The organism is Flavobacterium sp. (assembly GCF_040402895.1).
Lineage (GTDB): Bacteria > Bacteroidota > Bacteroidia > Flavobacteriales > Flavobacteriaceae > Flavobacterium.
Map to the genome: position 1 here is coordinate 115,344 of NZ_JBBALR010000003.1, position 57,671 is coordinate 173,014.

The 57,671-nt window shown below is 31.7% G+C and carries 48 protein-coding genes (1 of these 48 only partly in view); 24 read left to right on the forward strand and 24 right to left on the reverse strand.

The features are described 5' to 3' along the window. Both frr and pyrH read right to left on the reverse strand, forming a co-directional pair. Positions 1-36: the 5' portion of a ribosome recycling factor gene (frr, locus tag ABWP60_RS04540; protein ID WP_353149146.1), read on the reverse strand. 528 nt of this gene lie to the left of the window's left edge; 36 of the gene's 564 nt are visible here — the first part of the coding sequence; it begins with the start codon at positions 34-36; its stop codon lies beyond the left edge, outside the window. Positions 37-102: 66 nt separating this feature from the next. Next, complete coding sequence (pyrH, locus tag ABWP60_RS04545) at positions 103-810, reverse strand: UMP kinase (RefSeq protein WP_353149149.1); 708 nt, start codon at positions 808-810, stop codon at positions 103-105. Positions 811-951: 141 nt separating this feature from the next. Between pyrH and ABWP60_RS04550 the strand changes: the two genes are divergently transcribed. Continuing rightward, on the forward strand, positions 952-1,542 hold the full coding sequence (locus ABWP60_RS04550) for a thioredoxin family protein (RefSeq protein WP_353149152.1): 591 nt from the start codon (positions 952-954) through the stop codon (positions 1,540-1,542). Here the strand turns inward: ABWP60_RS04550 and truB are convergent. The 4 genes from truB to ABWP60_RS04570 form a co-directional block, all read right to left on the reverse strand. After that, on the reverse strand, positions 1,508-2,212 hold the full coding sequence (truB, locus tag ABWP60_RS04555) for a tRNA pseudouridine(55) synthase TruB (protein ID WP_353149154.1): 705 nt from the start codon (positions 2,210-2,212) through the stop codon (positions 1,508-1,510). The genes ABWP60_RS04550 and truB overlap by 35 nt on opposite strands. Then, on the reverse strand, positions 2,212-3,021 hold the full coding sequence (locus tag ABWP60_RS04560; RefSeq protein ID WP_353149157.1) for an undecaprenyl-diphosphate phosphatase: 810 nt from the start codon (positions 3,019-3,021) through the stop codon (positions 2,212-2,214). Before ABWP60_RS04560 ends, truB begins: the two co-directional genes overlap by 1 nt. Positions 3,022-3,091: 70 nt before the next feature. After that, a complete protein-coding gene (locus ABWP60_RS04565; protein ID WP_353149159.1) occupies positions 3,092-3,328 on the reverse strand; it encodes a DUF3098 domain-containing protein in 237 nt (78 codons plus the stop codon). Between the two features lie 50 nt (positions 3,329-3,378). Beyond that, positions 3,379-4,254 carry a cell division protein FtsX gene (locus ABWP60_RS04570; RefSeq protein ID WP_353149162.1) on the reverse strand — a complete coding sequence of 292 codons (876 nt, stop codon included), beginning with the start codon at positions 4,252-4,254 and terminating at the stop codon, positions 3,379-3,381. Between the two features lie 158 nt (positions 4,255-4,412). Between ABWP60_RS04570 and leuS the strand changes: the two genes are divergently transcribed. From leuS to ABWP60_RS04585, 3 genes are all read left to right on the forward strand, one after another. Further along, on the forward strand, positions 4,413-7,247 hold the full coding sequence (gene leuS / locus ABWP60_RS04575) for a leucine--tRNA ligase (protein ID WP_353149165.1): 2,835 nt from the start codon (positions 4,413-4,415) through the stop codon (positions 7,245-7,247). 81 nt (positions 7,248-7,328) lie between these two features. After that, positions 7,329-7,997, forward strand: coding sequence for a hypothetical protein (locus ABWP60_RS04580; protein WP_353149168.1), 669 nt, complete (start codon positions 7,329-7,331; stop codon positions 7,995-7,997). 172 nt (positions 7,998-8,169) lie between these two features. Beyond that, positions 8,170-8,871 (forward strand): zinc metallopeptidase, encoded by a 702-nt coding sequence (locus tag ABWP60_RS04585; protein WP_353149170.1) that lies wholly within the window; start codon positions 8,170-8,172, stop codon positions 8,869-8,871. Positions 8,872-8,933: 62 nt separating this feature from the next. Here the strand turns inward: ABWP60_RS04585 and ABWP60_RS04590 are convergent, their stop codons facing one another. After that, positions 8,934-10,295 carry a saccharopine dehydrogenase family protein gene (locus ABWP60_RS04590; protein ID WP_353149173.1) on the reverse strand — a complete coding sequence of 454 codons (1,362 nt, stop codon included), beginning with the start codon at positions 10,293-10,295 and terminating at the stop codon, positions 8,934-8,936. Between the two features lie 119 nt (positions 10,296-10,414). Between ABWP60_RS04590 and ABWP60_RS04595 the strand changes: the two genes are divergently transcribed. Together ABWP60_RS04595 and pckA are read left to right on the forward strand one after the other, a co-directional pair. Then, complete coding sequence (locus tag ABWP60_RS04595) at positions 10,415-10,798, forward strand: DUF423 domain-containing protein (protein WP_353149175.1); 384 nt, start codon at positions 10,415-10,417, stop codon at positions 10,796-10,798. A 72-nt stretch (positions 10,799-10,870) separates the two neighbouring features. Continuing rightward, entirely contained in the window at positions 10,871-12,496 is a 1,626-nt protein-coding gene (pckA, locus tag ABWP60_RS04600; protein WP_353149178.1) for a phosphoenolpyruvate carboxykinase (ATP), read from the forward strand. 107 nt (positions 12,497-12,603) lie between these two features. Here pckA and ABWP60_RS04605 read toward each other — a convergent pair whose 3' ends face one another. Continuing rightward, positions 12,604-13,353 (reverse strand): uroporphyrinogen-III synthase, encoded by a 750-nt coding sequence (locus ABWP60_RS04605; RefSeq protein ID WP_353149322.1) that lies wholly within the window; start codon positions 13,351-13,353, stop codon positions 12,604-12,606. Positions 13,354-13,374: 21 nt separating this feature from the next. Then, a complete protein-coding gene (locus ABWP60_RS04610) occupies positions 13,375-14,040 on the reverse strand; it encodes a DUF4271 domain-containing protein (RefSeq protein WP_353149181.1) in 666 nt (221 codons plus the stop codon). 97 nt (positions 14,041-14,137) lie between these two features. Between ABWP60_RS04610 and ABWP60_RS04615 the strand changes: the two genes are divergently transcribed. From ABWP60_RS04615 to ABWP60_RS04625, 3 genes are read left to right on the forward strand one after another with little or no spacing between them, the layout of a single operon-like run. Continuing rightward, complete coding sequence (locus tag ABWP60_RS04615) at positions 14,138-14,860, forward strand: polyprenol monophosphomannose synthase (protein WP_353149184.1); 723 nt, start codon at positions 14,138-14,140, stop codon at positions 14,858-14,860. Further along, a complete protein-coding gene (locus ABWP60_RS04620) occupies positions 14,861-16,204 on the forward strand; it encodes a dihydroorotase (RefSeq protein WP_353149187.1) in 1,344 nt (447 codons plus the stop codon). It begins immediately after the preceding gene. A gap of 2 nt (positions 16,205-16,206) precedes the next feature. Then, positions 16,207-16,536, forward strand: a complete 330-nt coding sequence (locus tag ABWP60_RS04625) for a DUF4296 domain-containing protein (protein WP_353149190.1) — start codon at positions 16,207-16,209, stop codon at positions 16,534-16,536. A gap of 50 nt (positions 16,537-16,586) precedes the next feature. Here ABWP60_RS04625 and ABWP60_RS04630 read toward each other — a convergent pair whose 3' ends face one another. Together ABWP60_RS04630 and ABWP60_RS04635 are read right to left on the reverse strand one after the other, a co-directional pair. Continuing rightward, positions 16,587-18,128: a glycine--tRNA ligase gene (locus tag ABWP60_RS04630; RefSeq protein ID WP_353149193.1), complete on the reverse strand. Its 1,542-nt coding sequence runs from the start codon at positions 18,126-18,128 to the stop codon at positions 16,587-16,589. Positions 18,129-18,170: 42 nt separating this feature from the next. After that, positions 18,171-18,986: a DUF8428 domain-containing protein gene (locus tag ABWP60_RS04635; protein ID WP_353149196.1), complete on the reverse strand. Its 816-nt coding sequence runs from the start codon at positions 18,984-18,986 to the stop codon at positions 18,171-18,173. Between the two features lie 38 nt (positions 18,987-19,024). Between ABWP60_RS04635 and ABWP60_RS04640 the strand changes: the two genes are divergently transcribed. Together ABWP60_RS04640 and ABWP60_RS04645 are read left to right on the forward strand one after the other, a co-directional pair. After that, positions 19,025-19,729, forward strand: coding sequence for a ComF family protein (locus ABWP60_RS04640; RefSeq protein ID WP_353149199.1), 705 nt, complete (start codon positions 19,025-19,027; stop codon positions 19,727-19,729). Positions 19,730-19,800: 71 nt separating this feature from the next. Next, positions 19,801-21,402 (forward strand): Ig-like domain-containing domain, encoded by a 1,602-nt coding sequence (locus ABWP60_RS04645; protein ID WP_353149202.1) that lies wholly within the window; start codon positions 19,801-19,803, stop codon positions 21,400-21,402. 61 nt (positions 21,403-21,463) lie between these two features. Here the strand turns inward: ABWP60_RS04645 and ABWP60_RS04650 are convergent, their stop codons facing one another. From ABWP60_RS04650 to ABWP60_RS04665, 4 genes are all read right to left on the reverse strand, one after another. After that, a complete protein-coding gene (locus tag ABWP60_RS04650; protein WP_353149205.1) occupies positions 21,464-22,225 on the reverse strand; it encodes a succinate dehydrogenase/fumarate reductase iron-sulfur subunit in 762 nt (253 codons plus the stop codon). A gap of 6 nt (positions 22,226-22,231) precedes the next feature. Further along, complete coding sequence (locus ABWP60_RS04655) at positions 22,232-24,241, reverse strand: fumarate reductase/succinate dehydrogenase flavoprotein subunit (RefSeq protein WP_353149208.1); 2,010 nt, start codon at positions 24,239-24,241, stop codon at positions 22,232-22,234. 6 nt (positions 24,242-24,247) lie between these two features. After that, entirely contained in the window at positions 24,248-25,165 is a 918-nt protein-coding gene (locus tag ABWP60_RS04660; RefSeq protein WP_353149211.1) for a succinate dehydrogenase cytochrome b subunit, read from the reverse strand. Between the two features lie 156 nt (positions 25,166-25,321). Then, positions 25,322-27,940 carry a WD40/YVTN/BNR-like repeat-containing protein gene (locus ABWP60_RS04665; protein ID WP_353149214.1) on the reverse strand — a complete coding sequence of 873 codons (2,619 nt, stop codon included), beginning with the start codon at positions 27,938-27,940 and terminating at the stop codon, positions 25,322-25,324. Positions 27,941-28,040: 100 nt separating this feature from the next. Here ABWP60_RS04665 and ABWP60_RS04670 point away from each other — a divergent pair, with 100 nt between their 5' ends. Both ABWP60_RS04670 and ABWP60_RS04675 read left to right on the forward strand, forming a co-directional pair. Beyond that, entirely contained in the window at positions 28,041-29,333 is a 1,293-nt protein-coding gene (locus tag ABWP60_RS04670) for an aminopeptidase P family protein (RefSeq protein ID WP_353149217.1), read from the forward strand. A gap of 112 nt (positions 29,334-29,445) precedes the next feature. Next, positions 29,446-30,225 carry an alpha/beta fold hydrolase gene (locus tag ABWP60_RS04675; RefSeq protein WP_353149220.1) on the forward strand — a complete coding sequence of 260 codons (780 nt, stop codon included), beginning with the start codon at positions 29,446-29,448 and terminating at the stop codon, positions 30,223-30,225. Between the two features lie 67 nt (positions 30,226-30,292). On the opposite strand, the gene ABWP60_RS04680 is transcribed toward ABWP60_RS04675, so the two are convergent. The 4 genes from ABWP60_RS04680 to ABWP60_RS04695 form a co-directional block, all read right to left on the reverse strand. Next, entirely contained in the window at positions 30,293-33,082 is a 2,790-nt protein-coding gene (locus ABWP60_RS04680) for a PD-(D/E)XK nuclease family protein (RefSeq protein WP_353149222.1), read from the reverse strand. 65 nt (positions 33,083-33,147) lie between these two features. After that, a complete protein-coding gene (locus tag ABWP60_RS04685; RefSeq protein ID WP_353149225.1) occupies positions 33,148-34,551 on the reverse strand; it encodes an OmpA family protein in 1,404 nt (467 codons plus the stop codon). 115 nt (positions 34,552-34,666) lie between these two features. Further along, positions 34,667-35,860 carry a glycine C-acetyltransferase gene (gene kbl, locus ABWP60_RS04690; protein WP_353149228.1) on the reverse strand — a complete coding sequence of 398 codons (1,194 nt, stop codon included), beginning with the start codon at positions 35,858-35,860 and terminating at the stop codon, positions 34,667-34,669. A 34-nt stretch (positions 35,861-35,894) separates the two neighbouring features. Further along, entirely contained in the window at positions 35,895-39,038 is a 3,144-nt protein-coding gene (locus ABWP60_RS04695; protein WP_353149231.1) for a UvrD-helicase domain-containing protein, read from the reverse strand. A 105-nt stretch (positions 39,039-39,143) separates the two neighbouring features. Between ABWP60_RS04695 and ABWP60_RS04700 the strand changes: the two genes are divergently transcribed. From ABWP60_RS04700 to tyrS, 4 genes are all read left to right on the forward strand, one after another. After that, positions 39,144-39,752, forward strand: a complete 609-nt coding sequence (locus tag ABWP60_RS04700) for a superoxide dismutase (protein ID WP_353149234.1) — start codon at positions 39,144-39,146, stop codon at positions 39,750-39,752. A gap of 78 nt (positions 39,753-39,830) precedes the next feature. Next, positions 39,831-42,059: a DUF5686 family protein gene (locus ABWP60_RS04705; RefSeq protein WP_353149236.1), complete on the forward strand. Its 2,229-nt coding sequence runs from the start codon at positions 39,831-39,833 to the stop codon at positions 42,057-42,059. A 39-nt stretch (positions 42,060-42,098) separates the two neighbouring features. After that, a complete protein-coding gene (locus ABWP60_RS04710; protein ID WP_353149239.1) occupies positions 42,099-44,513 on the forward strand; it encodes an efflux RND transporter permease subunit in 2,415 nt (804 codons plus the stop codon). A gap of 6 nt (positions 44,514-44,519) precedes the next feature. Beyond that, positions 44,520-45,818, forward strand: coding sequence for a tyrosine--tRNA ligase (gene tyrS, locus ABWP60_RS04715; RefSeq protein WP_353149242.1), 1,299 nt, complete (start codon positions 44,520-44,522; stop codon positions 45,816-45,818). Between the two features lie 101 nt (positions 45,819-45,919). Here the strand turns inward: tyrS and ABWP60_RS04720 are convergent, their stop codons facing one another. The 3 genes from ABWP60_RS04720 to ABWP60_RS04730 all read right to left on the reverse strand — a co-directional run bounded on the left by ABWP60_RS04720 (position 45,920) and on the right by ABWP60_RS04730 (position 49,863). Beyond that, positions 45,920-46,705 carry a hypothetical protein gene (locus ABWP60_RS04720; protein WP_353149245.1) on the reverse strand — a complete coding sequence of 262 codons (786 nt, stop codon included), beginning with the start codon at positions 46,703-46,705 and terminating at the stop codon, positions 45,920-45,922. Positions 46,706-46,949: 244 nt separating this feature from the next. Continuing rightward, positions 46,950-48,848, reverse strand: coding sequence for an amidophosphoribosyltransferase (locus tag ABWP60_RS04725; RefSeq protein ID WP_353149248.1), 1,899 nt, complete (start codon positions 48,846-48,848; stop codon positions 46,950-46,952). A gap of 91 nt (positions 48,849-48,939) precedes the next feature. Beyond that, complete coding sequence (locus ABWP60_RS04730; protein ID WP_353149251.1) at positions 48,940-49,863, reverse strand: PfkB family carbohydrate kinase; 924 nt, start codon at positions 49,861-49,863, stop codon at positions 48,940-48,942. A 167-nt stretch (positions 49,864-50,030) separates the two neighbouring features. On the opposite strand from ABWP60_RS04730, the gene ABWP60_RS04735 reads away from it, so the two are divergent. Then, positions 50,031-50,507 carry a regulatory protein RecX gene (locus tag ABWP60_RS04735; protein ID WP_353149254.1) on the forward strand — a complete coding sequence of 159 codons (477 nt, stop codon included), beginning with the start codon at positions 50,031-50,033 and terminating at the stop codon, positions 50,505-50,507. A gap of 121 nt (positions 50,508-50,628) precedes the next feature. Further along, entirely contained in the window at positions 50,629-51,678 is a 1,050-nt protein-coding gene (gene thiL, locus ABWP60_RS04740; protein ID WP_353149256.1) for a thiamine-phosphate kinase, read from the forward strand. An 8-nt stretch (positions 51,679-51,686) separates the two neighbouring features. Here the strand turns inward: thiL and rnhA are convergent, their stop codons facing one another. Together rnhA and purN are read right to left on the reverse strand one after the other, a co-directional pair. Then, the gene (gene rnhA, locus ABWP60_RS04745) at positions 51,687-52,166 is read right to left on the reverse strand and encodes a ribonuclease HI (RefSeq protein ID WP_353149258.1); all 480 of its coding nucleotides are present in this window, start codon (positions 52,164-52,166) and stop codon (positions 51,687-51,689) included. An 83-nt stretch (positions 52,167-52,249) separates the two neighbouring features. Beyond that, positions 52,250-52,813: a phosphoribosylglycinamide formyltransferase gene (gene purN, locus ABWP60_RS04750; RefSeq protein WP_353149261.1), complete on the reverse strand. Its 564-nt coding sequence runs from the start codon at positions 52,811-52,813 to the stop codon at positions 52,250-52,252. 244 nt (positions 52,814-53,057) lie between these two features. On the opposite strand from purN, the gene ABWP60_RS04755 reads away from it, so the two are divergent. From ABWP60_RS04755 to pyk, 5 genes are all read left to right on the forward strand, one after another. Then, positions 53,058-53,294 carry an acyl carrier protein gene (locus ABWP60_RS04755; protein WP_007137004.1) on the forward strand — a complete coding sequence of 79 codons (237 nt, stop codon included), beginning with the start codon at positions 53,058-53,060 and terminating at the stop codon, positions 53,292-53,294. 191 nt (positions 53,295-53,485) lie between these two features. Then, the gene (gene fabF / locus ABWP60_RS04760; RefSeq protein WP_353149264.1) at positions 53,486-54,739 is read left to right on the forward strand and encodes a beta-ketoacyl-ACP synthase II; all 1,254 of its coding nucleotides are present in this window, start codon (positions 53,486-53,488) and stop codon (positions 54,737-54,739) included. Positions 54,740-54,743: 4 nt separating this feature from the next. Further along, positions 54,744-55,493: a ribonuclease III family protein gene (locus ABWP60_RS04765; protein ID WP_353149267.1), complete on the forward strand. Its 750-nt coding sequence runs from the start codon at positions 54,744-54,746 to the stop codon at positions 55,491-55,493. Between the two features lie 109 nt (positions 55,494-55,602). Continuing rightward, positions 55,603-56,073 (forward strand): IPExxxVDY family protein, encoded by a 471-nt coding sequence (locus tag ABWP60_RS04770; protein WP_353149269.1) that lies wholly within the window; start codon positions 55,603-55,605, stop codon positions 56,071-56,073. Positions 56,074-56,075: 2 nt separating this feature from the next. Further along, positions 56,076-57,506, forward strand: coding sequence for a pyruvate kinase (gene pyk / locus ABWP60_RS04775; RefSeq protein ID WP_353149272.1), 1,431 nt, complete (start codon positions 56,076-56,078; stop codon positions 57,504-57,506). Positions 57,507-57,671: the final 165 nt, after the last annotated feature.

Sequence of the window (57,671 nt, forward strand, 5' to 3'; positions counted from 1 at the left end):
TGCGCTATCAATAATAAAGTTAATTTCTTCTGTCATTTTATTTATTTTAAAATTCCAATATAATAAAATCCAATTTCGTAAATCGTAAATCTAAATTCGTAATTAAATTGTCACTGTTGTTCCTATCGTTTCTCCGTTACAAATTTTTGATAAATTCCCTTTTTTGTTCATATCAAAAACAATAATTGGCAATTTATTTTCTTGGCTCAATGTAAAAGCAGTTGTATCCATTACATTTAATCCTTTGGCTAACACATCATCAAAAGTTATGGTGTCATATTTTACAGCGCTTGGGTCTTTTTCAGGATCTGCTGAATAAACTCCATCTACACGAGTTCCTTTTAAAATTACATCGCAATTTACTTCAATTCCTCTTAAAACGGCAGCTGTATCAGTAGTAAAATATGGATTTCCAGTTCCGGCACCAAAAATTACAATTCTGCCTTTTTCTAAGTGTCTTGTAGCTCTTCTTTTAATATAAGGTTCGGCAATAGCTTCAATTTTTAATGCGGTTTGCAAACGAGTTTGCATTCCTGCATCTTCTAATGCGCCTTGTAATGCCATTCCGTTTATCACAGTGGCTAACATTCCCATATAATCGCCTTGCACTCTATCCATTCCGTTACTTGCGCCTGCTACACCTCTAAAAATATTTCCACCGCCAATAACAATGGCAATTTCTACACCTTGGTCGTGAATTTGCTTAATTTCTGAAGCGTAATCTGCTAAAGTTTTCGGATCAATTCCGTACTGTCTTTCGCCCATTAAGGCTTCTCCGCTTAATTTAAGAAGGATTCTTTTGTAACTCATGGTGTTGTTTTTAGTGTTGCAAATATAATTATAATCTGCAATCAAAAAAACAATTTAATTTAGAAACATCATTTCTATTTAACTTTTAGTTTACAATTGCTCATTATTTATTTTTAAATTTGTAAAAACAATTTATCAGCTATGTTATCTATCATCCAATCTGCTTTACAAAATAGCCATTCATATACTGAATATCGAATTATTGTTTCGAAATTAATTGGCGAAGGGAAATCGACAGGTAAGGAACAAAGTGCCGATTTATTACATTATTCGGAATTGAATGAAATTCGTATGAACCGGTTAGAAAAAACACTTAAATTAGATATCGAAGTAGAAAAAACGCTACAAAATATAAAATCTAAACAAACTTGGTTAGTGATTTCAGAAGGCTGGTGTGGCGATGCGGCTCAGATTTTACCCGTTATCAAATTAATGTCTGAAGCTTCTAAAAATATAGATTTGAAATTAGTGTTTCGTGATGAAAATGAAGAATTAATCAATCTGTTTTTAACCAATGGGGCTAAATCCATTCCAAAATTACTGATTTTAGATGAAAACGCAAACCTTATCAATCATTGGGGACCACGACCAGAAGGTGCAAAAAACATAATTATAGAGTATAAAGCTAAAAATGGAATTGTAGATGAACCTGCAAAAATAGCTTTACAAAAATGGTATTTAGACGATAAAGGGATTTCTACAATGAAGGAGATTGTTGTAATCCTTCAATAAAAGCTTCAGGTTCCGTAGCATTTTTCACCGAATAATCACCGATTTTTGTTCTACGAAGTGCCGTTAAATGACCTCCAGAATTAAGAGCCAAACCAAAATCGTAAGCGATGGAGCGAATGTACGTTCCTTTACTACATACAATTCTGAAATCTATTTCGGGTAAGGCTATTCTGGTTATTTCAAATTCGGAAACCATAACTTTTCTGGTTTTTATTTCCACTTCAATGCCAGCACGAGCCGATTCGTACAATCGTTTTCCATCTTTTTTAATGGCTGAAAAAACAGGTGGTTTTTGATCTATTTCACCTATAAATTGCGGTAACGTTTCGTAAATTAAAGCTTCTGTTATATGTTCCGTTGGAAAAGTAGCGTTAATTTCTGTTTCTAAATCGTATGAAGGTGTTGTGGCGCCAACCGTAATAGTTCCAGTATATTCTTTAGCTTGACCTTGTAATTCTTCTATTCTTTTTGTAAATTTTCCTGTACAAATTAGTAACAAACCAGAAGCCAATGGGTCTAAAGTTCCGGCGTGACCAATTTTGAATTTTTTGGGTAATTTTAATTCCTTTATTAAGCCAAATTTTAATTTATTAACGGCTTGAAAAGAAGACCATTTTAGTGGTTTATCAATCAATAAAATTTGTCCTTCTTGGTAGTCTTCTGCTTTCATTATTTGTATAAATTAAAGTAAGCTAATAAGAGCATTCCTGCGATAATTCTGTACCAACCCCAAGGTTTAAATCCGTATTTTTTAATGATTTCAATGAAAAATTTAATAGCTAAAACAGCTACCACAAAGGCAACTAAATTTCCAAAAATAAACATTTTAGTATTGTCTTCTGTTTTCAAAATTAACTCAAACCCTTTTAAACCACTTTTATCATAGGTTTTCAAAAACACCGAATAACAAGTAACTGCTAACATTGTTGGCACGGCTAAAAAGAAAGAAAATTCTGCAGCTGCTTGTCGAGATAGCCCTTGTTGCATTCCTCCAATGATACTGGCAGCACTTCTGCTTGTGCCTGGCATCATAGCCAAACATTGCCAAAAACCAATGGTAATTGCTTTTTTTATGGTAATATCTTCTTCTGAATGAATAGTTGGATTTTTAAAAAATCTATCTACGAATAATAAAATAATTCCTCCTATAATTAATACCATCGCAATTGGAGTAGGATGTTCTAAAACGGCTTCTATTTTATCATCAAATAATTTTCCTAAAATTAAAGCGGGAATAACCGCACATGCCAATTTTATAAAAAATTGTAGTTTCGAAAAATCAAAAAACTTTTTCCAATACAAAACTACTACTGCTAAAATGGCACCAAATTGTATAGAAACCTGAAATAATTTTACAAATTCTTCTTTTTCAATTCCGAAGTAAGAACTTGTAAAAATCATATGACCAGTAGAAGAAACGGGTAAATATTCTGTTATGCCTTCAATAATGGCAATAATTATAGCTTGTAGAAAATCCATTTGATAGTGATTAGTGAAAAGTTAATAGTGATTAGTAAAATAGGTTAAGCTAATTACTTATCACTAATTACTATTTACTTTTTTTAAGAATAGAATAAATTGTAATTCCAAAACCGATTAAAACAACCGTTGGCGCTAATCTTATTCTTCTGAAACTAAATACGTCTTCATTAAATACATTTGGATCTTCGTTGGCACCACCGCTCATTAAAATAAATCCTAAAGCAATAACTACTAATCCGATAATTAATATTTTATAATTGGACGCACTGAATAAAAATTCTGGCTGTTTTGTGTTTTCTTTCATAATATTTTTATAAAAATGCTATTCACTAATTACTATTCCCTTTCACTAAACTAGTACAAATCGTCGGTTCTTAAATTTAAGAAACGAGTAGTTGCAAAATAGGTACTCAACCAAGTAATAATAATACCTATTAACAATACACCAAAAGCCACAATAGCTATAGATGCATAATCTTTTGCAATGCCTAAAGTTGGAAATAAACCATCAATATAAAATGCTAAAAATACCAAACCAATAATCGCTAAAACGGCACCAATTATTCCTAATAAAATACTGGTTTTAATAAAAGGTTTTCTGATAAAAGTTTTTGTAGCTCCAACCATTTGCATTGTTTTTATGGTAAATCGATGTGAATAAACCGACAAACGAATAGAGCCATTAATTAACAACATCGCTACAAAAGTTAAAACCGCGCTAATAATTAAAATCCAAAAACTAATTTCAGATACATTTTCGTTGACTAATTCTACTAATTCTTTATCGTAAATGATGTCAGAAATATTACCATTTCTTTTAAAATTATTTTCTATTTTTTTTATTTCTTCTTTGGTTACATATTCACTTTTTAAATGAATATCAAAAGAATTTTGTAACGGATTAAACCCTAAAAACTCCATAAAATCTTTACCTACTATATCCGGATTGTTTTTAGCTGCTTCCGCTTTGGTTACAAAATCATACGATTTAATAAATTTTGAATTTTTCAATTCTGTATCAAAAGCATTTAGAATCGTATCATTCGCTTCATCTTTAAAATAGACACTCATAGGAATGTTTTCTTTAAAATCGTTCGAAATTTTTTCAGAATTAATTACAAATAATCCTAAAGCTCCTAATAAAAACAACACTAAAAAAATACTAAAAACTACTGAAAAATAAGAAGAAATTAATCTTCTACGTTGATATTGTTCAAATGATTGTGCCATAAGTTTACTAATTATGGTGTAAAAATAGTAAAGAAATTTTGTTTACATAGAATATAACAACAAAGTTTTAACATTAGTATATAAAAATGTAAATTTGCACCTTATTTTTCGGTTAAAACCGATAATGTAAATCAGAAAACAGACTATAGAAAATAGAAATGAAATATTTCCACGAAAAAATCGAAGCCAAATGGCAACAATATTGGGCAAAAAATAACACTTTTGCAGCAAGTAACACTTCGGAAAAACCTAAATACTATGTATTAGATATGTTCCCTTATCCATCGGGAGCAGGGTTACACGTGGGGCATCCGTTAGGGTATATCGCTTCTGATATTGTTGCAAGATACAAACGTCATAAAGGGTTTAATGTATTGCATCCACAAGGGTACGATTCCTTTGGGTTACCTGCAGAACAATATGCCATTCAAACGGGGCAACATCCCGAAAAAACAACGCGTGAAAATATCGCTCGTTACCGTGAACAATTGGATAAAATTGGTTTTTCATTTGATTGGAGTAGAGAAGTACGCACGTCAAATCCAGATTATTACAAACACACCCAATGGATTTTCATCCAACTATTTGAATCTTGGTATAATAAAAAAACCGATAAAGCGGAAAGTATTTGCACCTTAATGCAAGAATTTGAAAAAAACGGGAATGCGCAAGTTAATGCCGTTTGCGATGAAAATATCACAGCGTTTTCAGCAGCCGAATGGAACGCTTTTTCATCAGAACAACAACAAAAAATCTTATTACAATATAGATTAACCTATTTAGCCGAAACCGAAGTAAACTGGTGTGCGGCCTTAGGAACCGTTTTAGCGAATGACGAAATTGTAAACGGCGTTTCAGAACGTGGTGGACATCCAGTTGTTCGTAAGAAAATGACCCAATGGTCTATGCGAATTTCTGCTTACGCAGAACGATTATTACAAGGTTTAAACGATATCGATTGGAGTGAATCCATTAAAGAATCACAACGCAATTGGATTGGAAAATCAGTCGGAGCTCACGTAGAATTCAGAATTCAGAATTCAGAATTCAGAATTTCAGTGTTCACTACTCGCCCTGATACGATTTTCGGAGTGACCTTTATGACATTGGCACCCGAACACGAATTGGTGGCTCAAATTACCACTCCAGAACAAAAAGCAACGGTGGAAGCTTATGTGGAAGCCACAGCAAAACGTTCAGAACGTGAAAGAATGGCTGATGTAAAAACGATTTCAGGCGTATTTTCTGGAGCGTATGCCGAACATCCTTTCACAAAAGAATCCATTCCGGTTTGGATTGGCGATTATGTGTTGGCGGGTTACGGAACAGGTGCTGTTATGGCCGTTCCATGTGGCGATGAGCGTGATTATGCTTTCGCGAATTTCTTCAAAGGAGCGAACGGAATGCCCGAAATAAAAAATATTTTCAACCAAGATATTTCAGCAGCCGCATATGGGGAAAAAGGCGGATTTGAATTGGTAAATTCTAATTTCTTAAACGGATTAGATTACAAAAACGGAACAAAAAAAGCCATCGAAGCTTTAGAAGAAATAGGTGCAGGAAATGCCAAAGTAAATTACCGATTACGCGATGCTGTTTTCTCTCGTCAACGTTATTGGGGCGAACCTTTTCCAGTTTATTATGTGAATGGCTTACCACAAATGATTGACAAAAAACACTTGCCCATTGTATTACCAGAAGTAGAAAAGTATTTACCTACCGAAGACGGACAACCGCCATTAGGCAACGCAACGGTATGGGCGTGGGACACAAACGAATTACGAATTACGAATTGCGAATTAATTGATAATGATACAATTTTCCCTTTAGAATTAAACACAATGCCAGGTTGGGCAGGTTCTTCTTGGTATTGGATGCGTTATATGGATGCGCAAAATGAAAACGAATTCTCAAGCGAAGAAGCTCTTAAATATTGGGAAAGCGTCGATTTATATATTGGCGGAAGCGAACACGCAACCGGACATTTATTGTACTCTCGTTTTTGGAATAAATTTTTAAAAGACAGAGGGTATGCACCCACCGAAGAACCATTCAAAAAACTGATCAATCAGGGAATGATTTTAGGAATGAGCGCGTTTGTGTATAGAAGTGAAGATTCAAAAACTTTGTTCTCAAGAGGTTTGATAAAAGATAAAAATGTTCAATCAATTCACGTTGATTTATCTTGTATCAATGATATTACGAACGAATTAGATATTGAAAAATTCAAAGCACATCCATTATATGTTGATTATGCCAATGCTGAATTCATTTTAGAAGAGGGCAAATACATTGTTGGTCGTGAAGTCGAAAAAATGTCGAAATCAAAATACAATGTGGTTTCACCAGATGATATTTGTGAAGAATACGGAGCCGATACCTTGCGTTTATACGAAATGTTTTTAGGGCCATTAGAGCAATCTAAACCTTGGAACACGGCAGGAATTACTGGCGTTTCTGGATTCTTGAAAAAATTATGGCGTTTGTATTTTGATGATAACGGTTCGGTTATTATAAATGATGAACCAACCGCAGACATGTACAAATCGTTACATAAAACCATTAAAAAAGTAACCGAAGACATCGAGAATTTCTCCTTCAACACCTCGGTTTCTCAATTCATGATTTGCGTGAACGAATTGCAACAATTAAAATGCAACCATCGAGCTATTTTAGAACCTTTAGCAATTTTGGTTTCACCGTATGCGCCGCATATTGCAGAAGAATTATGGAGTGCTTTAGGTCATGAAGGTTCCATTTCGACAGTTGCTTTTCCAAAATTTGAAGAAAAATATTTGGTAGAATCTGAAAAAGAATATCCGGTTTCATTCAATGGTAAAATGCGATTTACGATTAAGTTACCGTTAGATTTAACAGCCGCTCAAATTGAAGAAATTGTAATGGCAGACGAAAGAACGCAAACACAATTGCAAGGTAGAACACCAAATAAAGTGATTATTGTACCTGGTAAGATTATTAATTTGGTTGGGTAAATTTATTTTAACAAATTATTAATAAATTTTAGCTGTCCTAATTTTAATTTTGTAAGAATAACCTTAAATTTTTTTAATAAAATGAGAAAAATTATACTTACCGCTATATTGGTTGCTTTTCAACTTGGAACCGCTCAAGAAAAAAATGAAATAAAAAACAAAAGTAATGTTGATGCTACTTTTTATATTGGAGTTAATGCGCATATTCAAGATAATTTAAATCTTAATAGTAATTTACAAGCATCAAATGTTGTACTTTTAGATAACAGCCCGGCAGAATTTATTTTTGGCTTTAACGTTTTTGGTAAAAAATATTCTTCCGATTTTGAATTTGGATTTGGAGAAAATAAAAAAGAGAATTTAACATCAAAGAATAAGAATATGCAATTTACGGGACGTATTCGCTTTCATTATAACCTGATTAGTAAGACTAATTTTGCATTTACTTCTGGGTTAAGTTTAGCAGGAACCTCTTCAGAAGTAGATTTGTATTCTAAAAATAATACAATTGATTTTAATAATTTAAATCCCGATACAAATGGCGGATTACTATCTATTAGAAATCAAATGTTTTATGCAGGACCTTCTTTATCTATTTACCTATTTAAAGATAAATTTTATAAATTCAGATTAAATTGCGCTTATGAATTGGCTTTCACCAATGGGAAATGGAAGTCTGATTACGGAAATATAGCAAATTCAATTAATGAAAGAAATAATAATCGATTTGTATTAGGTATTGTATTTTAAGACATTCTAATAGAATTTAATGGTTAATACAAATTGCATCTTTTTATTTATTGTAATAATATTTAGTTTCATCATACAAATAATAAATTAATATTGACAACTTGTCATTTTTTAACTTTGGCGCATAATTTGAGAATAAATTTGTATCTTTAAATTTTTAAAATTAAATACTATGTTTGATTTACCTTATATGATTTTAATTGGAGCAATTGCTCTTTTTAGTTGGTTGGTGAGTGCTCGTTTAAAAAGCAAATTTGAACATTACTCGAAACTTACCTTAAGAAATGGCATGTCTGGTGCTGAAATTGCAGAAAAAATGCTTGCTGATCACGGAATTAGTGATGTAAAAGTCATTTCTACGTCAGGAAGATTAACCGACCATTACAATCCAGTGGACAAAACAGTGAATTTATCAGAAGCGGTATATAATCAACGTAATGCAGCTGCGGCAGCTGTTGCGGCTCACGAAGTTGGACACGCCGTGCAACACGCACAAGCCTACGAATGGCTAACTATGCGTTCTAAAATGGTACCGATGGTTAATGTGTCGTCAAGTATGTCGCAATGGTTGATTATGGGTGGAATTATTTTAGGATTTGCATCAAAATCTGGAATAGGATTTTATGTAGCTGTTGCTGGTTTGGCTTTAATGGCTGTAGCAACGGCATTTAGTTTTATTACACTACCTGTTGAATATGATGCTAGTAATCGTGCTTTGGCTTGGTTGAAAAACAAAAATATGTTAGGCCAAGAAGAATACGCGGGGGCCGAAGATTCTTTAAAATGGGCTGCCAGAACGTATTTAGTTGCCGCTTTGGGTGCGCTAGCTTCTTTATTATATTGGGCTTATCGAATATTAGGATCTAGAGATTAATTCTTATAAACCTAAAATAGTAAATCCAAATTCCGAAAGTTTCAGAATTTGGATTTTTTTATTTAATCGTAATAATTATATCCAAAGTAGGGCACATCATATTCTTTAAAAACTACACCATACTGTTCTAATTCTTTTAAAATTGGCAAGTATACTTCTTTAGAAATAGGCAATTGCACACCAGTTGTTTGTATCTCACCATTTAATATTTTTAAAGTGGCAATGGCTACGGGTAATCCCACAGTTTTTGCCATCGCGGTATAAGTTTGATCGTCGCCCAAGCAAACCATAGTGGAATCAATTTGTTTTTGCTCACCATTAATTTCATAACCTATTTTATGATACATCACAATCATGTCTTTATCTTCTGGTTGTAATGTCCATTTATACGATAGAATTTTTTCTAACATTTGCGCGGGAGTGGCATTTTTTAAACCCGTAACCACCGACTTACTGAATAAATCTAACTCCAAAAGTTTGTCCCAAATTACATCATCTTGATCAATTTTTAATTGATGTCTGAGTTTAATTTCTACTGAATCCGTTGGGTGATAAGGCAAAAATAAATTCACAAAATCTCGGTTACTCATGTGTTCAGAATCATCTAAAATATAGGTATCATCTGTCATGCCTAATTGCACAAATACGTCCCATGCTTTTGAAAAACCTACTCTTCTTATAGTTCCACGATAACAGGTTTCTGCATTTTGTAAACCATAAATTTCCCTGTATTTTAAGGAATCTCTGTTAGCGTATGCTTCAAATCGACCAAAACCTTCTACTTCTAAAAATTCGGTTCTTCTAAATAATTTATAATAAGGAATATACTTATAAGTGCCTTCCTGTATGAATTTTGCCGCGCCACCTTGACCTGCTATAACTACATTTCTTGGATTCCAGGTAAATTTATAATTCCACAAATTGGTATCGCTTTCAGGAGCCACTAATCCGCCACAAAAAGATTCGAAAAGAATAATTTTTCCCCCTATACTTTTAATTTCGTCCATAATTTTCATGGCACTCATGTGGTCTATTCCTGGATCTAAACCAATTTCGTTCATTAACACAATTTGGTTTTCTTTAGCTTGGGAATCCAAACTTTTCATTTCTTCACTAATGTACGATGCCGTAATCATACTTTTTTTATAAAAAATACAATCTTTAGCTACCTCAATATGAAGATGAGCCGGTAACATTGAAATAACAATATCCGCTTGTTGAATTTCTTGTTTACGTTGTTCATCATTGCAAACATCAAAAGAAATCGCACGTGCATTTTTATGATTTCCCGTTTTCTTATTGGCTAATGCTTCTGATAAATCAGCAATTGTAAGTAACAAATTTTCTGATTCTGATTTATCTAATAAATATTTTATAAGTGAAGAGGCAGATCGACCTGCTCCTATAATTAATATCTTTCTCATTTTACTATAATATCACACGAAGGTAATGAAATGTTATATTTCTAAAAAATAAAAACTAGCATTTATAAAAAAATTTGATTTGAAGTTTATTATATTTGTGAAGAGATAAAACACAATTAATGGAAAAAAAAATTTTACTTGCAGCATGTACTTTGGGCTTTTTAGCTATTATATTTGGAGCGTTTGGAGCGCATGCCCTAAAAAAAATACTTTCTATTGAACAATTAAATTCATTTGAAACAGGTGTCAAATATCAAATGTATCATGCCTTGTTTTTATTGTTTATTGGCACGACGCAAATCATTACATTAAAGGAAAAAGCAATCATATTTTATTTGACTATAACAGGTATATTGTTTTTTTCGGGTTCCATTTATGTATTAACAACTAATGGTTTAACTGGAATTAAATCAAAACTAATTGGTCCTATAACTCCAATTGGCGGACTAATTCTTATTCTATCTTGGGGATACTTATTTTACGCTATTTTATCGAAAAAATAACAGAAAACGTATTTTTGTCAAATTATTGTCTAATTTTGCACTTTAAACAAAAGCAACATAATTAATAATTTTATGGATAACTACGCTCAATTTACGAAATCGATTTCGTTAGAAAAATATGGAATCAAAAACGTTACAGAAATCGTATACAACCCCTCATATGATTTACTTTATAACGAAGAATTGAATAACAAACTACAAGGTTATGAAAAAGGACAATTAACAGAACTTGGTGCTGTTAATGTAATGACAGGTGAGTTTACAGGTCGATCTCCTAAAGACAAATATATTGTTAAAGATAGTACAACAGAAAATACTATTTGGTGGAATTCTGAAAAAGCGGTTAACGATAACAAACCTATTTCAACAGAAACTTGGAACGCATTAAAAGCAACCACTTCCTCGCAATTATCTGGAAAAAGACTTTTTGTAATAGATGCGTTTTGTGGCGCAAATGAAAATACGCGTTTAAAAGTTCGTTTCATAATGGAAGTGGCCTGGCAAGCACATTTTGTAACAAATATGTTTATCAGACCGACCGCAGAAGAGTTAGCCAACTTTGGCGAACCCGATTTTGTAGTGATGAATGGCTCTAAAACAACCTTTAAAGATTATGCCGCACACCATTTAAATTCTGAAGTGTATGTTGCTTTTAATTTAACAGAAAAAATCCAATTAATTGGCGGTACTTGGTATGGTGGAGAAATGAAAAAAGGGTTATTCGCCTTGATGAATTACTACTTACCCTTACAAGGAATTTCTTCTATGCACTGTTCTGCTAATAAAGGAAAAGATGGCGATGTTGCTGTTTTCTTCGGACTTTCAGGAACAGGAAAAACAACGTTATCAACAGATCCAAAACGTGAATTAATTGGCGATGACGAACATGGTTGGGACCATGATGGCGTATTTAATTTTGAAGGAGGTTGCTATGCAAAAACAATTGATTTAAGCGCCGCAAACGAACCTGATATTTTTAAAGCCATAAAAAAAGATGCCTTATTGGAAAATGTTACCGTTGATGCCAATGGTAAAATAGATTTTAAAGATGGTTCAATAACACAAAATACACGTGTTTCTTACCCAATTTATCATATTGATAATATTGTAAAACCGATTTCAAAAGCAGGACATGCTACTAAAGTTATCTTTTTAACAGCTGATGCTTTTGGAGTGATGCCTCCAGTTTCAAAATTAACTCCAGAACAAACAAAATATTATTTTTTATCTGGATTTACCGCTAAATTAGCAGGTACTGAGAGAGGAGTTACTGAACCACAACCTACATTTTCAGCTTGTTTTGGAAAAGCCTTTTTAACTTTACACCCAACAAAATATGGGGAAGAGTTAGTAAAAAAAATGGAAAAACACCAAGCTACTGCTTATATGGTAAACACAGGTTGGAATGGAACTGGAAAACGAATTTCTATTAAAGACACCAGAGCTATAATTGATGCCATTTTAGATGGTTCAATTGAAAAAGCAGCGACTACAACTATACCTGTTTTTAATTTTGTGGTACCTACCGCATTACATGATGTTGATGCTACAATTTTAGATCCAAGAAATACGTATGCAACTGTTTCCGAATGGGATAAAAAAGCAGCAGATTTAGCTTCTCTTTTTATTAAGAATTTTATTCAATATACAGATAATGAAGAAGGAGCCGCCTTAGTTGAAGCAGGTCCAAAATTATAATACCTAACATAATAAATGCAACAAATAGAACGTCTTGAAATCAAGGCGTTTTTTTTATAAAAAAAGCGTTCATTTCTGAACGCTTTTTTAATTTATAACTTAAAAATTTATTTTCCTTTATTTGCTTCGGCCACATATTTTTCCAAAGCACCTGTCATAGATGGTGTACCTGGCGCGGGAGCTAAAATGTCAACTCGTAATCCGTGATCTAAAGCTTCTTTCTGAGTGGTTGGTCCAAACACAGCAATTCTAGTATTGTTTTGTTCGAAATTTGGAAAATTCTTAAACAAAGATTTTATTCCTGTCGGACTAAAAAAAGCCAAAACATCATAATAAACATTTTTTAAATCAGACAAATCACTCATAACTGTTTTGTAAAAAATACCTTGTTTCCAATCAACTTTCAAACCGTCTAATGTTTGTGGAACATCATGATTCAATTGATCTGTATTTGGTAATAAAAACTTTTCGTCTTTATACTTTTTTATTAGTGGAGTCAAATCAGCAAAATCTTTCTGACCTACATAAATTTTACGTTTTCTGTACACCACATATTTTTGTAAGTAGAATGCAACCGCTTCTGATTGACAAAAATATTTTAAATCTTCGGGGATTTTATATCTCATTTCTTCAGCAACTCTAAAAAAGTGATCTATAGCATTTTTACTGGTAAAAATAATCGCTGTAAAATTATTTAAGTCAATTTTTTGCGCTCTTACTTCCTTCGCCGAAACGCCTTCAATATGAATAAAAGGTCTAAAGTCAATTTTAACCTTAAATTTATTTTGCAAATCGTGATATGGAGAATTGTCCACTTTAGGTTCTGGTTGAGAAACCAAAATCGTTTTTACTTTCAAATTTGACATACCTAAAAATTCCTAATTTTTTGTTACCCAATAATACATGAAATAATACGGAACTATTTCAAGCGCGCAAAGATACAAAATAAAATAAAACAATTTACTTAATATCATCTTTTGAAATGTTTTTACTAAAAAATAGTAGGTGAAAAGGTTGTAAAGCAAAAAAACACTAAGTATTATAAAAAAAACTTCTTTTATAGGCCAAAAATTATAATACATAACAATATTAATTGGCAATAAGACAAAACCTAAAAAAGCTCTATAATTAACTTTAATAAGATTAAATTTATCTACTAAACTTTCAGAATTTATTACTGTTGCTATGATTTTTTCTATTAAAAACTTTGATAAAATAAATACAAATAAAAACGTTATAATTTGAATATATGTAATATAATTATCAACTTTTGTATAATTAAAGTAGCTTAACAACAATAAAATAAAAAAGGAAAAGGAAATTAATTGAATTACAAACATGGAAATAGTAAACCAACTTAATAAATTATTAGTGTCTTTGTAAACTTTATTATATTTGTCAGAATAACCTAATTTAATAAATTCATTGAATCTAATTGAAAAAATAGTTTTGTTAAGGGCAACAACAGCAATTGCCATCACAAATAATAAGGTGGCCCAATCTTTATTGACTATAATTCGTTCTGATAATTGTATGATATTCATGCTACAAAAATAGCAAAAAAAATAACTCAATTAATTATAAAATTATTAAGAAAATAAATATAAAAATAACTTAATTTTGTAACGTAAATAAAATAACATGTCAGCAGGAATAGTAATTATACCTACATATAACGAAATTGAAAATATAGAACGGATTATACATGCTGTTTTTCAATTGCCTTCAACTTTCCACGTTTTAATTGTGGATGATAATTCCCCAGACGGAACTTTTAATAAAGTAGCTGAATTACAAAAACAATATCCGGAAAAATTATTTTTAGAAGTTCGAACAAAAAAATCAGGTTTAGGAACTGCATATGTGCATGGATTTAAATGGGCGCTTTCGCATAACTATCCATTTATTTACGAAATGGATGCCGATTTTTCTCACAATCCAAACGATTTAGAAAAACTATATTTGGCTTGTCAAAATGGTGCTGATGTAGCAGTTGGCTCAAGATACTCCAAAGGTGTAAACGTGGTTAATTGGCCTTTAAACCGAGTTTTGATGTCTTATTTTGCTTCTGTTTATGTAAAATTTATTACAGGAATGCAAATTCATGATGCCACTGCAGGTTTCATATGTTATAAAAGAAATGTTTTAGAAACTATTAATATTGATAAAATTAAATTTGTAGGATATGCATTTCAAATAGAAATGAAATACCGTGCCTTTGTAAACAAATTTAAGATAGAAGAAGTGCCAATTATATTCACAGACAGAACGTTAGGCGAATCAAAGATGAGTGGCGCGATTATTCGCGAAGCTGTAATTGGCGTGATTATGTTACGAATTAGAAAAATATTTAACAAACTATAAATGAGTACATTTTTAATTAAAAATGCAAGAATTGTAAATGAAGGAATCGTCTTTGAAGGAGATGTATTAATTGAAAATGAAAAAATTCGTCAAATTGCAGATAATATCAGTGCTAAATCTTCGGAATGTGTTATTATTGATGCAGAGGGAAGTTTTTTAATTCCTGGCGTTATTGATGATCAAGTTCATTTTAGAGAGCCGGGACTTACACATAAAGGCGATATTGCATCAGAAAGTAAAGCCGCTGTTGCTGGTGGAATTACCTCTTTTATTGAACAACCCAATACGGTACCGAATGCAGTAACTCAGGAACTTTTAGAAGATAAATATCAAATTGCTTCAAAAACATCTCATGCCAACTATTCTTTTATGATGGGCGGCACTAACGATAATTTAGAAGAAATTTTAAAAACAAATCCAAAAAATGTAGCCGGTTTAAAACTGTTTTTAGGTTCATCAACTGGTGATATGTTAGTGGATAGCTCTGCCTCGCTAGAAAAAATATTTTCTAATACAAAACTTTTAATAGCCGTTCATAGCGAAGACGAAACCATTGTAAAAAATAATCTTGCGAAATACAAAGAGATCTACGGTGATGACATCCCAGTAGAAAAACATCCTGAAATTAGAAGCGTAGCAGCATGTTACGAATCAACTGTTAGGGTTATTGAATTGGCAAAAAAAACAGGTGCAAGATTGCATGTTTTTCATATTTCAACAGCAAAAGAATTAGACTTGTTTACAAATAAAATTCCGCTTGAAAAGAAACAAATAACAGCTGAAGTTTGTATTCATCATTTATGGTTTACAGATGCAGATTATGAAACCAAGGGCTCATTGATTAAATGGAATCCAGCAGTTAAAAGCCAAGAAGATAAGGACGCCCTTTGGAAAGCACTTTTAGATGATAGAATAGATGTAATTGCCACAGACCATGCACCACATACTTTAGAAGAAAAGTCAAATCCATATACTACTTGTCCAAGTGGCGGCCCATTAGTACAACATGCACTAGTAGCTATGATGGAGTCCTACTCTAAAGGTAAAATTTCTATAGAAAAGATTGTTGAAAAAATGTGTCATAATCCAGCTAAAATTTTCAAAATAGAAAATCGCGGTTTTATTAAAGAAGGCTATTTTGCCGATTTAGTTTTAGTGAATCCTCACATGCCTTGGAATGTAAAAAAAGAGAATATCATTGCAAAATGTGGCTGGTCACCATTTGAAGGAATTAATTTTAAATCGAGAGTAACACATACTTTTGTAAATGGAAAGTTGGCTTACGCCAATGGAAAAGTTAAAGATATTATCGCTGGACAAAGGTTAACTTTTGATAGAGAATAACAATGAAAAAAATAGTTTTATTCGTTTTTGTTTTTGGATTTTTTGCTTGTAACGAAAATCCTGTAAAACGTCCGAAAATACTTTTGGATGAAGAAACAATGGAAAATATTTTATATGATATTGCCATCTTACAAGCAGCAAAAATAAATGCCCCAGATATTTTACAAGCTAACAAAATTGAAGCTAAAGACTACATTTATAAAAAATACAAAATTGATAGTACTACATATCATCAAAATAATAGGTATTATGCTGCAGATATAAACAATTACAAACACATGCACAAACGAATTTTAGCTAGACTTGAAAAACACCAAAATGCTAAAAAATAAAAAAACGCCAAATTCAATGAATTTGGCGTTTTTTTTATGTTCTAAACGTATTACATTTTCATTAACCAATTTCTTACAGCAACTTCTTTGTCAATGATGTTTTTCAAATCGGCAATAGCCACACGTTCTTGAAGCATGGTGTCTCTATAACGAATAGTTACTGTTTTGTCTTCCACCGTTTGATGATCTACAGTAATACAAAATGGTGTTCCCAATGCATCTTGTCGTCTGTAGCGACGACCAACGGCATCTTTTTCATCGTAAGCCACATTAAAATCCCATTTTAATTCTTCCATAATTTCTTTAGCAATTTCAGGTAACCCATCTTTTTTAACCAAAGGCAACACCGCTGCTTTTGTAGGCGCTAAAACAGAAGGCAAACGCAACACGGTTCGGGTTGAACCATCCTCTAATGTTTCTTCTTGCAATGCTTTTGAAAATACAGCCAAAAACATTCTGTCTAATCCCACGGATGTTTCTACTACATAAGGCACGTAATTTTTATTTTCTTCCGTATCAAAATACTGTAATTTTTTACCTGAGAATTGTTCGTGTGCTTTTAAATCGAAATCGGTACGAGAATGTATTCCTTCTAATTCTTTGAATCCGAAAGGAAAATTAAATTCAATATCTGCAGCTGCATTTGCATAGTGCGCTAATTTTTCGTGGTCGTGAAAACGATAATTTTCAGCGCCCAATCCTAAGGATTTATGCCAGTTTAATCGGGTGGTTTTCCAGTATTCGTACCATTTCATTTCTTCACCTGGTTTTACGAAAAACTGCATTTCCATTTGTTCAAATTCTCGCATTCGGAAAATAAATTGTCTTGCAACAATTTCATTTCTAAACGCTTTACCGGTTTGTGCAATTCCAAAAGGAATTTTCATTCGACCTGTTTTTTGAACATTTAAAAAGTTTACAAAAATACCTTGAGCCGTTTCTGGTCGTAAGTACAAATCCATTGCAGTATCCGCAGAAGCACCTAATTTAGTTCCAAACATTAAGTTAAACTGGCGTACTTCTGTCCAATTACGAGATCCAGAATCTGGACAAGCAATTTCTAATTCTTCAATCAAAAGTTTGACATCGTCTAAATCTCCAGCATCTAAGCTTTTCGCCATTCGGGCTAAAATTTCGTTCTTCTTTGATAAATATTCTAGAACTCTTGGATTGGTTGAAATAAATTCTTGTTCATTAAAAGCTTCGCCAAAACGTACTTTTGCTTTTTCAATTTCTTTTTGTGCTTTGATGTTTAATTTTTCGGCATAATCCTCAATTAAAACATCAGCACGATATCTTTTTTTAGAGTCTTTGTTGTCAATTAATGGGTCGTTAAATGCATCAACATGCCCTGAAGCTTTCCATGTGGTAGGATGCATTAATATGGCGGCGTCTAAACCTACAATATTTTCATGCATTTGCACCATGGATTTCCACCAATATTCTCTAATATTTTTTTTTAATTCTACACCGTTTTGTGCGTAATCATATACCGCACTTAAACCATCGTAAATTTCGCTAGAAGGGAAAATAAATCCATATTCTTTTGCATGCGAAACTACATTCTTAAATAAGTCTTCTTGTTTTGCCATGTTGCAAAAGTAAAAATAGGAAAGGAATTAAAAAAGTAATTTTTAATTATAATTAAAAATGGTTGAACTAATTTTAGTTGTTCCTGAATATAAATTTACAATATATCTACCTTTTACCGTTTTGTTCTTTTCTAAATCTACATAACTGCAAACATCCGTTATTTGTTGCTGGTATTCAAACTTTACTAATTTACTGTATTTTAAAGTGTTATTATTGTTTTCAAAAGTCAATTCTTCTACAGAAACGATTTCGTTTTTAGGATTAACAACTTGTACAAAAAATTCTTTTTCGCCAGAGGAAATAGATTTATTTTTATCAACTGTAAAGCAAACTCTAATTTGTTCAATTGGCTTTACTTTATTTGGTGTTTTATTATCTGTAAGAAACTTAACTCCTTTCACTTGTAAATTAGTTACCTCAAATTTAGCATCTTTTAAAACTGTATTTTCAGGAATTTTTGGAGTTTTAACTTCTGGTTTAATTAATGCTCTAAGTTTTTCAATTTGTTTTAGTTTATCTTTTAACAATTTAATTGAATCTTTAATTTTATCCATTTCAATATTTAATTCTGTTAAATTTTTAAATTTAACATTCTTTTTTGGATCTTTTAAATCGGTTACTTTTAAAGATAAATCTTGAAAACTCTCTTCAAAATTATTATATAAATTTGATACGGAATCATATTTAGACAGGATTTCAGATAACTGATTTTGAGTAATCAAAGTTTCTTGCTTCAAAGTATCTTGTAGTTCTTTGGCGGATTTATTATCTTTATAACTTTTAAATAATACTATCAGTAAAAAAAATGATAATAGGAGTATAGCAATCTTATAGTTATTGTTTCTTTTTGAAGACATTCTTAATATTTTTACTAAAGTAAAACTAATGTTTTAATATGATAAAATTTTTCGACAAAATACATAAAAATCTGTTAAACGTTGTATTTCCTGCATTTTGTAATGGCTGTTCGAAATTACTTTTAAAAAATGAAAAAATAATTTGTTCGCAGTGTATTCATAATTTGCCCCTTACACATCATCATCTTTTAAAAGAAACAGAAATTCATAAAGTTTTTTATGGTTTAGTTCCATTTGAATTTGGGGCCTCATTATTATATTTTAGGAAAAAAGGAATTGCACAACATTTAATGCACAATTTAAAATATAAAAACCAACAAGAAATCGGCACTTTTTTAGGAGATTATTTTTCAAAAAACGTATTAGATTTACCTGTTTTTAATGATATTAATGTAATAATTCCTGTGCCCTTACATAAAAAACGACTACACGAAAGAGGATACAATCAAGTTACTACTTTTTGCGAATCGCTTGAAAAAAACTTGGCTATTCCGATTATTGATGATGTATTAATTAAATCGAAAAACTTAAAATCTCAAATTCAAAAATCTAAAGAAAATAGGTTAGAAATTAATAAAAATGTGTTTTCAATTGAAAACGCTCAAAAAATTGAAGGGAAACATATTTTACTTGTAGATGATATTTTTACAACTGGCGCAACTATTGAAGCCTGTGCAAAAGAAATATTAAAAATAAAAAATACCAAAATTAGCATAGTAACTATGGCATATACACAATCATAAAATTTATTTAAAATATTATGCTGCGAATGAATATAATTGTTACTTTGCAGGATTAAACAGCCAAATAATTAATGAAAAAAATCATATTACTTCTTACCATATTTTCTCTTGTCTTTTTCAGTTGCGCTAAAAGAGGCATGATTTCTGGAGGCCCAAAAGACAGTATTGCTCCTGTTATTGTTAAAAGTAGTCCGAAAAATTATGAAACCAATTTTTCCGGGAAAACTATTAAAATCGATTTTAGTGAATACATCCAAGTAAAAGAGATCAACAAACAATTGATTGTATCGCCACCAATGACAAAAAACCCAACAATTGTACCACAAGGAAGCGCGAGTAAATTCATCTCGATTACATTAAATGAAGATTTAAAACCTAATACTACCTATAGTTTTAATTTTGGACAAAGTATTACAGATTATAACGAAGGCAATCCATATTCGCAATTTAAATATGTGTTTTCAACAGGAGCATTTGTAGATTCTTTAAAAGTTTCAGGAGAAATTATTGACGCATTCGAAAAAGAAACGGATGAATTTGTAATCGTAATGTTGTATGACGCTGAAACATATAATGATTCCTTAGTTTATAAAAACAAACCGGTATATATTACCAATACTTTAGAAAAAAATACCAAGTTTACTATTGAAAACATAAAAGAAGGCAACTATTATCTAGTGGCATTAAAAGACAAAAATAACAACTATAATTATCAAGCAAAATCTGAAAAAATTGCCTTTAAGAAAGAAAAAATAAAGATTCCTTCCGATAGTAGCTATACCTTAAAACTATTTGCAGAGAAAAACGAAATCAAAACCTATTCGCCAACAGTAGAAAGTAACAACAAATTGTTTTTAGGATACGAAGGTAATGCAAGTAATGTGAAACTATATTACAAAAAAAACAATACTGATACGCCTTTACGATTTGCAAAATCAGCGAATAGAAAATCGGATACTTTACAAGTTTTTATGCCTAAAGAAGCTAAAGATTCCATACAAATACTTGTGAAATCTGAAAATTACATGAAAAATTATGTAGTGAAATTAAAAAAACTAAAGGAAGCGGATTCATTAAAAGTCACACTTTTCGCTAATAAAAAATTCAAATTCAACGAAAAACTTAGTCTAGAAACCACAACTCCAATTAAAAAAATAAATTCTGAAAAAATATTTCTGAGAAAAAAAGACAGCACTCTAGTATCTTTCACGACAGAAATTAATGATTTTGAGCAATTGATTTCTTTTGATTTTAAACAAGAGGAAAACGAAAAATACGAATTAGAACTTCTTCCTGGAGCCATAGAAGATGAATACGACACGAAGTCTGACAGTTTAAAATTTGCTTTTGATAAAGGTGCCATAAGTGACTATGGAAATTTAAAATTGCGTATGAAAAACATCAATAGATTTCCTTATGTAGTTCAAATTTTAAATACTTCTGGAGACATTGTTGGAGAAAAATATTGCACCAAAGAAACAGAATTGTATTTTGAGGCCATTCAGCCAAGCAACTATCAAGTAAGATTGTTTTACGATGATAACCAAAATAAAATTTGGGATTCTGGTAACTTTAAAACTAAACTTCAGCCCGAAGAAATGATATATTTTCCAGGATTAATTGACGTAAGAGCCAATTGGGATGTGGATCAGGAATTGGAATTAAAACTATAACAATAAAAAACGCATTCCGAATGGAATGCGTTTTTTTAAGTTGTATAATAATTGTATCTAATTAAAGTACACTTGCTTTTAAATATTCTCTATTCATACGAGCGATGTTTTCTAAAGAAATTCCTTTTGGACATTCTACTTCACATGCTCCGGTATTGGTACAATTTCCGAAACCTTCTTCATCCATTTGGCGTACCATATTTAATACTCTTTCTGTAGCTTCAACTTTACCTTGTGGTAATAAAGCATATTGAGATACTTTTGCGCCAACAAATAACATTGCCGAACCATTTTTACAACTAGCTACACAAGCACCACAACCAATACATGCTGCTGCCATAAAGGCTTTGTCTGCATCTTGTTTGTTAATTGGTGTAGCATTGGCATCAATCGTTCTACCAGAAGTATTTACAGAAACGAATCCACCGGCTTGTTGAATTCTATCAAAAGCACTTCTATCCACCATTAAGTCTTTTACAACTGGAAAAGCTTTACTTCTCCATGGTTCAATAAATATTGTTTCTCCGTCTTTAAATTTACGCATGTGCAACTGACAAGTAGTTGTACCTGTGTCTGGACCATGAGCACGACCATTTATGAATAATGAACACATACCACAAATACCTTCACGACAGTCGTGATCAAAAGAAACTGGTTCTTGTTGGTTATTAATTAATTGCTCATTTAATTGGTCTAACATTTCTAAAAAAGAACTGTCTGTAGAAACATTATCTAATTTATACGTTTCCATTTTACCTTTTGCACTAGCATTTTTTTGACGCCAGATTTTAAGGTTAATATTTATATTTTTTTTAGCACTCATAATATCTTATTTATAGTTTCTAGCTGCAATTTTGATAAACTCATATTTCAATTCTTCCTTGTGAAGTACAGATTTACTTGCATCGCTTCCGTTGTATTCCCATGCGGCAACATAACCAAATTTTTCATCATCACGAAGCGTTTCACCTTCAGCATCTTGATATTCTTCACGGAAATGTCCACCACATGATTCTTCACGAACTAAAGCATCTTTCGCCATTAATTGTCCTAATTCAATAAAATCTGCTACACGAAGTGCCTTTTCTAATTCTTGGTTTAATTCGTTAGCTGCACCAGGAACTCTAACATCTGCATAGAAATCTTCTCTTAATTGTCTAATTTCTTCAATTGCTTCCATTAAGCCTTTTTCATTTCTAGCCATTCCGACTTTATTCCACATAATTAGTCCTAATTTTTTGTGGAAATAGTCAACAGATTTTGTCCCATTATTATTTATTAATTGCTCAATAGATTGACGTACGGCATTTTCAGCCTCCATAAATTCTGGAGTATCAGTAGCAATTTTACCTGTTCTAATTTCGTCTGCTAAATAGTTAGAAACCGTGTAAGGTAAAACGAAATACCCATCTGCCAAACCTTGCATTAATGCTGAAGCGCCTAATCGGTTAGCACCGTGATCTGAGAAATTCGCTTCACCAGCAACGAAACATCCTGGAATAGATGACATTAAGTTATAATCAACCCAAACGCCACCCATCGTGTAATGCACCGCAGGATATATTTTCATTGGTGTTTCATATGGATTTTCATCTGTAATTTTTTCATACATGGTAAAAAGATTTCCATATTTAGATTCTACCCATTTTCTACCTAACTCTTGAATCGTGGCATCTGATGGGTTATGATCCCCTTGCATAAACGCAGCTTGTTTTCCTTTGGTAATAATTTCTGAAGCAAAATCTAAATATACGCCTTCATTGGTATCGTTAGATTCAATTCCGTGACCTGCATCACAAACATCTTTCGCTGCACGAGACGCTACATCACGTGGTACTAAGTTTCCAAACGCTGGATATTTTCTTTCTAAAAAATAATCTCTATCTGATTCTTCTATTTGAGTTGGTTTTAATTTACCTGCTCTAATGGCTTCAGCATCTTCTTTTTTAGCAGGTACCCAAATACGACCTGAATTACGCAATGATTCTGACATTAACGTTAATTTAGCCTGATTGGTTCCATGAACAGGAATACAAGTTGGGTGAATTTGCACAAAACAAGGATTGGCAAAATGTGCCCCTTTTTTGTGTACTTTCCAAGAAGCTGTAACGTTACTTCCCATTGCATTAGTAGATAAGAAATATACATTTCCATAACCACCAGATGCAATAATAACCGCGTGAGCGGAATGACGTTCTAATTCGCCAGTAATTAAATTACGCGCAATTATTCCACGCGCTTTGCCATCTACTTTTACAATATCAAGCATTTCATGACGGTTGTACATTTTTACATTTCCTAAACCAATTTGTCTAGATAAGGCAGAATACGCACCTAATAATAATTGTTGACCCGTTTGTCCAGCGGCATAAAAAGTTCTTTGTACTTGAGTACCACCAAACGAACGGTTATCTAATAATCCACCATAATCTCTTGCAAAAGGAACCCCTTGTGCCACACATTGGTCAATGATATTTGAAGATACTTCAGCTAAACGATGTACGTTAGCTTCACGCGCACGGTAGTCACCACCTTTAATTGTATCATAAAATAATCTGTAAGTACTATCGCCATCATTTTGATAGTTTTTTGCAGCGTTAATTCCACCCTGAGCAGCAATGGAATGTGCTCTACGAGGGGAGTCTTGAAAACAAAACGCTTTTACATTGTAACCCATTTCTCCAAATGAAGCAGCGGCCGAAGCACCTGCTAAACCTGTTCCTACTACGATTACATCGATTTTTGGTCTATTATTTGGCGCCACTAACTTAAGACTATTCTTATGGTTGGTCCATTTTTCTGAAATATGACCTTGAGGAATTTTAGAATCTAATGCCATATGTTTTTATTTTGTAAAAAAGTGAATGTAAATTGGAATAATAGCAAACAAAATAGCTACTACAACTGAAAATGCTTTTCCGAATGATTTAATTGCGGGTGTAAATTTTCCATTAACACCTAATGATTGGAAGGCACTTTGAAAACCATGCCATAAATGGAAACCTAATGTCATCATAGATAACACATAAAATATGACGAAAAACAACCCTTCGTTTGGAATTACATTAAATAATTTTCCTTTACTTTTAAAGAAAGTATATGTTAGCTTGTGTAAATCTTTGAAACCAATAAATAAAACTTCACCAGTTTTAGCGTCTTTTACAATGTTTGAACCTTCAATAACTAATTTGGTTGTATTTCCAGGTTGATTATTGTTTTGCTCAACAAGTGATTTTAATGAACCTCCTGGAGGTAATGGAATAGATTGAATCTTAGAATCTGGTGTTCCAATAAGCATGGATTGAGATTGCCCTTGGTTTCCTTGTGTTTTCGTAACTAAAGGCATATTAGCATCAAAATGCATTTTTGCCCAAAAATTTACCATGTGTGTAGCGATAAAAATTAAAACTACCGTTCCTAAAACCGCCATATTTCTTGAAGAAAAACTGCTATTTTTAGAAGGATTACTCATCGCGTAAGCCACTGGACGAGCTTTCTTGTTTTGAATAGCTAAATAAATTCCATCAATAGCATGGAAAATAATAGAAATGTACGTTAAATAAGAAAGTAATTTTACTGCTGGGTTGGTAGTCATAAAAAGTGCATACTTATTAAATTGTAATGCTGCTTCAATAGTATCGCCAGCTAACAATTGTAAGTTACCTAATAAATGTCCAACTAAAAACAAGCATAAGAACAATCCTGTAAGTGCCATCCAATATTTTTTTGCAATAGATGACTTTAAAAATGCTGATTTTGCCATAATTATAGTTAATGTTAATTTGAATATATTTAATGTAAGCAAAAATAAAGGTTATAAGTAAGACTTACAACCTTTGAAAGTTAATTTATAATCATTTTAAATGAGTTTAACATTTGTTGAATATCAACATCTTAAGAATGAAATTTTACCCAAATTTTATCTCATTTGGTTTTTTTCTGTTATTTCAAAAGATTGCGACTCCTTCTTTCCGTTATTTTCTAATTCAATTGTATATTTTCCCGCTGGTAAATAGTATTTTTTATTGCCCGATAGTTTAATTTTTATTTTACTATCTTTCTTTTCCATTGCCGTTTTTGTTTTTTCAGCAATACTTAAATCAAACGCAATTTTAAGCATTCCTTTTTCCGATTTATTTTGACAATTAAAGACCACAATTCCGTCTTTATTTTTTATAGTTAAAGTTGTGTTTGAAAGTTCTTTTACGTAATACCAAATTATGACATTTGGTACGTTTTCAGTTCCCCAAGCAGAACGCTTATTGCCCCAATTTTTAGAAAAAGGAATGTTTTTAATTGGAAATAAAGCCAGGCCATTTGCCTTTGTTTTTTCATTAATTTGTTGAATATTCGAAAGATTTACCTTATACAATGAACGCCCGTGAGTGGCTACAATTAAATCTTTTTCTCTTTTTTGAATGACCAAATCGTGTACGGCAACATTTGGAATAGCTGTTGAAAATTCTTGCCAATTCATTCCTTTATCCATAGAAATAAATAACCCATTATCTGTACCTAAATATAGAATATTTTCATCTTCAGAATCTTCAAGAATTACATTCGCTGCATTTTGATTAATATTTTCCGTCAACAATGTCCAATTCGCACCTAAATCTTCAGAAACGAAGGCATATGTGGTGAAATTATCATTTCTGTATCCATTTAATGTAACATAAATTCTATCGGATTTAAAGGTTGATAATCGTACACGAGACACCCATAAATTTTGTGGCAAATTACTTGAAATTTTTATCCAATTTTCACCACTATCTTTTGTTACATAAATATTTCCATCGTCGGTTCCGACAACTAATTTACCAAATTTAAATTTACTTTCGGCTATAGAAGTTATAGTCCCAAAGGGCACATTACCTTCCGTTTTTCCATTAGTTAAATCAGTAGAAATTTTTTCCCAATCTTCGCCTTGATTCATTGATCGAAATACATATTGTCCGCCAAAATAAATAACATCTTGATTATGCGATGACAACAAAATAGGTGTTTGCCAATTAAATCTGTAGGGTTCCTCTTTTTTTTCTGCTTGAGGAGTAATGTAATTTCTTTCTCCTGTAATTCTGTCTATTTTAGAATAATTTCCGAACTGGTATCCGGTGTAAACCAAATTATTTGTTCTAGTATCTATTTGAACTTGCATGCCATCTCCACCACTTAAAAATTCGTAAGGATATTTTCCGTCTTGTAACCATTCTACATTGTGCTCGTAATTGTTTGGCCCTACCCAAACGCCATTATCTTGCAATCCGCCATATACTTCATAATTCTCTTTATTGTCCACATTTACACTATAAAATTGCCCAACAGCCTGGTTGTTGCATTTTATCCAATGTTTTCCGTTATCGTATGTAATATTCACACCTCCATCATTTCCATTTATTACATGATTTGGGTTTTTTGGATTCACCCAACAAACGTGATGATCCGCATGAACGTTTTCTTTACTAATTGCTTCAAATGATTTTCCTCCATCATTAGAAAACAATAAAGGAACTGCAGAAATATAAATTCTATTTTCATTGGATTCATCTACAGTAATATCTGCAAAATAATATCCATAAGAATAAAAAGCGTCATCTATAAACAAATCATGCGTTTTTTTCCAAGTTTTACCTGAATCTGTTGTTTTGTAAATTTCTGCACCTATTACATCCACTTCAAATAAAGCGGAATTGGCATCTTTAGGCTTTTCGTTTAACGCATTTGGTCGTAAATTCTGATTGTCAACAATGGCGTAAGTACTATTTTCACTAAATGAAGTTAAACCAATTCTACCTATTCCACTATTAGATGGAAAACCAGAATTATCACTTATTTTTTTCCAAGTAGTTCCAGCATCTTCACTTTTATAAATTCCTGAATGTATTCCATTTCCTTTGAAATTATTTGCTTTACGTTCGCGTTGCCAAGCCGCAGCAAACATAATTTTTGAGTTGTTTGGTGCAAAACTAATATCTACAATTCCTGTTTCATCATTGATGAATAATGTTTTTGTCCAATTTTCTCCTCCATCAGTGGTTTTAAAAATGCCTCTTTCTTCATTTTTGGAATACAAATGTCCTAAAACACCAACCACAATTTCATTAGAATTATTTGGATTTATCCATATTTTAGAAATATGATGGCTATCTGGCAAACCAATATTTGTCCATGTTTTGCCTTTATCTGTAGATTTCAATACACCAATTCCAGCATAAGATGAACGAGAAGAATTTACTTCGCCAGTTCCGACCAAAATCAATCCTGAATTCCAATCTACGGCAACACAACCAATATTTTGTGTTGGTGCAGTATCCATAACAGGTTCAAAACTAGTACCATTATTATTGGTATACCAAAGACCGCCAGATGCATAAGCTGCATAAAATTCAGAGGGGTTTTGAGTATTTACAGCCAAATCTACTACTCTACCACTCATTATTGTAGGCCCAATATTCTGAAAAGCAATGGATTTAAAATTATTGACTTGAGACAAAGAAACGAAAGTACTAAGAAGAGAGATAAAAAATATAACTTTTTTCATTTTTATATAATTTGATTGGTTTCAAAATTAATAGAATTATTTGACAACTATTTGTTTGAAAGTTATTAATTTTGAAAACTATTACTAATAGTATCAAAAAATGAAATATTTACCAATAAATCGAGAACTTTTTATTAAAAATCGTAAAAACTTTATGGCACAAATGAAGCCAAACGGAGTTGCTATTTTTAATTCTAATGATATTTATCCTGTTTCTGCAGATAGTACATTGCCATTTGCACAACATCGAGATATTTTTTACTTATCAGGTGTTGATCAAGAGGAAAGCGTATTAATGTTGTTTCCAGACGCGCCATATGAACATTTGAAAGAAGTTTTATTTTTAAAAGAAACGAACGAGCACATAGCCATTTGGGAAGGCGAAAAATTAACTAAAGAACGTGCTTTTGAAGTAGCGGGAATCCAATCGGTATATTGGCTTCAAGATTTTCATAAAGTTTTAAAAGAAGTGATGATGTATGCCGATACGATGTACATAAACACCAATGAACATTACAGAGCAGCAGTAGAAACAGAAACACGTGAAGACCGTTTTATCAAATGGTGGAAAAACGAATATCCTGCGCATAAAGTAGAAAAATCAAATCCAATTTTACAACGTTTACGTTCCGTAAAAGACCAAATTGAATTAGATTTAATTCAAAATGCGTGTACTATAACTGAAAAAGGAGTGCGAAGAGTATTAAACTTCGTAAAACCTGGCGTAACCGAGTATGAGATTGAAGCGGAATTGGCACACGAATTTTTACGTAATCGTTCGAAAGGTTTTGCTTATACACCAATTATTGCTTCAGGAAACAATGCAAATGTCTTACATTATATAGAAAACAACCAAGTTTGTAATGCTGGCGATTTAATTTTATTAGATGTTGGTGCAGAATATGCAAATTATTCTTCTGATTTAACCCGTGTAATACCTGTTTCGGGACGTTTTACTGAAAGACAGAAGGCGGTTTACAACGCCGTTTTAAATGTAAAAAACGAAGCTACAAAATTACTTTTACCTGGAACTTTATGGAAACAATATCACATAGAAGTTGGTAAAATAATGACTTCAGAATTATTAGGTTTGGGCTTAATTACAAAAGCGGATGTACAGAATGAAAATCCAGAATGGCCAGCGTATAAAAAATATTTCATGCACGGAACGTCACACCATTTAGGTTTAGATACGCACGATTATGGTTTATTACATGAACCCATGCAAGCCAATATGGTTTTTACTGTAGAGCCAGGAATTTATATCCCTGCAGAAGGTTTTGGAATACGTTTAGAAGATGATGTGGTGATTCAACCAAAAGGAGAACCTTTCAACTTAATGAAAAATATTCCTATCGAAGCAGATGAAATTGAATCGATAATGAATGCTTAGTTTAGAAAAAAGAGAATAGAGTATAGAAAATAGACGGTTTACGAAAGTGAGCCGTTTTTTTTGAAGACAAAAAACTTTGTGTGCTTTGCGTTTAAACTCTACATTTGTATTTATGAAAACCACGAACTTCAAAAATACTAAAATCAGTTATACCGACCAAGGAAAAGGCACTGCGGTTATTTTGTTACACGGTTTTTTGGAAAACAGTACCATGTGGAACTATTTGGCGCCTGTTTTAGCTAAAAAAAACCGAGTGATTTGTGTTGATTTGTTAGGTCACGGGCAAACCGATTGTTTAGGATACATTCATAGTATGGAAGACATGGCGGATGCTGTTCATCAAGTAATTTCCGAATTAAAAATCAGAAAAGCGGTTTTTGTTGGGCATTCTATGGGGGGTTATGTAGCTTTAGCTGTTGCCGAATTGTACCCAGAATTCATGAAAGGTTTAGTATTGTTAAATTCGACTTCTCGTGCCGATAGTGACGAACGTATTGCTAATAGAAACCGAGCTATAAAAGCAGTGAAACAAAATTATGTGGCTGCGGTTAGAATGAGTATCGCCAATTTATTTTCAGAGGAAAACAGAACAATACTTTCGGAACAAATTGAATGGGTTCGGGAAGAAGCACTTCAAACTTCGTTACAAGGAATTATTGCTGCTCAAGAAGGTATGAAATTAAGAAAAGACCGAGAAGTAATTTTACATTTTGCAACCTATCCAATTTTATTAATTTTAGGAAAAAAAGACCCTGTTTTAAATTATGAAGAAAATGTAGAACAAATTGAAGGCACAAATGTAAAACTAATAACTTTCAACGACGGACATATGAGTCACCTAGAAAACCAAGCGGAGTTGGAAAAAGTTATGGTCGGATTTTTGAAGGGTTAACCACAAAGCATACAAAGATTTAGGTCTCCCAAAACTTAAACAAGACATGTAAAAAACCTTTGCAATTTTAGTATATTACTTCTTTAAAAGAAATCTCAGGATTCAAAATTTCTTGAATTAAAATTACCAATTCTTCTTTAAAATTTACTAAAAATTCAGTTGTAATTACTGTTTCACCAACTACACCTCTGCCTTTACCAAATGTAAAAGGTAAAAATCCAGCTTTCATGTTCTTAAAAGAAAAAATTCCGACTTCCACATTATAATTTTCTTTTAAAGGATTTTCTTGAAACATTAATGCATAACACAATAATTGAATAATTTTATCATTAGACAAATCAAGTGTTAAACCTTCAAAAGTATTTATTTTAAGATTATTTCCTTCAACTTTTCCAGTTTTATAATCGATGATACGAATGGTATTATTTCGCAGCTCAATTCTGTCTACTTTCCCTGAAATTTTAACTGGGAATGGTAAATTATGATGTTCAAATATGGTTTCATGTGGTTTTTCTAAAGACAAAATAAATAGTTCGTCACCAGTTTCAATAGTTTGTTTCTCTTGAATTAAAAAATTATAAATATTTCGTTTGGCCACTTCAAAAGCAATTAAATTTTTACCTTTTTTGATGTCGCCTTCTTTGTAAACATCTTTAAATTTTTCTAATGTGATTGCTTCTATATTTTGTATCATCACCTCAATATCTGAAACTTGAATTGGAATATTTTTGCCTTCGAAAGGAGCATACATTTTTTCTAACACTTCATGAATTATAGTTCCTAAAGTATTAGCCGCCACATTTTCTTCTACCTCATCATTTTCACGAACGCCTAAAATTCGTTGGTAATAAAACTGAATCGGATTTCGTAAATAATTAGTTAAAGCAGAAGGCGAAAACCCTTTAATAGTTGCAATTTCTGTTAATCTATCTAAAATAGGTTGTGTTTTTATTACCTCAATCGGTTGATAAATTGTATCCGGTTTAATTGCGTTATAAAAAACCTTTTTTAGCGTATGATTTGGTAGATGTTCAATTTCTAATTGTGTAATAAATCGGCTCTTCTCTCCTGCATCAATACCTTCAGAATGGGTATTATAAAGTAAATAAATATTTTTAGCCCGTTGTAATAAGCGATAAAAATGATACGTAAAGATGGCATCACGTTCTTTATATGTTGGCAGTCCTTTTTCTAATTTTACATCATGCGGAATAAAGGAATTATTAGATTTTCCGCCAGGCAATTTACCTTCATTTAGCGAAGTAATAATTACATTTTCGAAATCCAAAACGCGACTTTCCAAAATCCCCATAATTTGTAAACCTTTTAGTGGTTCGCCTTCAAAAGAAACCTGAGCTTGGTCTATAACTTGTTTATAGATACTAAATAAAATATTTAAATTTTCAATATTTTTATACGATTCATAATAATTTGTAATTTTTAAAATTACATTATATATTGAAAAAACAAATGCTTTAGTAACTTTATCTTGCTCGTTTTGATTACTTAAATGTGTTTTAATATAAATCAGAATGGCTTTTAATTTCTCTAAAATTTCAGATATGGATTCATTCCAATCGAAAAACAAATGATGTACTAATTCATTATTTGATAAATCGTATTTGAAAAATAATTCTTCTAATCGATTACTCGTTATAAAAGTTAAATTAGAATTTTTTATTATTTTAACTACTTCATTAGCTTGGATACTTGAGACAATTAATGGATTATTTAATATTTCTAATACTTCTTTATAGTAAAATACACTTTGTTTTTTATTTCTATTTTGAGCGTTTAAATGCAGTTGAAATAATTTGTAAATTAGTATTTGTGCTGGATTGTTTTTACTTGGATACCCCATTGTAATATTTAAATTCTCCACCTCAACTGGTAAAGCATTTAAAACGGGAAGTAAAATATTTTCTTCGCTTAGAACAAGTGCAGTATTTTCTAATGATTTGTTTTCAAATACGATTTTTTCTATAATTTTTCCAGCAATTTTTGCTTGTCCAATAGATTTAGGTGTACCAATAACTTCAATATTTTTATTATTTGAAAATGAATTGGTAATCCAATTAAAAGGTTGTGTTTCAAAATATTTCCAAGATTTTTTTATTCGACGTAAAAACAAACCTGCATCATGGAATTCATCTTTTAAGAAAACAGTATCAATATCCCAATACACAGTCGCTTTTTTGGTTTCCAACAAGCATTTAATTATAGTTTCTTCAGCTGCATTTAAAGCATTAAAACCAGCAAACACATAGGTTTCGTTCTGAATTTTTTCAGAAAAAGCCAAACAATTTTCGGCTGATTTTCTATATAACAACCCTTGATATCCTACTTTTTTATTTAATAAATGGGTTGTAAATGCTTCATAATAGAAAGGCATTAATTTCCAAAATTCTAAGTGGCTTTCAATTAATTTAGATTGGTTATTTACATTTGGCGTCCAATGTTTAATGCGCTCAATATCTAATAAATAGGAGAAAATTTCATTCTGATTGATTAAATACCTGTCAATTTCATTAAAATCTTGAATTAAAGTAACCGCCCAACTTGAAAATTTTTCAAAATCTTGTTGTTTTAATTTTTCGGTATTATCTAAATAAACAATAAAAAACTCAAACAAAAGTTCAATATTATCAAGTGTCCTTAATTGCGCAATTTCCTCAATAAGCGTTTCAATACTTACTATTTTGGGTGCTAAAAAAGTATCTGAAGATTGTTTTTTTAATTCTCCTAATAAAAAAATTTTAGCGCGCTTGTTCGGTAAAACAATAGTAGTGTGGTGTAACGAAGATGAGTTATTACTTAATAACTCTTTTGCTAATTTAGATAAAAATGATGCCTCCATGGCAATAAAGATAAAAAAAAGGTCTCAATAAATTGAGACCTTTTTAAAATATTATGAGAGAAAAATTATTTTACTAATTTAACTTCTACTCTTCTGTTTTGCGCTTTTCCAGCTTTAGTTGCGTTAGTTGCAACTGGCTTAGTTTCACCAAAACCTTCAGATGTTAATCTGTCAGCAGCAATACCATTATCAATTAAGAATGTTCTTACGGCAGCAGCTCTATTTTGAGATAAAAGTAAATTTGATTGATCTTTACCATCTGAATCTGTATGACCTTCTAAAGCAAATTTAGCAGAAGGATATTCTTTTAATATAGCAACAATAGCTTGTAATACTGGGTATGTTTGTTTTTGGAATGATGATTTAGCAGAATCAAATAATATTGTTTTAGCATAATCATTTAGTTTTTTCATTGTGTCTTCAGATACCTCAGGACATCCGTTATTTGCAACAGTTCCAGCTAAAGTTGGACATTTGTCATCTTTATCTAAAACTTTATCGCCATCAGTATCAGGCCATGGGCATCCACCGTTAGCTTTTTCACCTTTTACAGTAGGGCATTTGTCGTTTTGATCAGCAATTCCATCTCCATCTGCATCTGGACAACCTTTTAAAACTGGTAAACCCGCAACATCAACACACGCGTCATCTTTATCAGCAACAGTATCGCCATCTTGGTCAGGACATCCATTCATTTCTGGAGAACCTGCTTCTTCTGGACAAGCATCAGCTGAATCTTGGATTCCATCAGAATCTGAGTCAGGACAACCTTGGAAAGCTGCTAATCCTTTAACATCTGGACAAGAATCTTCTGCGTCAATAATACCGTCATCATCTCTGTCTTTCGCCCCAAATTGGAATTTTAAACCGGCTTGGTGAAAAATATGTGTTGGCACATCTACATTTGCTAGTCTAGTATCGTCGAAACTATATTTTAAAGTAGAACCTAAAGTTAATGCTACATTTTTAGCAAACCAAAAGTTTAATCCCCATCCAGCATTAACTGTTCCAGCAGAAGCATCACCAAAAAAAGTGTAACCTCCACCTAAATTTAAAGTTGGATCAAACCATTTTGATTTTAATAAACTTTTAAAACTGTAAGTGATTGCTGCATCAACTCCATAAAAATCTAAATCACCAGGATTAATAACCTCAGAGGTGTTTTTAGTTTGAGGTATGTGATTTGCCCATTTTGTAATTTTGTTAAATGAACCCGTTAAACCAAAACTGAAGTTGTCTCCAACATTTTTAGCTACACTTAAATAAGAAACTGAAGGCACGATATTAAAGTTTTCCTTTACGTTATTCAATTTTTCAAATCTAAGGTGGTCATTTCCTTTCATGCTAATTTTTGTATCAATGGCGTTAACTCCAAAAGATACGGCCCATGGGTTTGTGCTGTTTTGAGCATTAGCTGCAAATCCAGCTAATATTAACGCCCCAGCAAATAGTTTGTTAAGATGTTTCATACTTTTTATTTAATTTAATTACAATGCGTTATAATAAATACAAAAGTAATGTGTTTTTTGTAATTCACAAAACTTTTAGTTCATTTTTCTTAATTAAAAGTTAAACACTATTAATTTACTGAATAATATTTAATTTTTTGGCAACACTTTCAAAAGCAAATATGGCTTTATCTAACTGTTCTTTTGTATGTGCAGCAGATAATTGTACTCTAATTCTAGCTTTATTTTTTGGAACAACGGGATAAAAGAATCCAATTACATAGATACCTAATTTTAATAATTCATCTGCCATTTCTTGAGATAATTTAGCATCATACAACATAACGGGTACAATTGCAGAATCCCCATCAATGAAATCCAAACCCGCTTTTCGGATGCCTTCTTTAAAATAATTAGTGTTCCATTCTAATTGATCTCTTAAAGTGGTGTCTTTTTTTAATAATTCAAAAACTTTTAAAGAAGCTCCAACAATTGATGGTGCCAAAGAATTAGAAAACAAATAAGGTCGTGAACGTTGGCGTAAAATTTCAATCACTTCTTTTTTAGCTGTGGTATAACCACCCATAGCACCGCCCAAAGCTTTACCTAAAGTTCCAGTTATAATATCTACACGATTCATAACGTTTTTAGCTTCCATAGTTCCTTTACCTGTTGCGCCTATAAAACCTGCAGCATGACATTCATCTACCATTACTAATGCATCATATTTATCGGCTAAATCGCAAATTTTATCTAATGGCGCTACTAGTCCGTCCATTGAAAACACTCCGTCTGTAACAATCAACTTAAAACGATGTCCTGCTTCTTTGGCCATAATTAATTGAGCTTCTAAATCTTGCATATTAGAATTTTCATAACGATAACGTGCTGCTTTACACAAACGTACCCCATCTATAATAGAAGCGTGATTTAAACTGTCGGAAATAATGCAATCTTCTTCTCCTAATAAAGGTTCGAAAACACCGCCATTGGCATCGAAAGCTGCGGCATATAAAATGGTATCTTCCGTTCCATAAAAATCTGCTATTTCTGCTTCTAATTGTTTATGAATATCTTGGGTTCCACAAATGAAACGAACAGATGACATTCCGAAGCCGTGAGAATCTAAGGCGTCTTTTGCTGCTTGAACCACTTCTGGATGAGATGATAAGCCTAAATAATTATTCGCACAAAAATTTAAAACCGTTTCACCGTTTACAACTATTTCTGTTCCTTGTGGCGAAGTGATAATGCGCTCTTTTTTGTACAATCCGTTTTGTTGAATTGTATGTAATTCATTTTGTAAGTGGGCTTGAATTTTTCCGTACATTTTTTTATTGTTTATGGTTGGATGTTTTAATTTTCTACAAATGTATAATTTTTATATCTTCTCCTATATATAGCAACACTTTTTTAGTTACTTTCAAATTCATTTTTTCAATAACGCGCACATAGTTTGCAATTTGTTTTTTGTGTTTTTCGTCTTGTACTCCTGTTTTGTAATCAATAAGAAAGGCTTCTGAATTATGAATTACTAATCTATCTGGTTTTAAATTGATTTCGTTTGGAGAAATTATATTGTGTTCGGTAAAAACGGAGTAATTCGGATTAAAATAATCTTCTAATTCTGGATGATGTATAATTTGTTTGATTTTATCTTCAAAAATGCATTTTTGTGATTGTTGAATCAGGCCTTCGTCTACGCTTTTAGTTAATGCCGATTGCAAATCGTTTTTCGTAGTAATATAAGATAAAATTTGATGAATAATATTTCCGAACTCAATAGCATCTTGCTTTAAAGTACCCCACATTAAAGCTTCTTTTTTTGCAATTCGTATCGAAGAAAAATCTAATACCTTTTTTACGGACTCAATATCTGCTTTATTTTTGTCGAAAATTTTCGGTTGCGATTGTCTTGTTGGATTTCCGAAAACATATTCTTTTTGTTCTAAAGAAAAAGTTGCTTTTAGCGACAAAAAATTTATAAAATATGTAGCTAACGTTTTGGAAGTAGCAATTTCTCCTTTTGACGTTATTTTATAACTACTTATAATATGCAATTGCTCTTCGGCACGGGTTAAAGCGACGTATAAAACATTTATTGTGTCTAAAATTTCTTCTTGCGATTTGGTTTGATAAATTTCTTTAGTTGTACCACTATATTTTTCTAGAATCTTATTGTTTTTAACCAAAGCTTGAGGCATATCAACACTTTCGTCTTCCATTGGAATCCAAATATTATTACTTCTTGGATTTAAGCTGTCATCGGCAAACGGATAAATTACCACAGGAAATTCTAATCCTTTCGATTTATGAATGGTCATAATTCGAATGGCTTTTTCTCCTTCTGGTGACGGAATGCTTTGCTTGAAACCCGATTTTTTCCAATACTCTAAAAAATCAGCAATACTAGTTTGATATTTTACATTTCGCTCTAAAACTAAATCTAAAAAATATTGCACGTATGAAATGGTAGTTTTCTCTTTTATAAATACGTTTACTATATTTTCTACTGCGTCATACAACGATTTTTTTCTGCAATTTTCAAATGATATGTCACAACCATATGAAGCTAAATACTTTTGCAAATCGGTTTCTGATGCATCCTTTGCAGACACAATGAAATCGTGAATTTTATTTTTATCAACCTTTGTAGTTGCCACAAAATATAACCAATTTATTTTTGATTCTTGATTATTAGCACTATCCAAATATTCTAAAAAATTAATTATAAATTTTACTTCCGAAGCATTCTGAATTAGTAATGTTTCCGATGAAATAATTGGAATATTATTTTCGGTTAAAAAATTAGCCAATAAAACCCCGTTTTTAGTTTTTCGAGTTAATAAAACGATGTCTGAATACTCAAATCCATTAGCGATGGCGTTTTGAATAATTTCTAAAGTTTTAGACAAATATTGCTTGTCTTTTTCGGTGATAGTATCATCATCGGAGATTTCTTCATTAATTTCAATGGTGTCATCTAAAAAAGTAACGGATACAAAACCACCTGTTTTTTCATTTATTTCCTGTTCAGCAGTTTCTTTATATAATTTTTGATAGGCTTCATTGGTAAATTCTCCTGAAAGAAATTGAAAAAATTGATTATTAAAATCAATAACTTCTGAATAACTTCTATAATTTTTTGGTAAATTTTCTACAGATTTTTCATTGTTAGAAAACGGATTGACAGTGGTGCTTAAATCGATAAATTGTTCCGCTTTTCCTCCACGCCATCGGTAAATAGATTGCTTTGGATCGCCTACAATCAGTAAAGAACCTTTTGTGCCATCTAAATCTTCGCTTGCCAAAGCATTATCAATTAATGGAATAAAATTTTCCCACTGTAACTGCGAGGTGTCCTGAAACTCATCTATAAAATAATGACGGTATCTATCTCCTAAACGCTCATAAATAAAAGGTGCGGGCTGGTCTTTAATTTCGGTATTAATTATGGTATTAAAATCGGAAATAGACAACACATTTTGATCTTCTTGTAATTGCTTATATTCTTTGTAGATTACATTAATTAGCGACAACGGAATCATATTTTTGACAATCAAATCAAATAATGCATTTTCGTTTTTTGCTTTGTAAATAAGACTTAATTTTTCTTTCCAGGCAGGAGCCAAACGATAAATTGCTTCTGAATTATTGGATTTTTTAGGGACAGTAATTTCTTTATCGCTTACATAATCATAATCAGTTGCTTTTTCGTTAAACAAATTGACAACATGATTGTAAAACGTCTTTCGGTCAAAATCTTCTTCCGTTAAATTATTTGTTGCAAAATCATCTAAAATGAATTTCGCATTTTCCTTTATTTTTAATTTATTGGATGCTATTTTTAACTTTATTTTCTCCGAAATTTTAGTAAAATCATCTACCGATTTATCGCTTAATTTTCCAAAATTAAAAAAATGCTCTTCGTTTAAAATTAATCTGGAGACTTCATATAAATCTAAAGTTACATCCCAACTTTTATCATCATCTGTTTTGCTTTTTGCAAAATTTATTAAAACATGTGTTAATTCATCCTCTTCGCCTGCTTTAGCAACTACAACATCAATGGCATTTTTCAAAAGCTCCTCTGTATCTAAAGTAACATCAAAATTGGTAGGTAAATTTAAATCGTTCGTAAATGTTCTAATGATGCGATGTGTAAATTTATCTATTGTTGAAATATCAAATGCTGCATAATTATGAATTAGGTTCTTTAAAATCTTCTTTGATTTTTGTTGTATTGTTGGAACATCTACTTTTATTTCGGAAGCAATTTCTTGCATAAAATTAGCGGTTTTTTCAGAAACTTCATTTTTTGTAAAAGCAATTAAACTATCAATAATCCGACTTTTCATTTCTTCTACCGCTTTATTCGTAAAAGTAATGGCAAGAATTTTTTTATAGGTATCGTTGGCAGGAGCTACCAATAAAATTTTTAAATATTCTTTTGTTAAGGTATATGTTTTACCAGAACCAGCGGAAGCGTTATAAACTTGAAATGCCATATTACAAAAAATCTTTTAAGAAAGTATTAAGACGGAAAAATTTTATTTTCAAAGTTAAAGTTATAAATTTGAAAAAAATAATTAATCCATTAAAAATAGTAAATCATGGCTTTTGAACTCCCACAATTACCTTATGCATATGATGCATTAGAACCACATGTTGATGCAAGAACTATGGAAATTCACCATACAAAACATCATAATGCTTACACCACAAATTTGAATGCAGCTATAGCTGGAACAGATTTAGAAGGAAAATCTATTGAGTCAATTATGGCCAATTTAGACATGAATAACATGCCAGTTAGAAATAACGGTGGTGGTTTTTACAATCATAATTTATTTTGGACCGTAATGTCGCCAAATGGTGGTGGTTTGCCAACAGGTGAATTAGCAAGTGCTATTGACTCGGCTTATGGTTCGTTTGATGCTTTTAAAGCAGAATTTGCAAAAGCGGCAGCTACTCGTTTTGGTTCCGGATGGGCTTGGCTTTGTGTGCATAAAGGTGGAAAAGTTGAAGTGTGTTCTTCACCAAATCAAGATAATCCTTTAATGCCAGGAATTGGTTGTGATGGAACACCTGTTTTAGGTTTAGACGTTTGGGAACACGCCTATTATTTAAACTACCAAAATAGAAGACCCGATTATATTGAAGCTTTTTTCAATGTAATTAACTGGGACGAAGTAACAAAACGTTTCCACGAAGCAAAATAAATTTTAAAAAAAATAAAAGCGTGCAAGTAATTGGACGCTTTTTTATTATCTGTATATTTGTTTTTTTATTTATTCTAAATGAGAGTACTGCTGTGGTTTGTTTTTTTATTTTCTATTGGAGCGGTTGCTCAAAAAAACGCTGTAAATCAAAATGAAAACACTGTAAAAGTAGTCCAAAATATTATTGGCGTTTTAACCAATAATCATATTAAAAATACTGATTTTAGTTACACCTTTTACGAAAAATCAATAATCTCTGCTTCTCCGGATTCTATTTCTGCTTCTATTGATACTTTGTTTAAAAATAAGCGAAAAACAAAATTCACAATCGATTCTTCCAGTTATAAATTTAAGAAAATTATTACCAATCAACATGTTTATCAAACCGAAAAAGTAGCTACCGTTTCCATCGAAAAAGGGAAGAAAAAAGAAACTATTATTGGCTTAAAAATGGCTGGTTTAAAACAACCTATTTACGAATTGCTAGGTCAGGAATTTATGCCATTTGATTTGAGTAAAAAACATCTGAAAATTTTACAATTTACCTTTCAAAACCCATTTTCAACTGAAGGCGCACTTAAATATAAATTTGAAATAACAGATACCTTAAGCAAACCAAATGGTAATGAAATAGTATTGCAATTTGAATTAAAAAAAAGCATCAAAAAAAACAAATTAAAAGGAATTGCTACTATTAATTTAAAAACAAATGCCATTACTAAAATTACTTTTTTTATAAATAGTATTATTAATGTAAAAGCGGAAACTATTTTTAATTCTTTTAATGACGGAAAATCGTGGTTTCCTATTTCGCAAAACATATTAGTAACTAAAGGAAAAGGAAAACAAAATATTGATTTTTTGGGAGAAACCATTCAGTTTGATAATTTACCGAACACGTCTAAAAAGTATGACTATTCTAATGATTTGTTTGTGAAAATTTACAGGGATTACAGTAATTATAACTTTACAGAACTTCCAAAAAAACAACGTTATCAAATTCAAATTGATAAAAGTGCAATTAAAACAAATGCTGCTTTTTTTACAACAATCTCAAACGATACTTTAGACAAAAGATCACAAAATACTTATCAAGCATTAGACAGTTTAGTAACCGCAACAAAAATTGAAAAGAAAATTTATTTCGGTAAAAAACTTATTAACGGACAAATTCCAATTGGTTGGTTTGATTTTCGAGCTCGAGATATTTTTAAATATAACAATTACGAAGGGTTTCGATTAGGCATAGGAATTGCAACAAATGACCGCTTTTCGACTTATTATAGATTATTTGGTTATGGTGCTTATGGTACAAAAGATGGCGTTTTTAAAAGTCAACTTGGTAGTGCATTTCGTCTTTCAAAAAATACGGATAGTTGGATTTCGGGATCCTTTACAGATGATATTATTGAATTTGCCGATTTATCTCTTATAGCAGACAATAAACGATTTAGACTTATAGATCCACGTCCTTTTAATCTTTCTACATTTTACAACCATCAATCGTATGAACTGACTTTTGAATCTAAATTCATTTCTAAAATTGAAACAACTTTTAAAATAAGTCGTTCCAGAATCAATCCTTTATTTAATTACGAATTTAATACCCCAAATAATTCCTATAAAGTATACAATTTAACAATAGCAACTTTAAGTATGGAATGGTCGCCAAACAGTAAATTTTTACAAGCGCCACAAGAAATATTAGAAGTAGAAAAAGGATTTCCAAAAATAATTTTGCAGGTGTCTCAAGCCATTCCAAATGTATTGAGCGAAAATATTGAATTTACAAAAATAGATGCCCGTGTGTATCAAGAAAAGAAACATTTATCAGGACAAAAAACCACTTTTTTATTTCAAGGAGGAATTAGTTTAGGTACTGTTCCACTTTCTCATTTATATAGTGTAGCGCCAAATAATTTAGACCGAGAAGCCATTTTAAGGCGAATTACATTTGCAAATAAAACATCTTTTGAAACCATGTATTTTAATGAATTTTTTTCAGACAGGTATTCGCTTTTTCAATTGAAACATTACTTTAATAAATTTCAAATTTCAAAAAGCATCAAACCTATTTTAGTGGTTGGTAGTAAAGTGGCTTTTGGAGGTTTTTCACATCCTGAAAATCATCAAGGTATCGTATTTAAAACTATGGAAAAAGGTTTTTATGAAAGTGGATTTGAATTGCAAAATATTTTTAAAGGCTTTGGTTTGTCCACTTATTATAGATATGGCCCGTATCAATTAGAAAAATTTGATCAAAATATTGCCATAAAATTATCTTTTACTTTGAATTTGGGGATATAATTCACCATAATTCTTACCTTTGCACCCTAAAATCATATCATGACGAAGTGGTTAAACACCAGTTTTTGGAATTTTGTAGCTCGAACGCTTTTAAGAAATAGACATTGGGTGCTTTTATGCATTGCTTTGTTTACTATTTTTATGGCGATGCAATGGAAATATATTCGTTTTACACAAACTGAAGCCAATTTATTACCCAAAGACCATAAAGAAAATATAGCTTACACCGATTTTTTAAAGAAATTTGGTGAAGAAGGAAATGTAATCATTTTTGCCGTTAAAAGTTCCGATGTTTTTAAACCCGAAACATTTAAAGCTTGGAATAACATGATGGCTGCTATTGCTAAAAACAAAGAAGTAGATGCCGTGTTGTCATTCAATGAAATTCGAGATTTAGTAAAAAATGATTCCTTACAAACCTTTCAAGTACAACCTTTTATAGATCAAAACAAAGTCGCTGATGCCGCTTATTTGAATACCAAAAAACAAGATTTATTAAACAAAATGCCTTTTTACGAAAGCTTATTGTTTAATAAAAAAAGTGGCGTGGTTAGAAGCGTCATTTACCTGAAAAAAGATATAGTTAACAAACCCGAAAGAAAAGAATTTGTTTTAAACAAACTAATTCCGTCTATTGAATCGTTTAAAGAAACAACCAAAATAGCTATCAAAGTATCGGGAATGCCTTACATAAGAACTATGAATGCCAAAGCTATTATTAGCGAAATTGGTTTGTTTATTGGCGCTACTTTATTGGTAACCTCATTAATCTTTTATTTCTTTTTCCGTTCGTTTCGCACAACCATGATGGCGCTTTTTGTTGTGATAATTGGCGTAATGTGGTCTTTCGGATTTTTAGGATTATTGCGTTACGAAATTACAGTTTTAACTGCTTTAGTGCCTTCATTAATTGTCATTATTGGAATTCCTAATTGTATTTTCTTAACCAATAAATACCACCAAGAAACGCGAATTCATGGAAATAAAGCGAAAGGTTTACAACGTGTTTTAACCAAAGTCGGAACCGCAACTTTCATTACAAATGTTACAACTGCGGTAGGTTTTGCTACATTCATTATTACCGATAATAAATTATTACAAGAATTTGGTATCGTAACCTCCATAAATATTATGGCGCTTTTTGTGCTGAGTTTATTTGTAATTCCAATTTTCTTCAGTTTTATGCCGATTCCAAAAGCGAAACATTTGGAACATTTGGAACGCGGCTATTTAGTGAATTTTAAAAACTGGATTATCAACCAAGTAAAATTTCATAATGTTCGTGTGTATTCGGTTGCAGTTGGTATTTTAATTTTAGGAATTATTGGCGTTTATAAAATAAATATTTCTGGAAGCATTTTAGAAGATATGCCAAAAAGTACGCCGTTTTTTGAAGACATTCGTTTCTTCGAAAAAGAATTTAAAGGGGTTTTACCTGTAGAAATTTTGATTGATACCAAACGTAAAAAAGGCGTGATGAAAATTTCGACTTTGAAAAAAATGGACGAATTGCAATCGGAAATTGAAGCGATTCCTGAACTTTCAAAACCGGTTTCTATTGTCAATTTAGTGAAGTTTTCGAAACAAGCGTATTACAACGGAAATCCTGCTTTTTACGATTTACCCGATTCGCAAGAGCAAGCTTTTATTTTACCTTATTTGAAAAATTCGTCGAAAGACAGCAAAAATAATCCACTAAAAAGTTATGTAGATGCCACTGGTCGATACGCTAGAATTTCAACATTTATGCGAGAAGTCAGCACAGATGAGATGGTAAAAGTGGAAGAAAAATTAAATGACCGAATCAATAAATTATTCCCAAAAGAACGTTTCACAGTAACCATTACTGGAAAAGCATTATTGTTTCAAAAAGGAACTAGTTATTTATTAGAAAACTTAATTGAATCGTTATTATTCGCTTTAGCATTAACAGCTGCTTTAATCTTTTTCTTATTCCGTTCGGTGAAAATGATTTTTGTAGCTTTGATTCCGAATTTATTACCCTTATTAGCTACAGCTGGATTGATGGGGTATTTAGGCATTCCAATTAAGCCCTCAACTATTTTGGTTTTCGGAATTGCGTTCGGACTTTCCGTAGATGATACGATTCGATTCTTAGCGCAATACCGACAAGAATTGGTTAGAAATAACTGGAAAATAAGAAAATCAATTTTCGCCACATTAAACGAAGAAGGACCAAGTATGTTTTACACTTCTTTCGTGTTGTTGTTCGGATTTTCAGTGTTTACCTTATCCGATTTCGGAGGAACTGTGGCTTTAGGAGGTTTGGTTTCCATTACGTTATTATTCGGAATGTTAACCAATTTAATTTTATTACCAAGTTTGGTTTTATCCTTAAATAGAAGTTTAGCCAATGCGCAAGAATTAAAAGAACCAAGAATAGATATTTTAGAAAATGATGATGACCCAGATGCTGTGGTTGAAGAAAAATAAAACAACATGAAGAATTTAATTGAAGAATTACAATGGAGAGGTTTGGTCCACGATGCCATGCCAGGAACAGAAGAACAACTTTTAAAAGAGCCAACAGCTGTTTATATTGGCTTTGATCCTACTTCAGATTCGTTACATATTGGAAGTTTGGTGCCTATTATTCTATTGATGCATTTACGAAAATTCGGACATAAACCATTTGCTTTAGTGGGTGGTGCCACAGGAATGATTGGTGATCCCTCAGGAAAATCTAACGAAAGAAATTTATTAGATGAAGCCACTTTAAATCATAATGTAGAAGGAATTAAAGGGGTGTTGTCTCGATTTTTAGATTTCCATGCTACCGATGCACAAGCACCAGTTTTAGTGAACAATTACGATTGGATGAAAGATTTTTCGTTCATTGATTTTGTTCGTGAAGTAGGAAAACGCATTACGGTTAACTACATGATGAGTAAAGATTCTGTCAAAAAAAGATTGTCTGGTGAAGGCGAAGGAATGAGTTTTACAGAATTTACGTATCAATTAATTCAAGGATACGATTTTTATCATTTGCATAAACACCATAATTGTAAATTACAAATGGGTGGAAGCGACCAATGGGGAAATATAACTACAGGTACAGAATTAATTCGTAGAATGAACGTAGATTCTGAAACGGAAGGAAAAGCGTTCGCGATGACTTGCCCGTTAATTACAAAAGCAGATGGCTCGAAATTCGGAAAATCGGAAAAAGGAAACATTTGGTTGGATGCTGATAAAACGTCGCCATACGAATTTTACCAATTTTGGTTTAATACGACGGATGTTGATGCAGAAAAATATATTAAAATTTTTACATTTTTAGACAAAGCTACGATTGATGCGTTATTAGCGGAACACGCTGAAGCACCTCATTTACGAGTATTACAGAAGAAATTAGCCGAAGAAGTAACTGTTATGATTCACGGTGCAGCAGAACACGAAAAAGCGGTTTTTGCTTCACAAGCCTTCTTTAAACCAACGGTTGACGATTTAAAACAACTAGATTTAAAAACATTAGCGAATGTTTTCCAAAGTTTAGATCAAGCGGAAGTTACTTTAGCAGAAATCGAAGCAGGTTACCCAATTGTGGATGCCTTTGTGAAAACAGGATTTTTATCTTCAGGAAACGAAACCAGAAGAGCCTTAAAAGAAAATGCCGTTTCGGTAAACAAAGTAAAAGTTACAGAAGAATATATAATTTCAACCAACGATTTAATTGCGAATACGTTCGTTTTACTTCAAAAAGGGAAGAAAAACTATTATATTTTAAAAGTGGTGTAAGCTGGTTTTAACTAAAATTCAAAAGCCGTTCTGAAAATAATAAGAACGGCTTTTTTTGTTTTTTTCTGATAATTCAAGATTGTAAATATGAGCTATTCGTTTTATTCCCACCAATTTTTGAAAGTATTTATACTTTTAGATTCAATAATATCTAAACTATTTATTTTGCCAATCAAGGCAATATCAATCCATCCTTTTTTATGATATTTTTCAGCAACAGAAAATTCAGATGCACCAATATCAAAGCCGCAATCTACACTTGGAACTCTATAATCGCCCCAATGGCATTTTTTCTCTAATTTTGAATTATACATTTTCCAAGTTCCTACAAAAGCATTATTGAAATAACCATCAGAATGCATATTTATATTGTCATATTGTATTTTTTCCTCTTTATCTAAATACCATTTTGATTCTATATTACCAGTAAAATAACCTGAATGTGATTGCAATTTATTTTCAAAAAACTCATATTTAGCACTCAGTAAACCTTGTGTATTTATACCTAAATTTTTAAATTCATCATCTACTCCAAAATGTTCTCTTTTAGATTCTTGAATTTTATAAATTGTAATTTTTCCAACGAATTCGCAAATATTTTCTTTGACTTTAGATTTTCCATAAACAAAATACTCCTTCTGATTATTAATGTTTTTAGAAATAGAAATTAACTTTATTTGAATTCTTTGGAAATCGTCTCCTAAAATTCCATATACTAAATTATTGTTTGTTTGGAGCCACAATTCGGAGAAATCATATTTTAAAAATTTTTGAATTTCATTATTTGGTAGTAATTTTTCACCATTCATAATATCTGTGTTACACAAATCTTGGGAAAAGGAATTTACCGATAAAAAGAAGGCAATTATTAAAATTTTATTTTTCATTTAAAAAAAGAGTTTTCCATTAGCGAATTTAGTAAATTCAAAAACAAAAAGTAAAATATAAAATAGATTTATCTGAAAACTTTATAAAATAAAAAAGGTGAAACTTTCGTTTCACCCTTTTTGCCCCAAATCTACCATAAAACTTAACCTACTAATTTTCTGGTGATACAATAATATGGCAAGTTATTTTATTTTAACAAATTATTTGTTGTAATGCTAATATTCTCGATGAAATGCATTTTTTTTAATAGGCACGTGCTCCATTTCCTTCATAAAAGTTGATAAAAGCCGTATTTACCACTCGATTTCCTCCAGGTGTAGGATAGTTTCCAGTGAAGTACCAGTCGCCTAAATTTTTAGGACAAGCTTTATGTAAATCGGCTACTTTTTGAAAAATAATTTTCACTTTAGCTTTCACTTCTTTTGAAGTTAGCATTTCTGCCATTTTATCTGAAATTTGTTCATCTGTAAACGGATTGTAAATTTCTTTTACATGATTTACAACTTCTGTATCTTTTAAACCTTGTTGAGCTTTACATTTTTTATATACGTCTTCTACAATTTGATACTGATTGGTGTCCTTTAAAAGTTCTAATGCCGCTTTGAAAGCTATAAAACCTTCTAAAGTACTCATATCAATTCCGTAACAATCTGGGTATCTAATTTGAGGTGCTGAAGAAACTACCACAATTTTTTTAGGATGTAATCGATCTAAAATTTTAATGATACTTTGTTTTAATGTTGTTCCACGAACAATACTATCATCTATAATTACCAAATTATCGGTTGGTTTTACTACGCCATAAGTAATGTCGTAAACATGCGCTACCATTTCATCTCTACTACTGTCTTCCGTAATGAAAGTACGAAGTTTTACATCTTTAATCGCTATTTTTTCGGTACGCACTTTTTCAGCTAAAATTTCATTTAACCCTTTTTCATCTAAAGTATCTTTTTGCGCAATAATATCTTTAACCTTTTGTTCGTCTAAGAATTTTTGAGCGGCTTCAGCCATCCCATAAAAAGAAGTTTCCGCCGTATTTGGAATAAATGAGAATACCGAATTATGAATGTCATTCTCAATTTCTTTTAACACACTTGGAAAAACATATTTTCCTAATAATTTTCTTTCTTGATATATTTCGGCGTCGCTGCCACGAGAAAAATAAATTCTTTCAAAAGAACAGGCTTTTTTATCAATACATTCTCTAATGTTTTCGAAAAGCACATTTCCGTTTTTCTTAACAATAATAGCATCACCCGCTTCTAATTCTTTCACCTTTTCGAAGGCTACATTAAAAACCGTTTGAATTACAGGACGTTCTGAAGCTACCACCACAATTTCCTCATCATGATAATAATAGGCTGGACGAATTCCGTTTGGATCTCTAACTACAAAAGCGTCTCCATGACCTAAAAGTCCCGCCATAGCGTACCCACCATCAAAATTTTTAGAAGCTCTTTTTAATATTCTTCCTATGTTTAATCGTTCTGCAATAACTGGCGAAGCTTCAAGTTTTGTAAGACCTTCGTTTTTGCAATCTAAATACAATTGTGTGATTTCATCATCTAAAAAATGACCGATTTTTTCCATTACGGTAACCGTATCGGCCAATAGTTTTGGATGTTGTCCTACATCTACTAAATCTTGAAATAATTCTTTAACATTCGTCATGTTAAAATTTCCTGCGACTAATAAATTTCTGTGCATCCAATTATTTTGACGCAAAAATGGATGTACACTTTCTATGCTGTTTTTTCCAAAAGTTCCATATCGTACGTGGCCTAAAAACAATTCGCCTACGTAAGGGATGTGTTCTTTTTGCAACGCTACATTATTTTGATACGAAGGATTTCTTGCTAATTCTTCTGAAATTCTAGAATTGATTTGTCCGAAAATATCCTGAATAGGTTGTGCTTGATTGGAACGAATTCTGCTTATATATCTTTGACCCGGTTGTACATCTAATTTTATACTGGCAAAACCGGCACCATCTTGTCCTCTATTGTGTTGTTTTTCCATTAAAAGATACATTTTTTCTACCCCGTAAAAAGCCGTACCATATTTTTCTCTATAGTATTCTAATGGTTTTAATAGTCTAAGTAAGGCAATTCCACATTCGTGTTTAATAGCGTCGCTCATAGTTGTTGTTGTTTATTCTGTATTTATTTCAGAATCTGTTTCTGTATTCGATATAATAAAATGCCCCGAAATTTCGAGGCATAGTTTGGTCTTATAATTTGATGTCAAATTGTGTTAACGCCTTAAATTGTTGTAAACGAGCATAAACATCTTCTTTGTTTAAGTTTACCATTCTTTCTGTTCCGAATTTTTCTACACAAAATGATGCTAAATTTGAACCATGAATAATGGCATTTTTCATATTTTCAAAATAAAAATCTTCGGATTGTGAAAGATATCCTGAAAATCCTCCTGCAAACGTGTCTCCTGCTCCAGTTGGGTCAAAAACTTCTTCTAACGGTAAAGCTGGCGCAAAGAAAACATCTTTATTATGGAATATTAATGCTCCATGTTCTCCTTTTTTAATAACAACATATTTAGGACCCATGGTTTGAATTTTTGCTGCCGCTTTTACTAAAGAATATTCTCCAGATAATTGACGGGCTTCTTCATCGTTAATGGTAATCACATCTACTCGTTTTATTACTTCTACTAATTCAGGTAACGCACAATCCATCCAAAAGTTCATAGTATCTAAAACCACTAATTTTGGTTGGGTGGTCATTTGATTTAAAACGGATGATTGTACAATTGGATGTAAATTTCCTAACATAACTAAGGATGCGTCTTGATATGCTTGTGGCACCACTGGATTAAAATCTGCTAGTACATTTAACTCGGTAGCTAATGTGTCTCGCGAATTCATATCGTTATGATATTTTCCACTCCAAAAAAAGGTTTTTCCGCCTTTTACAACTTCAATACCTTCAATATTTATATTTCTTTCTGATAATAAATCTAAATGTTCTTGCGGAAAATCTTCACCAACTACAGAAACTATTGCAGCATCAACATTAAAAAAAGAAGCTGATAAACCAATATAAGTTGCCGCACCTCCTAATATTTTATCTGTTTTTCCAAAAGGGGTTTCAATGGCATCAAATGCTACCGTTCCTACAATTAACAATTTACTCATTTACTTTATTTTAGATAATTGGCAAAGATAGTTATTCCGTTTGAAGTTAAAAAATGTTAGACTAATTTTAGTAATAAAAATATTTTGTGTTAAAGAATCTGATTTATACTATTGTAAAAGATATTTTTTATAGTAATTTTGAATAGATATTTACTTAACTTTTTCCATTGGAAGTACCAAAAACCTCACTTACCACAAACGAAATTATCAGCAAATTGGAGTATTACTGCTCTTACCAAGATCGTTGTCATAAAGAAGTAGAACAAAAATTACGAAGTTTTACCTTACTTCCGGAACTAAAGGAACAAATTATTGTGCATTTAATTGAATATAAATATATAGATGAAGCACGTTTTGCTAAAAGTTTCGCGAGAGGAAAACACAACTATAAAGGTTGGGGAAAAAACAGAATTGTTCAAGAATTAAAATTTAGAGAAATATCTAAAAGAAATATTGATTTAGCTTTATTGGAACTTCCAAAAGAAATTTATTTAGCTAATTTTCATACACTTGCAGAAAAAAATTGGGAAGCTATTAAAGAACGTAAAGGACAAAAGAAAAATAAAAAATTTGTAGATTTCTTACTCCGAAAAGGATACGAAACCAGTTTGATTTTTGAAAAACTCAAACAATTGGATAAATAGGTGTAAGTGGAAAGGCATAAGGCATAAGCTAAAAGTAATGTATGCTATTAACTTGTTGCTTTTTACTTTTGCTTTCCTCTTGGCACATTAATTCCCTATCTTTGCAAAAAAACAAAATCTCATGTTAGAAAATAAAGATCAAAAAACAACGAGCCTTGCCAGTTTAGGTGAATTCGGATTAATTGAACATTTAACCAAGCATTTCAAAATTAATCAAGAAAGCACAATAAAAAGTATTGGTGACGATGCCGCTGTTTTAGATTTTGCAGGCAAAAAAGCTATAATTTCTACAGATTTACTAGTGGAAGGCGTACATTTTGATTTAAGCTACATGCCTTTAAAACATTTGGGATACAAAGCAATTGTGTCTACTATTTCTGACATTTGTGCGATGAATGCAATTCCTACTCAGGTTACCGTTTCGGTGGCGGTTTCAAATCGTTTTCCGTTAGAAGCCATGGAAGAACTTTTTGCAGGAATTACTTTAGCAGCCAACGCATATCATGTTGATGTAATTGGTGGCGACACCACATCTTCTCAAAAAGGATTAATTATAAGTATTACAGCTATTGGCGAGGCCAATTTAGATGAAATTACCTACCGAAATGGCGCACAACAAACAGATTTATTAGTTGTTTCTGGCGATTTAGGTGCGGCTTATATGGGTTTACAAGTTTTGGAAAGAGAAAAACAAGTGTTTCAAGTCAACCCAAATAACCAACCTATTTTAGACGATTATACCTATTTAATTGAACGTCAATTGAAGCCAGAAGCTAGAAATGACGTAAAAGAATTACTAGAAAAATTAGAAGTACAACCTACCGCTATGATTGATATTTCAGACGGATTGTCCTCTGAAATTATGCATATTTGTAAGCAGAGTAAATTAGGTTGTAATGTGTACGAAGATAAAATTCCAGTTGACCCACAATTAATAAATGTTTGTGAAGAATTTAATGTAGATATTACCACTATTGCCTTAAATGGTGGTGAAGACTACGAATTACTTTTCACAATAAAAATGGACGATTTCGAAAAATTAAAACACAATCCAAATTTTACTATTATTGGTCATATGGTAGCAGAAAGCGAAGGCATGCATTTGGTGACTCGTGCCAACACAAAAATTGAACTTAAAGCTAGAGGCTGGAATGCTATAAACGAGGAATAAAAAATTATTTATAACAATTTCTGTTCTTCCGATTCGTAAAAAGTATCGATATTTAAATTTTTTTGCTGCGAGGCCATTACGGCTAATTCGTCACAGCGTTCATTTTGAGGATGGTTGTTATGTCCTTTTATCCATAAGAATTTCACCTGATGTTGTCTATAAATTTTTAAAAAGCGCAGCCATAAATCGGGGTTTTTTTTGTCTTTGAAGTATTTTTTCTCCCAGCCAAATACCCAACCTTTTTCTACCGAATCCACAACATATTTTGAGTCGGAAACTACCAAAACATTAGTATTAGGTGCTTTCAATTTTTCTAAACCTACAATTACTGCCAACAATTCCATTCTGTTATTTGTAGTATGTCTAAATCCTTCAAAAAATTCCTTTTTATAAGGCGAACCCACCATTTCCATTACCACGCCATAACCGCCAGGACCTGGATTTCCTTTGGCAGCGCCATCTGTGTATATGTGAACTTGGTAGGACATTTAAGATAGTTAGATTAATTGGATTTTTAGACTTTGAAATTAAGAAATTTTAGCGGATTTGACTTTTTAAGAATTCTAAAAATCTAACCTTCTAAAAATCTCTCAATTACTTTCGGAAAATGTTCCATTTCCAATTCATGAATTTTATGTGCGATTTCTTCTGCGGTTATACAACTCTCAATATTTACGTTAGTTTGAAATATAAATTCGCCTTCATCAAAATGTTCGCTTACATGATGAATCGTAATTCCTGTTTCCTTTTCTTTATTTTCTAAAACTGCTTGATGTACATACAAACCATACATCCCTTTTCCGCCATAATTAGGCAACAATGCTGGATGAATATTAATTACTTTTTTCGGAAATTCGTTAATAATATGAATGGGGAACTTTAATAAAAAACCCGCCAACACAATTAAATCAGGTTGCAATTGCTTCAGTTGCTTTAAAACGGTATCATCTGAAAGTTCCATTTTATTAAAAATAAAAGTCGGGACTATAAATTTTTTAGCTCTTTCAATTACTTTTGCTTCAGAATTATTTGTAAACACACCTACAACGGAAACAGTTTTAGCCAAATCAAAATAGACCATAATATTTTCGGCATTGGAACCATTTCCGGAAGCAAAAAGCACAATCTTCTTCATTTCATTCAGTTTTTCTTAACTTATTGCAGCAATAAATCAGTTAAATATCACACAAAAGTATAAATTCATTTAGGTTTAATGGCAAAAATTAAAAGAAATTAAAAAATATTTTAAATGAAAAGCACAGAGAATTAGGGTATTTTAAGTTTTTTTTATACATTCGTTGTTATATTTACTAACAAAAATGTTGTTTTAAAATAAAGTTTTTTATTTTTGCAAACAAATAAATTAAAAATTAAAAATTATGTCAGACATTGCATCAAGAGTAAAAGCGATTATCGTGGACAAATTAGGTGTTGACGAAAACGAAGTAGTAACAGAAGCAAGCTTCACTAACGATTTAGGTGCTGATTCATTAGACACTGTAGAGCTTATTATGGAATTCGAAAAAGAATTTGATATTCAAATTCCAGATGACCAAGCTGAAAACATTGCTACTGTAGGTCAAGCAATTTCTTACATCGAAGAAGCTAAGAAATAATAACCTTTCATCCGTATAATTTTTTTTATACGGATGTTGTTATTTTTTGTTTCTGTTTTTAAAAATCTTTGTTTAGATTTGTAAAAACATTGATTGTATTACAATCATTCACATAAGACATTTATGTAATACCCAATGTTGATATTTAATTATGAAGCATTGGGTTTTTTTATATAACTAAAAAATAATTTATGCAATTAAAACGTGTAGTGGTTACAGGTCTTGGGGCATTAACTCCAATTGGAAACAATATTCAAGAATATTGGAATGCCTTAATTAGCGGAAAAAGTGGTGCTGCGCCAATTACTTATTATGACACTGAAAAACATAAAACAAAATTTGCTTGTGAGGTAAAAAACTTCAATATCGAAGAATTTATCGATAGAAAAGAAGCAAGACGAATGGACAAATTTGCACAATATGCCATTGTAGCCGGGGAACAAGCAATTGCTGATGCTGGCATTTTGGAATCAAATGTAAATAAACAACGAGTAGGTGTAATTTGGGGTGCTGGTATTGGTGGTTTAGAAACGTTCCAAGAAGAAGTACTAAGTTATGCTAAAGGTGACGGAACACCTCGCTTTAATCCGTTTTTTATTCCTAAAATGATTGCCGATATTGCTCCCGCTCATATTTCTATGAGAAATGGCTTTATGGGTCCAAACTACACCACAGTTTCTGCATGTGCTTCTTCAGCAAATGCTATGATTGATGCGTTTAACTACATTCGTTTAGGAATGTGTGATGTGATTGTGTCAGGTGGTTCTGAAGCGGCAGTAACAATTGCAGGAATGGGTGGCTTTAACTCTATGCAAGCGTTATCTACAAGAAACGATTCCCCAGAAACGGCTTCTAGACCGTTTGACGCTAACAGAGATGGGTTTGTTTTAGGCGAAGGTGCAGGTGCTTTAGTATTTGAAGAATATGAACATGCAAAAGCACGTGGTGCAAAAATATATTGTGAAGTTGGAGGTGGCGGAATGTCATCTGATGCGTATCACTTAACGGCTCCACATCCAGAAGGAATTGGAGTTATCGCGGTAATGGAAAATACCTTGCGTGATGCGGGTATGAAACCTGAGGAAGTTGATCATATCAACACGCACGGAACGTCTACCCCTTTGGGAGATGTTGCAGAATTAAAAGCAATTAGTCATGTTTTTGGTACTCACGCTAAAAACATAAATATCAATTCAACAAAATCTATGACTGGGCATTTGTTAGGAGCTGCTGGTGCGATTGAGGCAATTGCTTCGATATTAGCAATGAAACACAGTCTTGTTCCTCCAACAATTAATCACACCACTGTAGATGAAAATATCGATCCATCATTAAACTTAACTTTAAATACCCCTCAAAAAAGAGAAATTAAAGTAGCAATGAGTAATACGTTTGGATTTGGCGGACATAATGCTTGTGTACTTTTTAAAAAATTAGAAGAATAACTTCATGCGTCGCATTTTAAATAAAATATTAAAAAAATCCCCTTCTTCTAATCCAGACGGGGTTTTTTTTGAAAAAATTTCCAAAATATTAGGATTCAAACCCAACACAGAAATTTATTATAAACACGCCTTCACCCATCGTTCTGCTAACCAAACCGACGAAAATGGATTTCCAATTAGTTACGAACGATTAGAGTTTTTAGGAGATGCTATGTTAGGTAGCGTAATTGCCGCCCATTTATATAAAAAAGTACCAACAGGAGATGAAGGGTACTTAACAAAAATGAGATCTAAAATTGTAAGCAGAGAACATTTAAATGAGCTAGGTAAAGATTTTAATTTAGTGCAATTTATTGAAAGTAAAGTTAGTCCTTCCCATTTTGGAGATAATATTCATGGAAATTTGTGCGAAGCATTTATTGGCGCTATTTATTTAGATAGAGGATATTTGTATTGCGAGAAATTTATTCAAGAAAAAATAATTAAACAATATTTAGATATTGAGCGATTAGAAGGTAAAGTAATTAGCTATAAAAGTTTAATTATCGAATGGTGTCAGAAAGAAAAAATTACTTTCAAATTTGATGTTTTTGAAGATGATGGCAAAGAAGGCATAAAATACTTTGGCGTAAAACTTTTAATGGACAATGAGGTAATTAGCAAAGCAAGAGCTACTTCAAAGAAAAAAGCAGAAGAAACAGCTGCAAAAAGAGCTTTTTTTGCTTTACAAGATAAAATTGAAAACAAATCCTAAATTATTTTATCAACTACAACGATTGAATTAAAAATTTAATAATTTAGAAACCTTTTGTACTGTAATTTAATAATTTTTACTCCTATCTTTACGATTATTAAAAAAATAAATGGCAAATCTTAAACTTACATTCAACGATTTTGAATCAAATGATTTTGAGTTACTTGCGATTCATTCTAATTTAAAAGATTTTAAATTAACCTTTTTAATAAACATAAAACTGAATGTTTTGATGGCAAAAAATGAAAACGAAATTTCAATAAAATCTTCTAACGGAACGGGAAAATTTTCTAGATTTAGTTATGACGATTTAAACCAAGATATTACTTGGGAACTCATAAAAAATCAAACCAATTTTAATTCGAACGAAAATAATACAGGTTTCTTTTCTGAAAATAATATTACAATGAATTTAATTCCAGAATTAAAAACAGCCGATTATTTATTAAAAATAGACAATATAGATTCAAGTTTTAATAGCGAGGAAGTAATAGAAAAAATAAATACCTTACAAAATGTTTCTACAATTTACAAAGTAGATACAACTAATTTAAAATCGATAAACAATTTAATTTTTTAAATATGCATACAACCAAAAAAACAAAAATTGTTGCCACATTAGGTCCAGCTTGTAGTAGCAAAGAAGTAATTAAAAAAATGATCGATGCAGGAGTTAACGTTTTTAGAATTAATTTTTCGCATGCTGACTATACAGATGTAAAAGAAAGAATAGATATTATACGCGAACTGAACGCTGAGTTTGGTTATACTACTTCTATTCTAGCCGATTTACAAGGTCCAAAATTACGCGTTGGTGTAATGAAGGAAGATGTAATAGTAAATCCAGGAGATATTATTACTTTCCAGACCTCAGAAGATATTCCGGGGACTGCTGAAAGGGTTTATATGAACTATAAAGAATTTCCAAAAGATGTAAATCCTGGAGAAAGGATTCTTTTAGATGATGGAAAGTTAATGTTCGAAGCTATTGAAACCAATAGAGTTGACGAAGTAGTATGTAAAGTAATTCAAGGGGGACCATTAAAATCCAAAAAAGGGGTCAATTTACCTAATACAAAAGTATCACTTCCAGCATTGACAGTAAAAGATGTTAAAGACGCTATTTTTGCCTGTGAAAACAAAGTAGATTGGATGGCGCTTTCGTTTGTTAGAACTAAAGAAGATATTAAAGATTTACAAGATTTAATTGCAGAACATTCTGAACACAAAATTCCAATTGTGGCTAAAATTGAAAAACCAGAAGCGGTTGAAAATATAGACGAAATTGTTGTTGCTTGTGATGGTTTAATGGTAGCTCGTGGTGATTTAGGTGTGGAAGTACCTGCACAAGAAGTGCCATTAATTCAGAAAAAACTAATCTTAAAAGCAAAATTAGCACGTATTCCAGTAATTGTAGCCACTCAGATGATGGAAACAATGATTACTAGCTTAACGCCTACAAGAGCAGAGGTAAATGATGTGGCCAATTCAGTTATGGATGGTGCGGATGCCGTAATGCTTTCAGGTGAAACTTCTGTTGGAAATTATCCTGTACAAGTTATCGAAACTATGACAAGTATTATCGAAAGCGTAGAAGATTCTCCACTTATTAATGTACCTCATATTGCACCAACAAAAAGAAACGATAGATATATCACTAAATCTATTTGCTTTAATGCAGCAACAATGGCAGATACAATAAACGCAAAAGCTGTTACTACTCTAACAAATAGTGGCTATACTGCTTTTCAAATTTCAGCTTGGCGACCACACGCGCACATTTTAGTTTTTACTTCAAACGAAAGAATTTTAACCCAATTAAATTTACTTTGGGGCGTAAGAGCGTTTTTCTACGATAAATTTACAAGTACAGATGATACTATAGACGACATCAATAAAATATGTAAAGACAAAAAATATGTAAATAAAGGCGATATGGTAATTAACCTAGCTTCTATGCCCATTGCAAATAAAGGTATGGTTAACACCTTAAGAATTTCTGAAATAGAATAATAATATTATCTAAAATATAAAATCCCGAATTCAGAAGAATTCGGGATTTTTTTATGCCTTTTTTACTACCATTTAAAACTAAAAAGCGATTTAAAATTATCTTTATACTTGCTTTGTTTAATAAATTTTAAAAAAGCAAAATTAGGATCATTTGTAGTATTGTCA

Coding starts and splice junctions, on each gene's coding strand:
- pyrH (WP_353149149.1), bottom strand. CDS start 810: ATGAGTTACAAAAGAATCCTTCTTAAATTAAGCGGAGAAGCCTTAATG.
- ABWP60_RS04550 (WP_353149152.1), top strand. CDS start 952: ATGTTATCTATCATCCAATCTGCTTTACAAAATAGCCATTCATATACT.
- truB (WP_353149154.1), bottom strand. CDS start 2,212: ATGAAAGCAGAAGACTACCAAGAAGGACAAATTTTATTGATTGATAAA.
- ABWP60_RS04560 (WP_353149157.1), bottom strand. CDS start 3,021: ATGGATTTTCTACAAGCTATAATTATTGCCATTATTGAAGGCATAACA.
- ABWP60_RS04565 (WP_353149159.1), bottom strand. CDS start 3,328: ATGAAAGAAAACACAAAACAGCCAGAATTTTTATTCAGTGCGTCCAAT.
- ABWP60_RS04570 (WP_353149162.1), bottom strand. CDS start 4,254: ATGGCACAATCATTTGAACAATATCAACGTAGAAGATTAATTTCTTCT.
- leuS (WP_353149165.1), top strand. CDS start 4,413: ATGAAATATTTCCACGAAAAAATCGAAGCCAAATGGCAACAATATTGG.
- ABWP60_RS04580 (WP_353149168.1), top strand. CDS start 7,329: ATGAGAAAAATTATACTTACCGCTATATTGGTTGCTTTTCAACTTGGA.
- ABWP60_RS04585 (WP_353149170.1), top strand. CDS start 8,170: ATGTTTGATTTACCTTATATGATTTTAATTGGAGCAATTGCTCTTTTT.
- ABWP60_RS04590 (WP_353149173.1), bottom strand. CDS start 10,295: ATGAGAAAGATATTAATTATAGGAGCAGGTCGATCTGCCTCTTCACTT.
- ABWP60_RS04595 (WP_353149175.1), top strand. CDS start 10,415: ATGGAAAAAAAAATTTTACTTGCAGCATGTACTTTGGGCTTTTTAGCT.
- pckA (WP_353149178.1), top strand. CDS start 10,871: ATGGATAACTACGCTCAATTTACGAAATCGATTTCGTTAGAAAAATAT.
- ABWP60_RS04610 (WP_353149181.1), bottom strand. CDS start 14,040: ATGAATATCATACAATTATCAGAACGAATTATAGTCAATAAAGATTGG.
- ABWP60_RS04615 (WP_353149184.1), top strand. CDS start 14,138: ATGTCAGCAGGAATAGTAATTATACCTACATATAACGAAATTGAAAAT.
- ABWP60_RS04620 (WP_353149187.1), top strand. CDS start 14,861: ATGAGTACATTTTTAATTAAAAATGCAAGAATTGTAAATGAAGGAATC.
- ABWP60_RS04625 (WP_353149190.1), top strand. CDS start 16,207: ATGAAAAAAATAGTTTTATTCGTTTTTGTTTTTGGATTTTTTGCTTGT.
- ABWP60_RS04630 (WP_353149193.1), bottom strand. CDS start 18,128: ATGGCAAAACAAGAAGACTTATTTAAGAATGTAGTTTCGCATGCAAAA.
- ABWP60_RS04635 (WP_353149196.1), bottom strand. CDS start 18,986: ATGTCTTCAAAAAGAAACAATAACTATAAGATTGCTATACTCCTATTA.
- ABWP60_RS04640 (WP_353149199.1), top strand. CDS start 19,025: ATGATAAAATTTTTCGACAAAATACATAAAAATCTGTTAAACGTTGTA.
- ABWP60_RS04645 (WP_353149202.1), top strand. CDS start 19,801: ATGAAAAAAATCATATTACTTCTTACCATATTTTCTCTTGTCTTTTTC.
- ABWP60_RS04650 (WP_353149205.1), bottom strand. CDS start 22,225: ATGAGTGCTAAAAAAAATATAAATATTAACCTTAAAATCTGGCGTCAA.
- ABWP60_RS04655 (WP_353149208.1), bottom strand. CDS start 24,241: ATGGCATTAGATTCTAAAATTCCTCAAGGTCATATTTCAGAAAAATGG.
- ABWP60_RS04660 (WP_353149211.1), bottom strand. CDS start 25,165: ATGGCAAAATCAGCATTTTTAAAGTCATCTATTGCAAAAAAATATTGG.
- ABWP60_RS04665 (WP_353149214.1), bottom strand. CDS start 27,940: ATGAAAAAAGTTATATTTTTTATCTCTCTTCTTAGTACTTTCGTTTCT.
- ABWP60_RS04670 (WP_353149217.1), top strand. CDS start 28,041: ATGAAATATTTACCAATAAATCGAGAACTTTTTATTAAAAATCGTAAA.
- ABWP60_RS04675 (WP_353149220.1), top strand. CDS start 29,446: ATGAAAACCACGAACTTCAAAAATACTAAAATCAGTTATACCGACCAA.
- ABWP60_RS04680 (WP_353149222.1), bottom strand. CDS start 33,082: ATGGAGGCATCATTTTTATCTAAATTAGCAAAAGAGTTATTAAGTAAT.
- ABWP60_RS04685 (WP_353149225.1), bottom strand. CDS start 34,551: ATGAAACATCTTAACAAACTATTTGCTGGGGCGTTAATATTAGCTGGA.
- kbl (WP_353149228.1), bottom strand. CDS start 35,860: ATGTACGGAAAAATTCAAGCCCACTTACAAAATGAATTACATACAATT.
- ABWP60_RS04695 (WP_353149231.1), bottom strand. CDS start 39,038: ATGGCATTTCAAGTTTATAACGCTTCCGCTGGTTCTGGTAAAACATAT.
- ABWP60_RS04700 (WP_353149234.1), top strand. CDS start 39,144: ATGGCTTTTGAACTCCCACAATTACCTTATGCATATGATGCATTAGAA.
- ABWP60_RS04705 (WP_353149236.1), top strand. CDS start 39,831: ATGAGAGTACTGCTGTGGTTTGTTTTTTTATTTTCTATTGGAGCGGTT.
- ABWP60_RS04710 (WP_353149239.1), top strand. CDS start 42,099: ATGACGAAGTGGTTAAACACCAGTTTTTGGAATTTTGTAGCTCGAACG.
- tyrS (WP_353149242.1), top strand. CDS start 44,520: ATGAAGAATTTAATTGAAGAATTACAATGGAGAGGTTTGGTCCACGAT.
- ABWP60_RS04720 (WP_353149245.1), bottom strand. CDS start 46,705: ATGAAAAATAAAATTTTAATAATTGCCTTCTTTTTATCGGTAAATTCC.
- ABWP60_RS04725 (WP_353149248.1), bottom strand. CDS start 48,848: ATGAGCGACGCTATTAAACACGAATGTGGAATTGCCTTACTTAGACTA.
- ABWP60_RS04730 (WP_353149251.1), bottom strand. CDS start 49,863: ATGAGTAAATTGTTAATTGTAGGAACGGTAGCATTTGATGCCATTGAA.
- thiL (WP_353149256.1), top strand. CDS start 50,629: ATGTTAGAAAATAAAGATCAAAAAACAACGAGCCTTGCCAGTTTAGGT.
- rnhA (WP_353149258.1), bottom strand. CDS start 52,166: ATGTCCTACCAAGTTCACATATACACAGATGGCGCTGCCAAAGGAAAT.
- purN (WP_353149261.1), bottom strand. CDS start 52,813: ATGAAGAAGATTGTGCTTTTTGCTTCCGGAAATGGTTCCAATGCCGAA.
- ABWP60_RS04755 (WP_007137004.1), top strand. CDS start 53,058: ATGTCAGACATTGCATCAAGAGTAAAAGCGATTATCGTGGACAAATTA.
- fabF (WP_353149264.1), top strand. CDS start 53,486: ATGCAATTAAAACGTGTAGTGGTTACAGGTCTTGGGGCATTAACTCCA.
- ABWP60_RS04765 (WP_353149267.1), top strand. CDS start 54,744: ATGCGTCGCATTTTAAATAAAATATTAAAAAAATCCCCTTCTTCTAAT.
- ABWP60_RS04770 (WP_353149269.1), top strand. CDS start 55,603: ATGGCAAATCTTAAACTTACATTCAACGATTTTGAATCAAATGATTTT.
- pyk (WP_353149272.1), top strand. CDS start 56,076: ATGCATACAACCAAAAAAACAAAAATTGTTGCCACATTAGGTCCAGCT.